Genomic DNA, 56000 nt, shown 5'->3' on the forward strand with positions numbered 1-56000 from the left:
CGTCGGCCGCCTCGCCGACGATTTCGAAGTCCGCCTCCATCGCGAGCAGCCCGACCAGGCCCGCGCGCACCACCGGGTGGTCGTCGGCGAGCACGATCCGGATGCTCAACAGCTCACCTCGATCTTGATCGTCGTGCCCGAACCGGGCGTGCTGGACACCGTCATCATGCCGGAGACCTGTTCGACCCGCGCACGCATCCCGGCCAGGCCGAAGCCCGAGGCGCCGTCGGTCACGAAGCCGCGGCCGTCGTCGGCGACCTCGAGCTCCACCGACCGGGCGTGGTAGCGCACCCGCACGCGCACGCGGGTGGCGTGCGCGTGCTTGCGCACGTTGGCCAGCGCCTCCTGCACCGCGCGCAGCAGCACCACCTGGACGTCGGTCGACGGCGCCCGCGGCTCGCCGAGCACTTCCGCGGTCGCCTCGATCCCCAGCTCCTGCCCCAGCCGGGCGACGACCTTCCCGATCGCCACGTCGAGCGGCGACCCGCTCAGCCCGGCGGGCCCGGACGCGCTGATCACGGCACGCACTTCGGCCAGGTTGTCCGTCGCCGTCTTCTGCGCCAGCGCGAGCCGTTCGTGCGCCCGCTCCGGGTCGGCGGGGATGGCCGCGTCGGCCGCGCGGATCAGCATCAGCAGGCTGGTCAGGCCCTGCCCGACCGTGTCGTGGATCTCCTGGGCGAGCCGGTAGCGTTCGGACTGGACGCCGGCCTCGTGGTAGGACTCGGTCAGTTCGCTGCGGACGTTCTCCAGTTCGGCGATCAGCTCCCCCCGCCGCCGGTTTTCGGTGAGCAGCTGGGTCACGAAGAAGCCCACGAGCAGCGCGAACAGCCACACGGTGGCGGTCTGCACGGCGACGTCGGAGACCGCGGCGGGCGTCCAGCCGCGGCGGCTGAGGATCAGGACGTCACTCGCCAGGGTGACGGCGAGGCAGGCCCACACCGCGATCCGGATGGGCTGCAGCAGGGCGAACGCCGCGGGCAGGAGCACGTACAGGGCGATCGACATCAGCCCGTCGACGGCCACCATCCCCAGCGTCCCGGCGAAGGCCAGCGCGAGGAAGAACCAGCCGTGGCCGGCCGGCGCTGTGCCGCCCAGCGCGGGCGCGCCCACCACGGCGTAGGCGACGCCGATGAGCGCGACCACGGCGTAGACGAACCAGGGGTCGCGCTCGAACGCGGCGAGCACGACGAGCACGACCCCCATCAGCGCGAAGGACGCGTGCCAGCCCAGCAGGATCCGCAGCAGCCAGCCCTGCCCGCTGGCGTCCTTCTCCGCGGACGTCACCGGAGCCTTCACCCGTCGTCGCGACCCTTCCAGCGGAACGTCGTCAGGCACAGGACCAACCCAAGCACGCCGTACCCGGCCAGCACCAGCGCGACCCGCCCGTGCGCCCAGGACAGCCCGGGTTCGTACTGCTGGAAGGCGTCCGGCAGGAACACCGAACGCATGCCCTGGCAGAGCCACTTGAGCGGGAAGACCGAGGCGATCTTCTGCAGCACGTCGGGCAGCTGGTTGAACGGGATGAACACCCCGGAGATGAACTGCAGGGTGATCACCGGCAGGAACACCATCGCGCCCGCGCTCGCGGCCGGCACCACGCTCGAGTAGGCGAGGCCGAGCAGCGTGCACGCGACGATGCCGAGCACGTAGACCCACACGAACGTCAGCCAGTGCGCCGCGTCGGAGGGCAGGTGCAGGCCGAAGAAGAGGGTGCCGACCCCGAGCAGGACGACCACCTGGCCGAGGCTGGACACCAGCACGACGGCGATCTTGCCCACGAAGTAGGCGCTGCGCGGCATCGGCGTCCCGCGCAGCCGCTTCAGCGTGCCGTTGGCGCGCTCGCCCGCCACCTGGAGCACCATGCTCTGGAACGAGGTCGACAGGATGCCGACCCCCAGCATGCCGGTGACGTAGATCTGCTGGGCGTCCACACCGGTGTCGCCGATCCGGCCCCGGAAGATGCTCGCCAGCAGCACCAGCATGATCACCGGCAGGGCGAAGGTGAAGATCACCTGGCCCTTCTCGCGGAAGAACTGCTTGATCTCCAGCGAGCCGCGCGCCAGCCCGATCCGCCACGCGGGCACGGGGAGCCGGATCGCCCGGTCCGCGGTCTTCGTCTCAGTCACCGGTCGCTCCGATCATGCTCAGGTAGACGTCTTCGAGGGTCGGCCGCCGGACGGCGAGGCCGGGGATGTCGTCGCCGAACCGCGCGGCCAGCTCCAGCACGGTCCGCGTCGGGTTCGCGCTCCGCACCTCGTGCGGACCGTCGGCGTCGGTCCAGGACACGACCGCCTCGAGCAGGTGCCGCCCGCCGAGGCGCGCCGGCGTGTCGACGTCCACGAGCGCGCCCTTGCTCAGCACCCCGACCCGGTCGGCCAGGTGCTCGGCCTCGTCGAGGTAGTGCGTGGTCAGCAGGATCGTGGTGCCCTCTTCACGCAGGCCGGCCACCAGGTCCCAGAACTGCCGCCGCACCTCGGGGTCGAAGCCGGTGGTCGGTTCGTCGAGGAAGAGCAGCTCCGGACGCCCGACGAGGCCGAGCGCCACGTCGAGCCGCCGCCGCTGGCCGCCGGACAGCTGCGCGGCCCGCTTCTGCTCGTGACCGCTCAGCCCGACCGCCTCGACCAGCTCCGCCGGGCGCCGGGCGTCCGGGTAGAAGGAGGCGAAGTGCGTGAGCACCTCGAGCACGGTCAGCTGCGCGTAGTCCTGCGAGTTCTGCAGGACGACGCCCACCCGCGTGCGCCAGGCGAGGCTCGCCTTGCCGGGATCCTCGCCGAGCACGTCGATCTCGCCGGCGTCCCGGTCGCGGAAGCCCTCGAGGATCTCGGTCAGCGTCGTCTTGCCGGCGCCGTTCGGCCCGAGCAAGGCGAAGATCTCGCCCTGCTCCACATCGAGATCCACGACGTCGAGCGCCACGGTGTCCCGGTACTTCTTCCGCAGGCCGCGCGTCCTGATCACGGAATCCTTCAGCATGGCGCCAGGCTAGCGACCCCGGTTCGCCCGCGGCGAGGTGCGAACGATCGATCCGGGGTGTCCTCCGTTCGAAGGACAACCCGCGTGAGCCACATTGGACGGCCCTTCGAGTCCGGCGCCCGACGATCCGGGCTGGGCCGACCCGGACCGAGAGGAGCACCGGTGGAGATCATCGGACGCGGTTTCATGGCCAAGAACCTGCACGAACACGGCATCGACCATCCGCGCACGGTCATCCTCGCCACCGGTGTCGCGACCACGACCGTGACCTCGCCGGAGGACTACGGCAAGGACGCGGCGGTGTTGTACGACGCCCTCCGGCGCTGCCGGCGGACCGGCGAGCGGCTGGTGTACCTGTCGACGGCGTCGGGCGCGATGTACGGCGCGGCCGACTGCCCGACCCGCGAGGACGACGTCGTCTTCCCGCCACTCGCCTACGGCAGGCACAAGCTGGCCATGGAGGCCGTGGTCGCCCACTCCGGAGTGGAGCACCTCATCCTGCGGATGACCAACCTGGTCGGCCACAACCAGCGCGCCCACCAGCTGCTGCCGGCGCTGGTCGCCCAGGTGCGGTCGGGGCGGGTGCGCGTCTACGAGCACGCGCACCGGGACCTGCTCGACGTCGAGCACGCGATCTCGATGATCGACATCCTGCTGGCGCGCGGGGTCACCGGGGTGGTCAACCTCGGGTCCGGGGTGGCGGTGCCGATCGACGACATCATCCGGCACATCGAGGACCGGCTCGGCCGGTGCGTCGAACGCGAGTACTGCCCGCAGCCGCCGCGGACGACGTCGGCGGTGCCGGTTTCGCTGGCGAAGCTGACGCGGCTGATCCCCGACGTGGTGACCCGGTTCGGCCTCGGCCCGACCTATTACCAGCGCGTCCTCGACCGCTACCTGGCGGCGCCGGTCCTCACCTGACGCCGGTGTTCCCCTCGCCGCGGGGCGAGGGGAACACCGGGGGTTCACCAGTGCGGCGCGCGGGGCATCCAGCGCGGGATGCCGCCTTCGGCGTTGCGGCCCTTCTCCAGGAACGCGATGTTGTGGTAGACGTGCATGCCGACCAGCCCGGCCTCGGTCGCCGACGGCTCGCCACCGGTGTCACGTTCCTGGTGGTGCAGGTCGTCCAGCAGCGTCTTCAGCAACCCGAGCATCGTCGTGGGCACGCCGAAATCGCGGTCGTCGCCGCCGTAGCCGGGCAGGTAGGACGTCCACAGGTCCTCGATCACGTAGAAGCCCCCGGTGCGCACGTACGGGAACAGCGCCCGGAACGACGTGAGCACGTGTTCGTTGATGTGGCTGCCGTCGTCGATCACGATGTCGAACGGGCCGTGCTCCTTGGCCAGCGCGTCGAGCTGGGCCGGGTCGTTCTGGTCTCCGCGCACCACGGTCAGCCGCGGTCCGGAGAACCGGGACTTGTCGAAGTAGTCGAGCCCGAACACCGAGGCCCGCGGGAAGTAGCGGCGCCACATCTTCAGCGAACCGCCACCAGACTCCTCGTCCTCGTAGCCGCCGACGCCGATTTCCAGCAGCCGCACCGGTTCCTCGCGCAGCGGCGCGAAGTGCCGCTCGTAGTGCTGGGTGAACCAGTGCGTCTGGCCCCACTTGTCCGAGCCGTACCGGACGGCCAGCGCACCCAGGTCCGGCGCCCGCGCCGACAGCGCCGCGGTGAGGGTGGCCGACGCCGCGGCGATGGAGGGCTGGCGTTCGCGGGGCGGGAACGAGGTGTCCGCCGCGGTCGCCAGTTCGTAGGCGCGGGCGGCCGACGAGCGCCCGCGCGAGGGACCCCACAGTTCGGCGATCAGGTCCCCGGCGTCGTAACGCAGCCGGACGTCGCAGCCGGGGTGCAGGCCCGGCAGCACGCGCACCGGCTCGCCGGCCCGCAGCACCCACGTGTGGTCCGCGGACTCCCGGCCGTCCGAAACGGACAGTCCGATGTGGATCTCCAGCGGGTTCACGGGCGGGTCGAGCCGCAGCGTCCACTCGGCCACCGCGAGTTCGGCGACCCGGGCGAGGCCGAGCGCGTCCAGCCGGGCTCGCACCTCGTCCGGGCGGCCGCTCGCGGCCCGGATCAGGGACTCGATGTCGGGCGTAACAGCATTCTCGGAAGTCACAGCTTTCCCTCCAGGGCACGGACGACCTGCGTCACGTGGTCGATGAGCCGGGCGGCGAGGCCGCGGGCCTGCTCCTCGCCGATCGCGTCGGTCCGGTAGCGCAGCACCCCGCCGACGGCCGGGTGCGGCCACAGCTCCAGGGTGATCTCCGGCAGGGCGTTGCGCGGCGGCACGCGGACCAGCTCGGCCCGCGCGTCGCCGAACCGCACCGCCCCCGGCGGCATCTCCTCCTGCAGCAGGTAGGCCTGCAGCAGCGGGTGCCGCTGGTGGCCGTCGGGGATCGACGGCATCACCGCGGTGAGCGGCACCAGCGGGGGCCGCATCACCTCGCGCAGCTGCCGTGCGGCGGCCGCGGCGAGCTCGGCCGGGTCGTCGATCTCCGCGGGCGGGCGCATCGGGACCATGCTCGCGAGGCACCCGATGACGTCGCCGGCTTCTTCGGTGAACCGCCCGGTGGTCGGCAGCGCGACCGCCGGTGACTGTTCGCCGGTCAGTTCCCGCAGGAGCAGCACGTAGGCCGCGTAGAAGACGGCCATCACGGTGCCGCCGACCGCGGCGGCGGCCCGGCCGACCGCCGGCAGCAGCACCTCGTCGATGTCGAGGCCGACCTCGGCCGCCGGTCCGCCCCACGGCCGGGGGCCGGGCAGCGGGAAGTGCAGCTCCGGCGCGTCGGCCATGGTCGTCTGCTTGGTGTAGACCGCGACCGGGTACCGGTCGCGGTACTGCTCCCACTGCTCGGCCGAAACGCGGTAGTAGCTGGCCGGCCACTCGGCCAGGCCGGGCCGCCCGGCGAGGAAGGCGTCGTAGGCGCGGACCAGGTCCGCGGCGAAGACCTGGCCGGACCACCCGTCGAACGAGATGTGGTGGATGCCCACGGCGAGCACCGATTCGGTGGCCGACACCGGGTAGTACGCGGCCCGGATCGGGAAGTCCGCGCCGAGGTCGAACGGGCGCATCACCCAGACGCACGCGTCCCGGACCGCGTCCGCCGTCGTGGCCGCCGGGCGGTCGGTCAGCAGCCCGGCCAGTTCGGCGGCCGGGTGGATCCGCACCTTCGGCGTCCGGCCGCCCTCGGCGAACCGGGCCCGCAGCACCTCGTGCCGGGCGACGACGTGGTCGAGCGCCCGGCCGAGCGCGGCCCGGTCGACGCCGCCGCTGATCCGGTAGATCACCGGCACGACGGCTTCCTCGAGGTGGCCGGCCTGCTTCTGGGCGTGCCAGAACTCGGCGACGGTGAACGGGACGTACTCCGGCTCGTAGGTGGTCTCCGGTCCGGGGTCGCGGTGGCCGCCGGCACCGGGCTCGAGGGCCGGTGCCGCGCCCACAGCCGCGGCGATGGCCCGCGGGGTGCGCGCGGCGAGGATGTCGGGCACCGCGACCAGCCGGCCGAACAGCGCGCCGACCCGGGTGCAGATGCGGATCGCGGTGAGCGAGGTGGCGCCCCGGTCGAAGATGTCGTCGTCGACGCCCACCCGGTAGCCGAGCACCTCGGAGGCGATCTCCCGCAGGGCGGCTTCGAGGCCCACGCCGTCGTCGGCGGACGGCACGGAGCCCGCACCCGCCGCCGCTTCGGCGAGCGCTCGCTGGTCGAGCTTCCCGTTGGGCAGCTGCGGGAACTCCGCCACGGCGAGGACGACGTCGGGGACGAAGCCGGCGGGCAGGACCGCGGCGACGGCCTTGCGCACCAGCTCGGGCGGCACGCCCTCGCCGACGTAGAACGCGGCCAGGCTGGTCTTCACCGCTGCGTCGAACGGCAGCGGCACCACCACGCCGGCGGTGACGCCGGGCACCGCCTCGACGATCCGCTCGACCTCCTCGGCCTCGATCCGGACCCCGCGGACCTTGAGCTGCCGGTCGCGACGGCCGACGAACACCAGCCGGCCCGCTTCGTCGAGCCGCGCCAGGTCGCCGGTGAAGTACGCGCGGCGGGGCACCCCGTCGAAGGCCAGCGTGGCGAACCGTTTCGCCGTCTCGGCTTCGTCGCCGACGTACCCGAAGCACACGCCGTCGCCGACGGTCACGATCTCGCCGGTCTGCCCGGCCGGGACGATCCGGCGGTCCTCGTCGAGCAGGTACACCGAGGTGTTCACCGACGGCGTGCCGATCGGGACCTCGTCGCCGAAGTCCGGGTCCGTGGTGGACCACGCGGTGGTGCTCACCGTGTTCTCCACGGGTCCGTAGGCGTTGACCAGCCGCAGGCCGGGGTGCGCGCGCAGGCACCGCTTCACGTGCGCGGCCGAAGCCCGCTCGCCGCCTACGAACAGCACGCGCGCGCCGGCGAAGCACTCGACGTCGTCGTCCACCAGCGCGTTGAACAGCGTCGACGCCATCGCGATGAGCGTCACGCCCTCGCCGATCCGCGCGCGCACCTGCGGGCCGCTGAGGTGCCCGCCGTCGTGGAGCACGGCGGTGCCGCCCTTGATCAACGGCACCCAGAGCTCGAACGCGAACACGTCCCACGCCGGGTTCGCCTGCTGGAGCGAGACGATCCGGCCGTCGTGCCCGTGCCGCCGGTCGAGGGCGGTGCGGGCGACGCCGGTGTGCGGCGCGAGCGCGGCCTTCGGCACGCCGGTGCTGCCGGAGGTCAGGAACACGCAAAAGGGTGCCGTGCCGTCGAGTCCGTGCGCGGGCACCGGTGCCCCGCCCGGCAGGGCGTCGATGTCCAGTGTGGACACCCCGGCGAACGGCTCGTGGCTCAGCAGCAGTTTCGCCCCGGTCCGCTCGATCAGCTGCCGCACCCGGTCCAGCGGCCAGTCCGGGGGCGCGCAGGCGTAGGCGGCGCCGGTGCGCAGCACGCCGAGCAGCACCGCGACCAGGCGCGGGGTGCGCGGCGCACGGACCGCCACGATGTCACCCGGGCCGACCCCGGCCGCCGCCAGCGCCGAGGCCGCCTCCGCGGCGTCCGCCACGAGCTCGGCGTAGGTCACTTCGGTGTCCCGCCACCGCAGCGCCACCGCGTCACCGCAGCGCTCGGCGGTGCGCGCGACCAGCTCTTCGATGCGCGCGCCTTCGGAATACGCTTCCCGGGGGCCGTGCAGCACGGACAGCGTCTCTGTGGTCATGTGTTCCTCCTTGGCGGCCATCCTCGGCACGCGGCCTCAAGCGGCGGTCGACGCCGCTTCGCGCAGCGGCAACCGGGCGGCGATCTGGTTCGGGGTGGGCAGCTCGTGCAGCTCGGCGGAAAGCTTCCGGGCGCCCTCGTCGAGGGAACCGGCCAGGACGGCGGCCACCTTTTCGGTCAGCAGCTCCTCGAAACCGTCGCCGGGGAAGACGAAATCGGCCGCACCGGCCGCGACGAGCTGACGGGCGTTGAGGATCAGGTCCGCGCGCTGGGGCACGACGACCTGGGGCACCCCGGCGTCGACCGCCGTCAGGAGCGTGCCGAGGCCGCCTTGGGAGACCACCGCGTCGCAGGTCGGCAGCAGCGCGTGGAACGGCAGTCCCCGCACCACCCGCACGTTCGGCGCGACCGCCTCGATCGCCTCCCCCTCCGCCGCCGGCACCGCGGCCACCACCTCGGCGCCGAGCCCGGCGAGGGCTTCGACGACCCGGCCGGTGACGACGAGCTCCTTGTCGAACCGCCCGTTCGACATGCCCCAGGTGACGCAGATCCGCCGGCCGCGTCGCGGTTCGGTCAGCCAGCCGGGCAGCACCCCGGGTCCGTTGAAGGGCACGTACCGCATGGGCAGCCGGGTCACTTCGGGCACGCCGGGGACCGGCCCGCCCGGCGTCACCTGCACGCTCGGCGGGCACGGGTCGACGGTGACCTCCCCCAGCGGTTCCACGCCCGGCAGGCCCCACCGGGCGCACAGGTCCGCCAGTGCTTCGTCCTCGAACTCCCGGGTGAGGCAGGCGTAGTCGATCCCCCAGGTGTGCCGGACGGCGGGCACGCCGAGCAGCTGCGCCACGATCGGCCCGGCGTACGTCGTCGCCTCGAACACCACCAGGTCCGGCCGCCACGCGCGGGCGAAGTCGTGCAGCCCGCCGGTCATCGCCTCGGCCGCCGCCACCCCGAGCCAGCAGTTGCGCGGCCCGAACCGGCGCATCTGCGCCCATTCCACGAGCTGGGCGTCGTGCCGCCGCGCGCGCTGCACGTACTGCCCCATCATCGCGGCGGTGTCGACGTCGGCGCCGACCGCCACCGCGGGCAGGCCGGTGGCCCGCACCGCGGGCACCAGTCCCGCCTGGGTCGCCACGACCACCTCGTGCCCCGCCGCGCGCAACGACCACGCCAGCGGCACCATCGGGTAGAGGTGGGTCGTCCAGTTCCACAAGGTGAACATCACCCGCACGGGCCGCTCCCTTTCACCCCGGCCAGTTCCGGCAACCCGGCGGCCACTTCGGACAGTGCCGGCTGCGCGGCGGCCTCCTCGGCCAGCGCCGCCGCGGCCTTCTCGTGCGACGCGGAACCGAGCACCCGCAGCACGGCGGCCCCCACGGACTCCACGGTCGCGGCGTCGAGCGGGACCAGCTCGCCCGCGCCGGCGTCCGCGATCGCCCGGCTGTTGACCACGTGCTCGCCGAAGTGCGGCACGCACACCTGCGGCACGCCCGCGGTGACGGCCGACGCGACCGCACCGGCGCCCCCTTGGGAGACGATCAGGTCGCAGCTGGGCAGCAGCAGGTGCAGCGGCAGGTTCTCGGCCACCCGGACGTTCGCCGGCAGCGCGCCGAGCCGCGCGCGGTCCCGCGGCGACACCGCGCAGACGACCTCGGCGTCGACCTCGGCGAAGGCGCCCAGCACCTTGTCCACGCCGAACGCGCGCTCGCCGAGCACGTGCGCGATGGTGCCCCAGGTGACGCAGATCCGCTTGCGGCGCGGCGGTTCGAGCAGCCAGCGCGGGACGGTGCCGGAGCCGTTGAACGGCAGGTGCCGGGCGAAGAGGCGGCGCACGTCGTCGCGGCGCTGGAGGCTCGGCGGGCACGGGTCGAGCGTGGCCGTCCCGAGCACGTCGAGGTCGTCGAGGCCGAGCGCGGCCCGGTGGGCGGCGAGCGCCCGCGGCGCGAACCCGGTGAGGTACGAGCTGTAGTCCACGCCCCAGATCTGGCGCACCGCCGGCACGCCGCACGCGGCCGCGGCGAGCGGTCCGGCGTAGGTGACCGCGTCGAACACCATGAGGTCGGGCTGCCACCGGCGGACGAGCGCGACCAGGTCGTCCTGCATGACCTTCGCGATGAGCGCGTAGACGGACAGGGGCTGTTCACCCGCCGCGCGGGCGGCGTCCCAGTCGGTCAGCTCGCCCGCCGCGGCCTCCTCGGCCAGTGGCGAGGCCCAGTAGTACTTCTCGATGATCGGCAGCACGTCGAAGTCGGCGCCGACGGCGGCGGCCGGCAGCCCGCCGCGCGTCACCCCGGTCACCGCGCCCGGCGGCACCGCGACGAGCACCTCGTGCCCGGCGGCCCGCAGGGACCACGCGATCGGCGTGAGCCAGAAGTAGTGCGTGGGCCAGGCCCACGAGGTCAGCAGGACGCGCACGTCAGCCTCCCACCGCGGCGAGCAGCCCGGCGCCCGCCGCGGCCGGGTCCGGCAACGCGCGGGACTCCTCGCGCAGCGCGGCCGCCGCCTCGGTGAACGAGGGGTCGGCCAGGAGCTCGGCGAGGACGTCCCGGATCGCTTCGACGGTCGCGCCGTCGGCGCCGACCCGCACCCCGGCCCCGGCGCCGGCCAGCTGGGCCGCGTTCGTCTCCTGGTCCGGGATGAGCGGCAGGCACACCTGCGGCAACCCGGCGAGCACGGTGGTGAGGGCGCTGCCCGAGCCCCCGGGGTGGACCACCAGGTCGCAGCCCGGCAGCACCAGGTTGAGCGGTTGCATCACGACGGTCTGCCAGGTCTTCGGGTACTCCGGGCCGAACGCCTCGGCGCCCGAGGTCGCGAACACGACGTCGAGGCCCAGGTCGGCGGCGGCGGCGAAGACGAGCGCCGGGAGCGAGCCGGCCGCGCCGAACTTCCCGCTGGTCGTCCCCCAGGTGACGCACAGCCGGGGCACCATTCCGCGGCCGCGGAGCCGGCGCTCGTAGACCGCGGTGCCGTTGTAGGGCCGGTAGGCCATCCGCACCGGGGTGTACTCCACCGGCAGCTGCAGGCCCGGCGGGCACGGGTCGAGCGTCGGCGTGTCCCCGCTGACCACGCACGCGCCGGCACCGAGCCGTTCGTAGAGATCCGCGAAGGCGGTCCCCTCGAACATCCGCAGCGGGTAGGTGAAGTCCACGCCCCACAGGTGCCGCACGGACGGCACGCCGAGCGCGGCGGCGACGGCCGGGGCGGCGTAGGTCGTCGGGTCGTGCACGATGACGTCCGCGCGCCAGTCGCGGGCGAACCGGAGCAGGTCACCGGCCATGGCGTCGGCGACCGGGACGAACATGTCGAGCGGGGTCCGCCGCTCCCGCCGAGGTTTCGCACCGTCCATGAAGGACTTCATCCGCGGCGCGAGGTCGACGTCGGTGCCGATGCGGGCGACCGGCAGCCCGGTCCGGGCCGCCACCGGCACCAGCGACGGCGGGCAGGCGAGCACGACCTCGTGCCCGGCCAGCCGCAGGCCCCACGCCGTCGGGACCATCGGGAACAGGTGCGAGGGCCAGGCCCACGACACGAACAGCAAGCGCATACGGCCTCCTCGGCCGGCGACGGCCGTCGGGCGGATCACGGGGTCACCGGCGGCCGGCCAGCGTCAGCAGTTCGCCGACCGTCTCGTCGAGCGTGGCCTGCGCGGCCACCTCGGACCGCAGCCGCCGGGCGGCAGCGGCGGCCGCCTCGTCGGCGAGGACCGCGTCCAGCGCGGCCCGCACCGACTCCGGGTCGTCGTCTTCGACCAGCGCACCGGCTCCGGTGGCGGCCAGCCGCTGGGACGGCACGAGGTCCGGGAAGTACTCGGGCACCACGACCTGCCGCACGCCGGCCGCGATCCCGGTCATCATGGATCCGGCGCCGCCGCGCGAGATCAGCACCGCGCTGCTCGGCAGCACGAGGTGCAGCGGCAGGTTCTCGACCACCCGGACGCCGTCGGGCAGGTCCCCGCCGAGGGCGTCCGTGCTCGACACCGCGACCACCAGGTCACGGTCCGGCCGCGCGAGCGCCGCGACGAGCGCCCGCATCCGCCGCGCCGCGGCGTCCCATTCACCCGGTCCCTTGAACTGCGGCGAGACCCCCCAGGTGAGCACCACCCGGGGATGGCGCGGCTCGGTCCACAGCCAGCCCGGCACGGCGCCGGTCCCGTTGTAGGGAACGTACCTGGTGCGCAGGACGCGGCCGGGCACGTCGACCTGCAACGACGGCGGGCACGGGTCCACGGTGGCGGTGCCGGCCGAGTCGAAGCGGTCGATCCCGAGTTTTTCGCACAGTTCGGCGAAGGCGAGGTTTTCGAAGGCGCGGGCCGGGGAGTGGAAGTCGACGCCCCACAGCACGCGCACGTGCGGTAAGCCGAGTCTCGCGGCCACGAGCGGCGCGGCGTAGGTGGTCGGCTCGTAGAGCACGAGGTCCGGCGCCCAGTGGCGGCAGAACGCCTCGAGGTCATCGACCATGTCTTCGGCGAGCGCGACCGACAGCCCGAGCCGCTTGCCGGTGCTCGGGGCCGCACCGGTCTCGGGGCCCGGCCGGATCGGGCGCAGGGCGCGGGCCAGCAACGCGGTGTGGTCGCCACCGCCGCCCACGGACACCGCGGGCAGCCCCGCGCCGGTCACCGCGCCGGCCAGCCGGGGCTGCGTGGCGAACCGGACGTCGTGCCCCGCCGCGCGAAAGCCCCACCCGATCGGCACCAGGGGCCGCACATGGGACGGCCAGGCCCACGAGACCAGCAGCACGCGCACGCCGGTTCACCTCCACCCAGTAGTGCGGCCACGGTCGCCAGACCGGCTGGAGTCCGGGTCCAGGATGGGTGGTCCGGTGGCGGGTCGGCGGACGGCCGGAGCGCCGGCGGGTGGCGGGCCGTGGGCGGCGGGCCGGGTGGACGGCGGGCCGGCGGCCCGGGTGGACGGTCGGCAGTGGGCCGGAGCGCCGGTGGGCGGCGGCCCGGGTGGGCGGTCGTCGGCGGACCGGAGCGCCGGTGAGCGGCGGGCCGGTGGACGGCGGGCCGGGTGGACGGTCCGCAGTGGACCGGAGCGCCGGTGGGCAGCAGGCCGGTGGACGGCGGGCCGGCGGGCCGGCGGGCCAGGAGAACGGTCGGCAGTGGACCGGAGCGCCAGTGGGCGGCGGGCCGGTAGGCGGGCGGCGGGCCGGTGGGCCGCTGGGCGGTCGGCGGCGGGCCGGTGGCGGCTGCGGCGGCGGCTGCGGCGGCGGCGGCGGCGGCTGCGGCGGCGGCTGCGGCGGCTGCGGCGGCGGCTGCGGCGGCGGCGGCGGGCGGCGGTGGACCGGTGGCGGTGGCGGTGGCGGTGGCGAAGCAGGTTCGAGCCGTTCCCGAGGCGGGCAAGAGACCGTGCGGGCATGCGAATTCTGTTCTGCACGTGGGCGTGGCCGACGCACTACCAGCCCATGGTGACCCTGGGCTGGGCCTTCCGCGCGGCGGGCCACGACGTCCGGGTCGCGAGCCAGCCGTCCCTCGTTCCGGTGGTGCGGGCGTCCGGGCTGCCCGCGGTGGCCGTCGGGCGGGACGAGGAGATCGAGCCGGCGGTGGCCGGGCTGCTGGCGGCGGACCCCCGCGTGCGCGGTTCGGGCACGGAGTCCCGCACGGTGTCCGCCTACGCCGGGATAGCGGAGAAGATGGCGGGCCCGCTGCTGGCGCTGATGCGGTCCTGGCGCCCGGACCTGGTGGTGTTCGAGGAGAGCACCTACGCGGCGGCGCTGGTCGCGAAGGCATTGGACATCCCCGCCGTGCGCCACCTGTGGGGCGTCGACATCCTTTCCTACGTCCGGTCCTTCGAACCGGCGGCGCTCGCGGCGACCGCGTCCTCGCTCGGTTTGTCCACAGTGGACGTCGCGGGCGCGGTGACCGTGGACCACTGCCCGCCCACCCTGCAGGTACCGGGCGAATTCACCCGGCGGCACATGCGCTACGTCCCGTTCAACGGCGCGACGGTGCTGCCGCCATGGGCGGCCGAACCGCGGACCCGCCCGCGGATCTGCGTGACCTACGGAACGACCAGCTCCCAGCTGGCGTTTTACGAGTGCGTGATCGACCGGCTCGTCCACGCGGCGGCAAGCCTGCCGGTCGAGGTGGTGGCCACGGTGGCCGGCGACGACCTGGAGGCGGTCGGCCCGGTGCCGGACAACGTCCGGATAGTCGAGCGAATCCCGTTGCACGCGCTGTTGCCCAGCTGCGACCTGCTGATTTCACAGGCGGGCCCGAGTACGGCACTGACGGCGGTGTCCTGCGGAACCCCCCAGCTGATGATCCCCCAGCTGCCGGACCAGCGGCTCATCTCGAGCCTGGTGTCGGCAGCGGGTGCGGGCATCAAGCTGGACCTCCCGGAGGCGGACCCGGAGACGATCCAAAGGGCGGCGGCCGAGATCCTCGACAACGCGGCCTACGGCAAAGCGGCGGCCGGGCTGGCCCAGGAGAGCCGGGAGCAGCCGAGCCCCGCCGAGGTGGTCGAGGGCCTCGTGGCCCTGGCCAGCTGAGCCCGCCCGCAGCTCAGCCAGCGGGCGAGCCGCGAACCGCCAGCCGGTCCGCGGCTCGCCGCAAAACCGCCAGCCGAACCACGGAGCGCTGCAATCCCGCCAGCCGAACCACGGGTCGCTGCAAACCGCCACCCGAACCACGGAGCGCTGCGATCCCGCCGGCCAAACCACGACTCACCGCAAAACCGCCGGCTGAAAATCCCCCCGGAGGGGCGGGGGAGGTCGGACCCGCCAAGCTACGGCAGAGGGCGGCTGCGGCAGTCAACCCACAGCGACAGACAACCCGCCGCGACAGAAACCCGCCCGCCCGCAGCAGCCAACCCACCACAGCAGACACCCCGCCACGGCAGACAACCCATCCGCCTAAACCTCCCACAGCAGGGAAAGGCCCTGGCAGAGAAAGGCACCAACCACCTTCACCCCAACACGGCCCGCTGAAAAGCCCGCAGCCCCAACCACCCCACCCCACCAGTCCCACCCAAAAGCACGACCAACACCACCCAAGCCGACAGATGCGGCACACCCGGCGTCAACGCAGCCCGCAGCGCCTCACTCAGATAAACCACCGGATTCGCCAGCACAGCAACCTGCAACCACCGCACCGAACCCAACGCCGCCCACGGGTAGTAAACACAACCGAGCATCATCAACGGAATCATGATGATGCTGAACAGCACGTTCACCTGCGCAGGTTCCACCACCGACCCGAGCAGCAGACCCAGAGCAGCGGAGAACACCGAGCCGAGCAGCAGCATCAGCACCAGCAGCGGCCAGTCCGAATAGGACAGCGCCGGAGCCTGCCCCGGCGCGTGCAGGAACGTCACGATCGGCAGCACCAGCACCGCCGCGAACAGCGACTGCACCGCGCCGCTGACCACCCGCTCCACCCCCACCGCCCACACCGGAACCGGGGTCAGCAACCGGTCCTGGATGGACTTCGGGTAGGACAGTTCCGTGATCAGCGGCACGGTCACGCCGAGCAGGCCGGCGAACAGCATCGAGTTGGCGAGGATGCCCGGCGCCAGCACCGTGCCCGACGTCCCGCCGATCCCGCCCGAAATCGAGGGCAGCACGTAGGAGAACACGAACACCGTCAGCAACGGCTGGACCAGGACCCGGCCGAGCAGGCCGCCGAGCTGCTTGCGGAACACGACGTGGACGTCCCGGGCCAGGAAGGCGAAGAACACCCGGGCCGGGGACACCGCCGGCGTGCTGATCGTGGTCATGCCCGGTACGCCCTTCCGGTCAGGCTGAGAAACGCGCTTTCGAGACTGGGGCGGGCCGTGGTCACGTCCAGCAACCGGCGGCCCGCCGCGGCACCCAGAGCGACCAGCTCCGCGATCAGCCCGTCGGTCTCCGACGTGGACACCCGGACCGAAGCGCCGTCCCGCACCACCGGCAGCGCGCCGAAGTCCAGTTCGGACACCGGGCCGTCGTAGGTCGCGGTCACCAGGGACATCCCGCCCGCGGAGGCGATCAACGACGACACTTCGTCGCACACCAGCACGCGGCCGCCGTCGATGATCGCCGCGCGGCGGCAGAACCGCTCGGCCTCCTCGATGTTGTGCGTGGTGAGCACGATCGTCTGGCCCGAGGCGTGCAGCTCGCCGAGCACGTCCCAGACGTTGACCCGGCTGTGCGGGTCGATGCCCGCGGTCGGTTCGTCGAGGAAGAGGATCTCCGGCCGCTGCACCAGCGCCCGCGCGATCATCATCCGGCGCAGCTGGCCGCCGGAGAGCTGGTAGAACATCGCGCCGCGGCGGTCGCCGAGGCCGAACTGCTCGAGCAGCTCGTCCGCGCGCCGCCGCGCCGCCGCGCGGGTGCCGCCCCAGTACCGGGCCCGGTAGCGCAGGTTCTCCTCGACGGTCAGCTCCCGGTCGACGGAGTTGGTCTGGCTCACCAGGCTGATCCGCCGTCGCACCTGGACCGGCTCGCGCTCGGCGTCGAAGCCGGCGATGCGCACGCTGCCGGCGGTGGGCCGCACCAGGGTCGTCAGCATGCCGATCGTGGTCGACTTCCCGGCGCCGTTCGGGCCGAGCAGGCCGAAGAACTCCCCCGCGCGGACGTCGAGGTCGATCCCGGCGACGGCCTCGACCGGGCCCCGTTTCGCCGGGTAGACCTTCCGCAGCCCGGTCGCCGTCACGACCGACGCCGTCCGCCCGGCCACGACGGGCCGGGCGGGGGTTCGCAGTCCCGCCATCACACGGGCTTGCGCAGCACGAGCGACTGGCTCATCACCGGGTACATCGCGGAGACGAGCACTTCCGGCAGCGACTTCACCACGTGCTCGAAGTCGAACTCCGGCGTGCCGAGCAGCTCCCGCGGGTCGCCGGTCTCCAGCTCCAGCCCGCTCGCCTCGATCAGCGCGCCGACGTCCTGGTTGATGCCCCACATGTTCTGCTCCAGCACGCCGAACGGCCGGAGGTCCAGGAAGGCGTCCACCGTCAGGACCAGCTTGCCGCCCGGCTTCAGCAGCCGGGTGCTCGCCCGCACGATGTCCGCGCCTTCGGCGAGGTCCACGTGCTCCAGGACGGACAGGCACAGCACCCGGTCGAACGACTCCGGCTCGAGGTCCGCGTCCTGCAGGCGGGCGGCGACCAGCTCGACGTCGGTGCCGAAGGTGGTGTTGAGCAGCTGGTGCTCGCGCGGCGACAGCGGCAGGTAGCCCGGGTCGGTCCAGACGTTGTAGTCCTCACGGGCCGACGGGTCGACGTTGACCACCGAGCAGCCTTCGAGCGCGGCGACGAACTGCAGGCCGCTCAGCCCGCTGCCGACGTCGAGCACCCGCATGCCCGGGGTGAACTCCGCGACGGCGAACGCCCACGGGTACTCGTGCACCCGCGTGCCGCTCGCGTACTGGAAGGCGAACGGGCCGTAGTCCGGGTTCGCCGGATCGGCCAGCGCTTCCAGCGGCCGCTGCATCGGCCGCTTGCCCTCGGCGAGCAGCCGCGCGGACCGGTGTCCGTAGGGCGCGCCCCACTTCTCGTTCCAGGCCGCGAACTCGGGGGGAAGATCCTTGCGTGCCAGCATGGTTCACCTCTCAGACGGTGGCGTGCTCGCGTGCGGCCAGACGTTCCAGCACCGGCACGATCTCGGTGGGCGCGGGCTGGGCGTTGGCCTCGTCGGCCAGCCGCCGGGCGTCGGCCCGCCAGCGGGGGTTCTCGAGCAGGTCGGTGACCAGCCCGCGGACGGTGTCGGGCCCGGCGTCCTCGGGCAGCAGCACCGCGGCCGCCCCGGTCGGCGCCAGCTGGTTCGCGACGAACGCCTGGTCGGGGAACTGCGGCACGATGAGCTGCGGGACGCCGTTGACGACCCCGGTCATCGTGGTGCCGTTGCCGCCCTGGTGGATCATCAGGTCGCAGGTCGGCAGCAGCAGGTGCAGCGGCAGCGCGTCGACCACCCGGATGCCGTCGGGGATCGGGCCCAGGTGCTCGCGGTGCGAAGGCGCGACGGTGACGACGACCTCGGCGTCGATCCCGGCGACCGCCTCCAGCATCTGCCCGGCCAGCACCAGGTTCGGGTTCACCTTCGCCAGGGTGGTGCCCCAGGTGATGCACACCCGGCGCTTCGACGGCGGCTCCAGCAGCCACTCCGGCACCTCGGCCGGCCCGTTGTAGGCGATGTAGCGCATGAGCTGCTTGGGGTAGTCCGTCGGGAGCTGGATGCTCGGCGGGCACGGGTCCACCGTGAGCGTCCCCTGTGGACTGAACTCGGTGACGCCGAAGCGCTCGGCGAGCGGGCGCAGCAGGACCGGCTCGATGTCCCGGCCGCGGTAGGCGATGTCCGGCGCCATCAGCACCCGCACGTTCGGCACCCCGACCGCCGCGGCGGCGATCGGGCCGGCGTAGGTGGTCGGGCCGTGCACGACCAGGTCCGGCTGCCAGGCGCGGGCGAACTCGACCAGGCCGTCGACCATCGTCTCGGCGATGTCGACGAACATCCGCAGCGCGCGTTCGCCCTTGGGCTTGCGCAGCTGCTTCCACAGCTCCACCGTCGCCGGCGCGTCCCGGTCGATGTGCATCGTGTCGCGCGTCAGCTGGCTGAAGTCGCAGTCTTCGCCGACTTCGACGGCGGGCTGGCCGGACATGGTGATCGCCTCGGCGAGCGCGGGCGGACCGGCGACCCGGATCTCGTGCCCCGCGTTGCGCAGCGCCCAGGCCAGCGGAACCATCGGGTAGTAGTGCGGGGGCCACGCCCACGCGGAGAACAGCACGCGCATTCGCGTACTTCCTTTCTGAGACGCCGAATGTCCTGAACCTCGCAGCCGCGCTTGGGGCACGGCTGGAGGATCGCTCACCTCCCGGCGAGCGACCGCAGGTCCGCGACGAGGTCGGCGGGGGCGGGCCGGTCCTCGTTCTCCAGCCGCGCCCGGCGCGCCGCCGCCGCGAACCCGCTGCGCTGCAGCACGTCGAACACCGCGCCGGCCACCGCCGCCGCGCTGAACTCCGCGGCCGCCAGCGCGCGGCCCGCGCCCGCGGCCTCGAGCCGCCGCGCGATCGCCAGGTGGTCCGGCAGCTGCCCGACGGCGACCTGGGGCAGCCCGGCGGCGAGCCCGGTCAGGACGCTGCCCGCGCCGCCCTGGGACACCAGCACGTCGCAGTGGGCGAGGAGCCGGTCCAGCGGCGGGTCGACGAACACCGACACGGTGGGCGGCAGGTCGCCGAGCAGCGCGCGCTGCCGCGCCGAAACCGCCAGCACGACGTTCACGTCCAGTTCGGCCACCGCGCGGGCGGTCTCCCCCGCGAGGAAGTACTCCGGCCCGAGCAGCTCCATCGTGTGCCCCCAGGTGACGCACACCCGGGGCCGCGCCACCGGGCCGAGCACCACCTCGGCCCGCTCCGGACCCGAGCACGGCAGGTAGCGGACCAGCCGCCGCGGCAGGTCGCCCGGGGCGTGCAGGCACGACGGGGTCGGGTCGATCGTGGTGCCGGCGAGCGGGTCGACCGGCCCGACCCCGAGCCGTCCCCCGATCGGTTCCAGCAGGCCGGGCAGGAACCGGGCGGCCCGCGCCACCAGGTCGGGCCCGTAGAGGTGGCGGACCGACGGGATCCCGAGCGCGGCCGCCACCAGCGGCCCGGCGAACGCCGTCGGTTCGGCGACCACGAGGTCGGGCCGCCAGGCCTGGGCGAACCGCACGGCGTCGCCCGCCATCTCCCCGGCCAGCCGCGCGAACAGCTTCAACGCCCGTGGCACCCCGTCGGCCGGCGGCGCCGGCGCGGGCCCGGCTTCGGCGGGCAGGACGAACTGCCGGAAATCCGGCAGCACGTCGACGTCGGGGCCGGCGGCGACCGCGGTCAGCCCGAGCTCGGTGATCGCCGGGCCGAGCGCGGGCTGACCGAGCACTCTGACCTCGTGCCCGGCTCCGCGCAGCGCCCACGCCAGCGGGGCGACCGGATGCAGGTGGGTGCGCCAGCCCCACATGACGAACAGCACGCGCATCGCCCTCGGCCGCCGGCCGCCAGTGCTCACACTTCCTCCAGCACGTCACGTCCGCGGCACCCTTGCGCGCGGGCGAGCCCATTGATCACGGCCACACCGGACCAAGGCGCCATCGGGCCGCACTGGATTCGCCGTCCAGCCGCCCGCTCGCGAGCCGGGGTCGAGCGGGTCTATAGCCGCCATCGCGACACTTCGGCAGCTTTCCGTCACCCGAGAGCAGGGGATACGACATGGCCGATTCAGCGAGATCGCTCCTGCTGGAGCAGGTCCGCGGCTACCACCAAGCACAGGCCCCCGGGCCGGAGAAGTTCGTCCCCGGCGAGACGCCGATCCTGTCCTCGGGCGCGGTGCTCGACGCGGACGACCGCGTGGCGCTGGTCGCGGCCGCGCTCGACCTCCGGATCGCCTCCGGCGGGATCGCGGCCAAGTTCGAGTCGTCGTTCGCCAGGACCCTCAAGCGGCGCAAGGCGCTGCTCACCAACTCGGGCTCCTCGGCGAACCTGCTGGCGATCAGCGCGCTGTGCTCGCCCCAGCTCGGCGACGCCCGGCTGCGGCCCGGCGACGAGGTGATCACCGTCGCGGCCGGGTTCCCGACCACGGTGAACCCGATCCTGCAGCACGGCCTCGTCCCGGTGTTCGTCGACATCGAACTCGGCACCTACAACACGACGGCCGAACGGGTCGAAGCCGCGTTCTCGCCGCGCACCCGCGCGATCATGATCGCGCACACCCTCGGCAACCCCTTCCCGGTCGCGGAGATCGCCGAGCTGGCCGAGCGGCACGGGTGCTACCTGATCGAGGACAACTGCGACGCCATCGGGTCGACCTACCAGGGCCGGCTGACCGGGACGTTCGGCAAGTTCGCCACCGTGTCCTTCTACCCGGCCCACCACCTGACCATGGGCGAGGGCGGCTGCCTGCTGACTTCGGACCTGAAGCTGGAGCGGCTGGCGAGGTCCCTGCGCGACTGGGGCCGCGACTGCTGGTGCGAGCCCGGCGAGGACGACCGCTGCCTGCGGCGGTTCGACTTCTCCCTGGGCACGCTGCCACCCGGCTACGACCACAAGTACGTGTTCTCGCAGCTCGGGTACAACCTCAAGAGCACGGACCTGCAGGCCGCGCTGGGGCTCAGCCAGCTGGCGAAACTGCCCGACTTCGTCGAGGCGAGGAAGCAGAACTGGCAGCAGCTGCGCGAAGGCCTCGACGGCTTGCCGGGCCTGCTGCTGCCCGAGCCGACCCCGGGCAGCGACCCGAGCTGGTTCGGGTTCGTGATCACGGTGCGCCCGGACGCGGGCTTCACCGCCGGCGAGGTGATCGCCCACCTGGAGGCCAACGCGATCCGGACCCGGCGGCTGTTCGCCGGCAACCTCACCCGGCACCCGGCCTACCTCGACCGGCCGCACCGCATCTCCGGCTCGCTGGCCAACAGCGACATCGTCACCGAGCGGACGTTCTGGATCGGCGTGTACCCGGGCATCACCCCGGAAATGATCGAGTTCGTCATCGGCACGCTCAAGGAGTTCGTCGCCACCCACTGAAGCGAGCCTCCCCTCAGCGCCTCTCGGAACTCCCCCCGGTTCCGAGAGGCGCTTCTCTTTTCATATTGTGACGACTTAAGATAGAATTGATATTCACGGCAATTGTTACCACCGCGAACACCGCGTGTGCATTTATATTCACCGCTCGTGACGCACCCGACCATCGGGATAAACCGGATCTAACGGGAAACACGGGCGAATACGCGCGAATCGCCCGGGTCATCGGGTCTTCGCTGCTCACCGCGACTTCACCGGCCGCGAGCCGGTCGCCCTGGAGCTCTCCCCACCAACGTTTGGCCCTCTCGGGGAAATCTTGACACCGCCACCACCGGCGAATACTGTCAGCCGCACGGTGCGAAAGCGCTAAATCTGGGGTGAGGGCAGCCCTTTTGCACCGAACTGGGGATAGCGGTCGGCTATTTCGGCGTGCCGTCGGATAGTCGAATCACTATCCTCCGGTTACATGTTCTTATGCCTACCGCTGGGGGAAGTCATGAGATTCAATACCCTGGGCACCTTCGAGGTGACCCACGAAGACAGGCTGCTCACACCGACCGCACCGAAGCAGCGCAGCGTCCTGGCGCTGCTGGTCCTCTGCCACGGCGGCCTGGTGCCGGTGACCTCGCTCATCGAGGAGATCTGGCCGGAGAACCCGCCGGCGAGCGCACTGACCACCTTGCAGACCTACATCTACCAGCTGCGCAAGCTGTTCTGCGCCGCCGGCAACAGCCACGACGGCGTGCTGGTGACGAAACCGCTGGGTTACCTGGCCCGGATCGCGCCGGGCAGCGTCGACGCCGACGAGTTCGAGCAGCTGGCCGGCACCGCCAAGGACGCGCTGGAGGCGGGTGACCCGCTGCGGGCCTCGCAGCTGCTCCACCGGGCGACCGCGCTGTGGCGGGGCGACGCGTTGTGCGACGTCCAGCGTGGACCGTTGCTCGACGCGCACGCCGCGAAGCTCAACGAGGCCTGGTTGCAGGCGCTGGGCATGCGGGTCGAGGCCGACCTGCAGATCGGCAGGCACCACGAGCTGGTCGGCGAGCTGCGCGGGCTGATCGCGAAGTACCCGCTGCACGAGGACCTGTACGCAAAGCTGATGCTCGCGCTGTACCGGTGCGACCGGCGCTCGCAGGCGTTGCAGGTCTACCACGAGGTCCGGCGCTGCCTCGACGACGAACTGGGCATCGACCCCTCGCCGACCCTGCAGCGGCTGCACCAGAACGTCCTCTCGGACTCCCCCTCGCTGCGCCAGACGACGCCGGTGGTGCGGGCGGGGACGGTGCCTTCGCCGCGGAACATCGTCCAGGCGCAGCTGCCCGCGGACCTGTCGGACTTCACCGGCCGGACCGCCGAGCTGGCCGAGCTGGACCGGCTCCTCACCCCCGAGGGGTCGGCCGGCCGGACGTTCGCGGTGACCGGGATGACCGGGGTGGGCAAGACGGTGCTCGCGGTGCGGGCCGCGCACGCGGCCCGGTCGCGCTTCCCGGACGGCCAGCTGTTCGCCGAGTTCGGCCCGGACACCGAGCCGGCCGACGTCCTCGGGAGCTTCCTGACCGATCTCGGGGTCCCCGCGGCGGAGGTGCCCGTGGGCGAGGCCGAGCGCGCCAAGCTGTTCCGCACCAGGACCGCCGGCGGCTGCGGGCTGATCCTGCTGGACAACGTCTCGTCGGCCGCGCAGATCCGGCCGCTCCTGCCCGGCGGCCGCTGGGTGGTGCTGGCCACCGGACGGCGGCTCACCGGCTCCCTGCCGGGGCTGGTGCCGATGCTGCTGGAGCCGATGTCGACCGACGACGGTGTCGCGCTGATGTCCAAGGTGGTCACTTCGCGGAACATCCTGCACGAGCGGGGCACGCTGGCCGCGGTGGTCCACCGCTGCGGCGGTCTCCCGGTGGCGCTGCGCGCGCTGGGCGAGCGGCTGTCGGTCAACCGGCACTGGCCGGTGACCAAGCTGGCGGCCCGCGTCATCGGCGACGACGGCCTGCGCCCGGAGCTGCAGGCCGCGGGTGTCGACCTGCACGGGCCGTTCCGGGAGGACCTCGCCGCGCTCGAGCCACGGGACCGGCAGGTGCTGACCCGGCTGTGCGAGTCCGGACTGGACTGTTTCACGGCGAAGAACGCGGTCGCGGTGGTGGACGCGAGCGAACGCGAGGCGGAGGACGCCCTCGACCGGCTGGTGGCGGCGAACATGCTGCGCGTGCGGGTCCAGGCCGACGGCCCGGAGTTCCACTACTCCCTGCCGCCGCTGTTCAAGGACTTCTGCACCGGGGCGGAACGGCCGTCGCACCTGCTCCAGGTGGTCGCCATCCCGCGCGAGGCGGAGACGGGGATCGCCGTCCCCGGCTGAGCGGCGACCGGGACCGGCGGAGTGGTTTCGTGGAGGACCGCCCCGCCGGAACCGGCGAACGGCGGGCTTGCCGCCAGGAGAAGTGCATACGGTGAACGGAACGGCCGACACGGGGTACTCCCCGGCGTGTCGGCCGTTCCCGTCTGTGTGCGGCCGGTCCGGCCACCCCGGCCGGCACCAGGTGTCGCGCATCCGAGGTTCGTTGACGGCGACCCGGCTCAAGCGCCCCAAGGCGGCCTTGGTTGCGTTGAACCAGGACTGCGGCGCGGAGCGCCTCCGTTGAGGGCGGTGGTGGGGGCATGGATGGAGCACCGAAGGCCGCCTTGGGTGCGTCTCACGCACCGAAGGCCACCTTGGGGCGCTCGGGACCCGCGACGGCGGGCAACCACTCCCCCGCCGGCACCGCCCGCCTCACCGGAGGAGGAACTCCAGCTGCGCCACCACCGCCGCTGGGGCCGGACGCGACTGGTTCTCCGCCGCGATCTCCGCCGCCCGCCGGGCGTAACCCGCGTCCGCGAGCACCCCGGCCGCAGCCGAAGCGACCGCCTCCGGGGTGAGCTCCGCCGCCGGGAGCAGGACGCCCGCGCCCGCGGCCGCCACCCGGCCGGCGTGCGTGACCTGGTCGCCCTTGAACGGGACCACCAGCTGCGGCACCGCGCAGGCCGCGGCCGTGAGCGCCGTGCCCGCGCCGCCCTGGTGCACGACCAGGGCGCAGCCGGGCAGGATCGTGTGCAGCGGCACCGATTCCAGCACCCGGACGCCGTCGGGCAGCTCGCCCAGCAGGGGCCGCTGGCCGCGGGCCACCGCGACGAGCACCTCGGCCCCGCAGCGCAGCAGCCCGGCCAGCGCCACCCGGACCGGGTCCAGGTTGCCCGTGGTGCCCCCGAACGACGCGCCCCAGGTCAGGCAGACGCGGGGACGGCCCGCCGGGGCGGCCACTCGGGGGACCACGGCCGAGCCGTTGTAGGGGATGGTGCGCAACGGCCACGTCGAACCCGGGGTTTCCACCTGCAGGGCCGCCGGGCACGGATCGATCGTCACCGTGCCGGACGGATCCGGCTCGCCGAGGCCCCAGTCGGCCCACAGCGGCGCCAGCAGGGGCCACTCCCCCGCGCGCTGGGCGTAGGTGTGGTCGACCCCGTAGAGCACCCGCGCCGACGGGATGCCCGCCACCGCGGCCGCGACCGGGCCGGCGTACTCGCGCGGGTCGAACAGGACGGCGTCCGCCCAGTCGCGGGCGACCGCCACGAGCGCGCCGGCCCAGCCCTCGGCGGTCAGGCGGAACATCCGCATCGTCCGCTCGGTGCGGTCGCCCGCGCGGGGGTCGAACCCCTGCCAGGCCACCGTTCCGTCCACGTCCTCGCCCAGCGGCAGCACCGGGAGCCCGGTGCGGCGCGCCGCGTCGGCGAACGACGGCGCCGCCGCCACCCGCACCTCGTGCCCGGCGGCCCGCAGCCCCCAGGCGAGCGGCACCACCGGGTAGAGGTGGGAGACGGCGGGGTAGCTGGTCACCAGGATTCGCATGGGACACTCCGGGGAAGAAGGACGTGGCCGGTCAGGACGCGCCGAGGACCTCGACCGCGCCGGTCGTCCCGTCCACGGTGACCAGCTGGCCGTCGCGCAGGACCTCGGTCGCGTTGCCGGTCGCCACCACGGCCGGGATGCCGTGCTCGCGCGCGAGGATCGACGGGTGCGAGAGCAGCCCGCCGGTGTCGGTGATGAGGGCGCCGATGCCGCCGAACAGCACCGACCACTGCGGCGTCGTCTCCGGGCAGACCAGCACGTCGCCGGGGCGCAGCTTCGCGAACTCGCGCTCGCTGATCACCACCCGCACGACGCCGGTGTACCGGCCCGCCGACGCCGCCGTCCCGCGCAGCAGCCGGTCGCCCGCCGCCGCCCGGTGCCCGGCGCCCAGCTCGGACACCGAGTCGATCCACAACATCGGCTCCAGCACCGCGCGGTCGGCCGGGGCCAGTTCGGCCAGCACGGCCTCCCGGTCGGGCCCGCTCTGGTACTCGCCGTAGGTCTGCGGGCCGAGGTGGGCCTGCGACCACGCCTGCTGCCCGGCGCGCAGCGACACCAGATCCTGCTGCGGCGCACCGGAAGCGAAGGCGGCGCGTGCTTCGTCCAAAGTGAGCAGGAAGATGTCGTCGACGTCGGCCAGCTGTCCGCCCGCGACCAGCCGGGCCGCCACTTCCCGCAGCGCGTACCGGACCTGCGCCCAGGCGACGTGCGCCTCGAACCCGGTGTCGTCGCGCAGCGGGAACGCGCGTTGCGCGCGGGCCAGCGCGCGTCCGAACCGCGCGAGCTCCGCTCCGGACAGCCGGGCGCGGGCCGCCACGACGGTCACCTCGCGCTCGGCGACGGCCGCCGCCGCGGCGGCCTCCGGATCGGTGCCCGCGTCCAGCCGGTCCCGGATCAGGCTCAGCACCAGCCGCGGCTGTTCCGCCAGCGACGGCTCGGCGAGGTCCGCGCCGAGACAGCGCTGGCCGTACTCGACGAGGTAGGCGTCGAACGCTTCGGCGAATTCGCCGGACGGCTCCTCGAGCACGCCGGGGTCGCCTTCGGCGAGGCGCGCCAGGCGGGTCAGCTCCCGCGCGGGCTCGGCCGCCCGGCCGGGGAGCCCGGTCAGCATCGGCAGGATCTCCGCGGCGCCCCAGCCGAGCAGGTCACGGCAGACGACGCCGAGCTCGCCCCAGACCATGCTGGACACGCCGCCGACGAGGAAGTGCAGCCGCTGGGCCTCGTAGGCCAGCTCGACCCGCCGGTCCAGTTCCGCGATCAGCTCCGGCCCCGGCAGCTCGCCGAGGACCACCGACCGGACTCCGGTCAGGGCGGCGCGCAGTCCCGGGAGCCACTCGGCGTACCACCGGTCGACGATCTCGCCGTGCTTGTCGGCCCGGCCGGCCGCGACCACCTCCGCCGCCCGCTCGCGCACCGCGTCCACCGAGGCCAGCGGCACGATCCGCACGTAGGACCAGCCGCCGAGGTTGCGCACCTCGACCCGCTCGCCGAACGCGTAGGTGAACAGGTTCGAGCTGGTCCGGTTGACCGCCCGGATCAAGGTCGAGGTGTTCATGGGTGACAGCGGCTTGAGCGTGTACCCGCCGCGGAGCCAGAACCCCGGCGGCACCTCGAACTCGATCGCGACCGGCGCCGGCCCCGCGGCGGGCAGCGCCGTGATCGGGCGCGCCTGCAGCAGGACGACGTCGTCGCCGGCCCACGCCCATTCGATGTCCTGCGGCGAGCCGGCGTCGGCCTCGACGCGGCGCGCCAGGTCCGCGACGCGGCCGGCCTGCTCCGCGGTCAGCACCCCGTGCGGCCCGCGGACCAGCGCGGGCGTGTCCGTGACGGCCCATTCGTCCGGCACGGCCCGGCCGGAGACCAGCTGGTCGCCGAGCCCCGGCACGGCGTCGACGCGGACCGTGCCGCGCGCGCCGGTGACCGGGTCGGCGGTGAACGCCACCCCGGCGGCGACGGCCGCGACCAGCGGCTGGACCAGCACGGCCAGCCCCGGCCGGTCCGCGCGGCCGCGGTATTCGCGCAGCCGGGCGGTGTCGGCCGACTCCCAGCAGGTGCGCACGGCCGCGACGAGCTCGTCGAACCCGGACACACCGAGTACGGTCTCGTACTGCCCGGCGTGGGACTGCTCGTCCCCGTCCTCGGCAACGCCCGAGGACCGCACGGCCAGCGGCACGTCGCCGAAGTGCCCGGCCACCGACTGCAGCGCGGCGAGCACCTCGGCCGAGAACTCGCCCGCCTCGAACGCGGCGACGGTGAGCACCAGCCCCGGCGGCACCGGGAAACCGGCCTGCCGCAGCTGCGCCAGCCGGGCGGCCTTCCGCCCGGCTTCGGCCACTTCGAGGGCGGGCTCGTCCAGTGAGCGGAGGAGGGCGGGCTGGGTGAGCGCGGGCTGGGTGAGCGTCACGCGGGACCTCCCGGGGTGTCGATGAGGATCGCGGCGACCGGCTCGCCGTCGCGCCGACCGGCGGGATCCGGGTCGGCGGCGAGGTCTGCGGTGTCGGTGCGGGCCTCGGCCGCCCGGCCGGTCACCGCGCCCGCGGCATTCACCACGTCGGCAGCGGAGTCCGCGTCGGCGCGAACCGCCGAACCCCGGCCGACGCCGGTCACCTCGTCCGCGAGATCGATGAGGATCGCGGCGTCCGCGTCGCCCGCTCCGGCCGCGACCACCGCCTCGTACGCCAGTGCGGCCGCGGTCAGCACCGGTGTCCCGACACCCGCTTCGGCCGCCGCGGTGGTGCCCAGCTTCAGGTCCTTGGCCATCAGGGCGGAGCGGAACGCAGCCGGCTCGTAGCGGCGCGAGCGCATCAGCTCCGCCCGGAACGACAGGACCTTCGAGCTGAAGCCGCTCGCGCCGATCGCCGCCAGCAGGCGGTCGCGGTCGAGGCCGGCCGCCACGCCGTAGTTGACCGCCTCGGCCAGCGCCGCGACCTGGCCGCCCAGCAGGAGGTTGAACACCAGTTTCGTGGTGGCCGCGTTGCCCGCCGGGCCGAGGTAGGACACCTCGCGGCCGATCGCCGACAGCACGTCGTCCGCCGACTCGACGCCCGGGCGGGCGCCGGCGGCGAGGACCCGGAGCTCCCCGGCCGCGGCCTGCGCCGGGTTGCCCAGCACGCACGCCTCGATCCGGGTCACGCCGGCGGCCGCGAGCCGGGCGGTCAGCGCCCGGGAGTACCCGGCCGACACCGTCGAGGTGTCCACGATGAGCAGCCCGGGCCGGATCGCGGGCCCGGCCGCGGCCAGCACCGCGTCCACCGCCGGCTCGTCGGCGAGGCTGAGCAGCACGCGGTCGGCGCCCGCCACCGCGGCCTCGGCCGAAGCGGCGAGCTCGGCGCCGCGGTCGAGCAGCGGGGCCGCCTTGGCGGCCGTGCGGTTGTGCACCAGCACCAGGTAACCGTGGCCGAGCAGGCTCGCCGCCATGCCCGAGCCCATCACGCCGAGGCCGAGCACGGCGATCGTCTTGGTGTCCATGGCCTCAGCTCGCGGCGAACGCGGCCGGCGGTACCGAGATCTGCGAGATGCACCGCATCACGCTCTTGGCGAAGTGCTGCCGGAAGCCTTCGGGCGTCTCGGTGTTGCGCTCCGAAGCGAGGTACGGCTTCAGCTGCTCCTCGACCAGGTGCACTCCCTCCTGGCGGGCCATGTGCCTGCCGATCTGGGAGAAGTCGCCTTCGTAGTGGATGAACCGGACCAGCTGCGCGTCGCGGATGAACACCGCGGTGCCGAGGAGCCTGCCGACCTCGGCGCCGCTCTCGTCGCGCATGATCGGCGAATCGGCCCGCTTGAAGTTCGCGAAGATCTCCGCGATCTCGTCTTCGAAGCCGGGCTTGATGTCGTAGGTGATGGCCGCGTAGGGCATGGCAAAGCCTCCTGGTTCACATTCCGCCGTCGACGGCCAGCAGCGCGCCGGTGACGTAGGCCGACAGGTCACTGGCGAGGAACAGCACCGCGCCGGCGACCTCTTCCGGGGTGCCGAGCCGGCCCAGCGCGGTCATCCGCTTGACCCGCTCGGCGACCGGCGGCGGGAGCTCGTCGCCGGTGTCGATCACGCCCGGCGCGATCGTGTTGACCCTGATCCCGCCGAACTCCTTGCACAGCGACCGGGTCAGGCCGACCACGCCCGCTTTCGCCGCGGTGTAGTGCGCCGTGCCCGCCATCCCGCGGAACGCCGCCGAGGCACCCACGTTGATCACGCTGGCGCCTTCGGCCAGCAGGGGCACGCACGCCTGGGTGACCAGGAACATCGACGTCAGGTCGGTGTCGATCAGCCGGGTCCACTCGGCGAGGTCCAGCCCGGCCAGCGGGGTGTGCCCGTGCACGCCCGCGTTGTTCACCAGCACGTCCAGCCCGCCCAGCTGCTCCCGGCAGGTTTCCGCGACGCGCGCGACCTCCGCCGCGACGGTCACGTCGGCGCGCACGACGCTGCCGCCGAGCTCGGCGAGCTCCCGCCGCAGCGACTCCGCGGCGGCGGTGTCTTCCCGGTGCACGGCGACCACGGTCGCGCCGGCCGACGCCAGCCCGAGCGTCACGGCCCGGCCGATCCCGCGGGTGCCGCCCGTGACGAGCGCCCGCTTGCCCTTCAACCCCAGTTCCACGCATTGCCTCCTATCCGGCCGCGACCACGGCGATCGCGTTGACCAGCAGCGCGGCGATCGCGAGACCGGTCCGCAGCAGGTTCCAGTTGCGCCACCGCGGGCGCGGGTCGTCCCAAGTGGACGGGACGGTTTCGAGCGTCTTGACCGACCGGTTGATCGGCACGTTGGCCAGGTGCGACACCGCGGACACGCCGAGCAGCAGCACCACGGCCAGTCCGAAAAGGACTGAGGCGCTGGTGATCGCCAGCACGGCGTCGGCCACCGCGGTCCCCAGCACGGTCAGCGGCATCACCGGGTCGTAGTTCTTCCCGATGAGCCGGTGGGCGGCCACGTACTGCTCGGGCTCCATGCCCCGGAACGCGGGCACCACGCTGAGCGCCACGCAGAACAGCACGCCGGCCGCGATCCCGCTGCCCGCCAGCACGAGCACCTCGAGCACGGCATCCACAATGGCCTCCACAACGGACTCCTAATAGCTGGCCACAACCTGGTAGAGACCGAACGCGCTGCCCCGTGAGGCGTCCTGGTAGGGCCGCAGCGGCGAAGTCGTGCCGCGGTGGCTCGGTCCGGTCTCCCACTCCCGGAAGGCGTCCAGGTCGGCCCACTCGCTCATCACGACGAACGAGCGGGCCTCGCCCAGCGACTGCATCAGCTCGTTGCCGAGCAGGCCCGGCGTGCCGGACAGCTCCGTGCTGATGCGGTGGTAGGCCTCGGTGACGCCGCCGGCGTCACCCTCCGGCGCCGACGCGTAGATCAGCACCCGGACCCGGCTCACGCCCGGGCCCCGGCGCCGGCCCCGGTCAGGTTGTGCACCACCCGCATCGTCTGCATGGAGCCCTTGCTGCGGTACGGGTGCAGCTTGCCGCGGTGCACCAGGTGCTCCTCGCTGCGCTCGTACTCGCGGAACAGCTCCTCGTTGACCCAGTCGCTGACGATGTAGTAGACGCCCTCCTCCTCGTCGCCGCGGGAGAGCCACTGGCCGAGGTTGGCGCGCTGGCCGGTGATCGTGCCGGCGCTTTCGTACCAGACCTTCTCGAACTCCTCGCCCTTGCCGGGCAGGACCTCCATCCGCAGCATGACGCGGAAGACCTCGGTGTCGGCCATCGTGTTCCCTTTCAGATTCCGCCGTCGACGTGGACGGTCTCGCCGGTGATGTAGGACGACAGGTCGCTGGCCAGGAACAGCACCGCGTTGGCGATCTCCGCCGGGCTGCCCAGCCTGCCGATCGCCGTGAGCTGGTGGTAACGCTGCCTGACTTCGTCCGGCAGCGGGCGTTCCGGCGTCTCGATCACGCCGGGCGCCACCACGTTGACCCGGATCCGGCGGCCGCCCAGCTCCTTGGCCAGCGACCGCGCGAGCCCGATCAGCGCCGACTTCGACGCCGTGTAGTGCGCCCGCAGCGGGATCCCGACGGTCGCCACGCGGGAGCCGATCAGCACGATCGACGCGCCGTCGGAAAGCAGCGGCAGCGCCTTCGAGATCAGCAGGTAGGCCGCGGTCAGGTTCGTGTCGAGGACGCGCTTCCACTCCTCGAGCGGCAGCTCGCCGAACGGGATGTGGCTGATCGCGCCGGCGTTGCTGACCAGGACGTCCAGCCCGCCCAGCCGCGTCCGGCACTCTTCGAGGAGCGTGTCGACCTGGTCGGGCCGGGTGACGTCGGCGAGCACGACGTGGTGTTCCCCGCCGATCTCCTTGAGCTCGCGGGACATCTTGGCGGCGGCTTCGGCGTCCGACCGCCCGCAGGTGACGAGGCCGGCGCCCGCCCCGGCGAACGCGTGGGACAGGCCGCGGCCGATCCCGCCGGTCCCGCCGGTGACCAGCACCCGTTTGCCGTCGAGCCTGATGCTCATGTCTCTCCTTCGCAGTGTCAGTACAGGACGGCGATGCCGTCGGCGAGCAGCGCGGCCGCCATCAGGACCGTGCGGGCGGTGTTCCACGCCTTCCAGCGCGCCCGCGGGTCCCGGCTGGGCCAGTCCGGCGGTTCGTCCGCCGGGTCGAGCTTCAGCACGAACCGGTTGATCGGCACGGCCTTGGCGACCGACACCGCGATCACCGACGCGACGAGCACCGCGGCGACCACGAACCAGGCGCCCGAGGGCGCGGTGATCGCGGCGACCACGTTGGCCAGCAGCGCGACCGCGTTGATGATCGGCATCGCCGGGTCGTACCGCGGCTGCAGGTACTGCACCATCTCGACGTACCGCCGGTAGGACAGCACCTGCATCATCGGCGCGAGCCCGACGGTCGTGCAGAACATGTCGCCCGCGGCGATCCCGCCGCAGACCAGCGCGAGCAGCGCGGCGATCTGGTAGCCCATGCGCTCAGACCGGCACTTCGGCTTCGCGCGCGGCCTGTTCGAGGAGCCGCTTGATCCGCGCCTGCTGCCGGACGCTGTTGCCGTTGATCCGGGCGGCCATCGCGTGGTCGTCGAGCGGCGCACCGGGCTTCATCTCGAAGTCCTGCACCCAGCGCAGCCGCACCCCGCCGGCGACCTCGGTGTACTCCCAGAACAGCGTCATGTACTTGAACGGGCCGGTCTCGACGCGGTGCGACAGCGTGGTGCGGGCCGCCTCGTCGAGGCGCCGTTCGGACACCCACGCCCACACCTTGCCGTTCTCGTCCGGGTGCAGCGCGAGCCGGAAGGTGATCCGGTCGTCGCCGCGGTCGAGCACCGTGGCCTCGCCGTACTCGTCGAACAGCTCGGTCCACGACTCGACGTCGTTGGTCCGCTGCCAGACCAGCTCCATCGGCGCCTCGATGAACACGCTGTTGTCCGTGTGCGCGGCCATCTCAGGCGATCCCAACGGGGTTGTTGATGTAGCCCAGCAGCTGCCGCAGGGTCATCGACTCGGCGGTGACCTCCTCCGGGATTTCGCGCCCGGAACGCTGCTGCAGCCGCGCCGCGATTTCGAGCACCGCGAGCGAGTCGTAGCCGAGGTCGGCCAGCTCGACGTCCAGGATGTCGCCGTCCAGGTCGACGGACTCGTCGGTCCCGCACGTGCGCAGGACCTGTTTCAGATCTTCGAACGTGAGCACGTTCTCCTCCTTCGTGGTCGGGGTTTCAGCGGGTGAGCACGAGCGCCGAGTTGAACCCGCCGAAGCCGCGGGCCAGCACCAGCGCGGTCCGCACCCGCGCGGGCCGGGGCTCGGTGACCAGGTCGAGCTCGTAGGCGGGTTCGGTGACGCCGATGGTCGGCGGCAGGACGCCGTCGCGCATGGCCAGCAGCGCGCAGGCGACGTCGAGGGGCGCGCCGCCGGCGGCCAGCCGCCCGGTCATCGTCTTCGGCACCGTGACCGGCACCCCGCGGGCGCCGAACACCCCGGCCAGTGCCGCGGCTTCCTCGGCGTCGCGTGCTCGCGTCCCCGCGCCGTCGGCGAACACGACGTCCACATCGGACGGCCGCAGGCCCGCGTCCGCCAGCGCGCCGGTGATCGCCCGCAGCAGCCCGCCGGGGCGGCCGGAGCCCGGCCGGGGGTCGAACGTCGCCGCGTACCCCGCGACCCGTCCGTACCCTTCGGACACCCCGCGGGCGCGGGCGGAGCTTTCGTCCTCCAGCACCAGGATCGCGCCGCCCTCGCCCGGCACGTGGCCGGAGGCCCGCACGTCGAACGGCAGGTACTCGCCGCTCGTGAGCTGCCCGGCGGCGCCCTGGCACACCAGCGCGTACGGCGACAGCGCCGCCTCGGTGCCGCCGGTGACCACGGCCTTGGTGCCGGTGCGCAGTACCCGCCGGCTCTGCGCGAGCGCGTCCAGGCCGCCCGCCTGCTCGGCGACGACGACGCCGTTGGGGCCGCGCATCCCGTGCCGGATGGACAGCTGGCCGGTGGTCGCCGCGTAGAACCACGCGATCGACTGGTACACCGACACGTATTCCGGTCCGCTGCTCCACAGCCGCTCGATCTCGCGCTGGCCGAACTCGTTGCCGCCGGACGAACTGGCGGTGATCACGGCGAGGTCGTAGTCGTCGAAGTCCCGTTCGCCCGCGGCGCCGATGCCCGCGTTGCGCAGGGCCTCCTCGGTCGCGATCATGGCGAGCCGGGTCCAGCGGTCGGTCTGCACGGTGACCCGGTTCGGCAGGGCGTCCGCCTCGTCGGGTACCGCGCCGACGTGGGAGACCGGGTAGCCCGTGGCGTCGAACCGGGTCACCGGCGCGAGCCCGCTGCGCCCGGCCAGCACGTTCGCCCAGAAGTCCTCGACGCCGACGCCGTTGGGTGCGACCACCCCGATGCCGGTGATCACGGCGGTGGCCGTCGTCACAGTCGCCGTCGTCACACCGGCTCCCGGGTCAGGACGACGGCCGTCTGGAACCCGCCGAAGCCACTGCCGACGGAGAGCACGGTGTCCAGCCCGGTCTCCCGGGCGACGTTCGGCACGTAGTCGAGGTCGCACTCGGGGTCGCGTTCGTGCAGGTTCGCCGTCGGCGGTACGACCTGGTGCTCCAGCGCCAGCGCGCAGGCCGCGACCTCCAGCGAGCCGATCGCGCCGAGCGAGTGCCCGATCATCGACTTGATCGAGCTGACCGGCACGCGGTAGGCGTGCGCGCCGAGGCTGCGTTTGACCGCGGCGGTCTCGTGGCGGTCGTTCTGCTTGGTGCCCGAACCGTGGGCGTTGACGTACCCGACGCGGTCGCCGGGCAGCCCGGCCCGGCGAAGCGCGACCTCGATGGCCTCGGCCAGCTCGCGGCCGTCGGGTTTCAGCCCCGTCATGTGGTAGGCGTTCGCCCTGGTCGCGAAGCCGGAGACCGCGCAGTAGACGTGCGCGCCGCGCCGCCGGGCGCTTTCGGCTTCCTCGACGACGAAGACGGCGGCCCCTTCGCCGAGCACGAACCCGTTGCGCGTGCGGTCGAACGGCCGGGACGCGCGCGCGGCGTCGTCGTTGTCGGGGGACGTGGCCTTGATCGCGTCGAAGCAGGCGACGGTGATCGGCGAGATCGGCGCGTCGGTGGCCCCGGCGAGCATGACGTCCGCCTCGCCGGACTCGATGAGCCCGGCGGCGTGGCCGATCGCGTCGAGCCCGGAGGTGCAGCCGGTGGAGATCGTGGCGACCGGGCCCTGTGCGCCGCAGCGCCAGGCGACTTCGGCCGCGAAACTGCTCGGGACGAGGTACTCGTAGAGCTGCGGGGCGGCCTTGGCCGGGTCGACGACCCAGTCGCGGGCCGCCGCCGAGACGGTGAGGTACTCGTTCTCCAGCCCGATGGTGGCGCCGACGGCGCTGCCGATCGTGACGCCGAGCCGGTACGGGTCGAGCGCACCCGGGTCCAGGCCGCTGTCGAGCACGGCTTCGTCCGCGCAGACCAGCGCGAACTGCGCCGCGCGGTCGAGGCGCCCGGACTCCTCGGTGGTCAGGCCGTAGAGCTCGCCCTCGAAGTCGCACTCGGCCGCGATGCGCGAGCGGAACCCCGTCGCGTCGAAGGCCGAGATCGGCCGGGTCGCGGTGCGGCCTTCGGTGAGCAACGCCCAGAAGGCCTTGGTGCCGATGCCGCCCGGGGCGACGACGCCGATGCCGGTGATGACCGCGGTCCTCGTCACGGTGCCCCCACGGCCGGCTGGGCCTCGGCCGGCGCCGGCAGCTCCTCGGTGTCGACGTGGCCGAGCTCCGGGCGCGGGGCCAGCGGGCACAGGTGGAACACCGCCTCGGCGGGCTCGCCGGTGTGGTTCTCCACCCGGTGGCGGGCGTTCTTCGGCACGACCAGGCCTTCGCCCTGACGCAGGACGTAAGCCGCGCCGTCGACGCGGGCGGTCAGCTCGCCGCGCGTGACGTAGAGGAACTCCTCGGAGTAGGGGTGGTAGTGCTCCGAGACGAACTCGCCCGGACGCAGGGTCAGCACCCCGAGGAAGCCGGTCGTGGCGCCGGCGGTCTTGGGGCCGAGGACGACCCGCAGCTCGCCGCCGCGGCGGCGGTTGGGCTCGGCGTCGGCGTAGGACGCCACCTTGAGCTGTCCCATCAGGCGGCCCGCCAGCTGTAGAAGCGGTGCGCCATCGCGTCGGCCGGACCGCGCCAGGTCTGCGGGTCGTACGGGGTGATGAACGCGTCGAGCTTGGTGTTGATGTCGGTCCACAAGGGACTCTTGCGGGCCGCGGCGAGCCCTTCGGCCAGCGGCCGTTCGGCCTCGATGAGGTGGAAGTACAAGCCCTGGTAGGAGAACAGCGACCGCGCCGTCACGCCCACCGTCGCCGGGAGCTCCCCGGCGTCGGACTCGCCGAATATCCCGGCCACCGATTCCGCCGAACCCGGATCCATGCGTGCCACGATGAGTGTGCGTTCCACCCGTGCCGCCCTTCCCTGAAGCGATGTCCCGATGTTTTTCGCGGGCAGGACGATGTTCGTCGGCCGCATTCGAGAACGGTTCGAACTCTGGTCGCAATTTTGATACGGCCGCGTTTTCCCGCGGGCAGCGCGCGGAATTCTCCCGCTCAGCCGGCCCGGGCCGGATCGCCGCTCATCGTGGCGAGCACCCGGCGCAGCCAGTCCAGCTCGGCGTGCCCGACGGCGCACAGGTAGTCCAGCTCCATCACGCGCTTGAACTCCAGGTGCGGGCCCGCGGCCGCCAGCTGGGCGGCGTACTCGGCGAGCAGGCCTTCGAGCCGGATCCGGCGCTGCCGCAGCGCCGACACCTGCAGGTCGGCGTCCAGGTTCCCGAGCAGCGACAACGCCGCGCCGAAGGCCGGGATCTCCTCCGGTGTGGTGACCAGGCGGGACAGCTGCGTCGCCATCTCCTCGCCGCCGTCGGGGGTGATGCGGTACACCGTCCGCTCCGGGCGGCGCCCCTCCCGGGTGGTCTCGACCGGCTCGATCAGCCCGTCGGCCTGCAGCCGCTCGATGGCCCGGTAGATGCTGCGCGGCAGCCCGGGGACGATGTTGTCCTTGTGCCGCTGGCGGATCAGCCGCAGCATCTCGTACGGGTGCCGGTCGCCCTCGTTGAGAAAGCACAGCACGGTCAATGCGGCGAAATCCCGGGTCCGGTTCACGGCACTTCCTTTCCGAAGTATTTCGTTCCGCACTATTTCCCCGGCCGGTTTTTCGAGCACGGGAAGGCGGACAACGGGAGGAGCGCCGATTCCGCGGGGAATCGGCGCTCCTCGGGCGGGAACTCAGCGGGCCGCGACGGCCACCGCGGGCGCGGCGGGTGCTCCGGTGGCGGGTACGGCGAGCCGGGCGGTCAGCGAGCGCCGGGCGAGCACCAGCGCGAGCCCGGAGCCGAGGCCGGCGCCCGCCAGCACGAGGTAGTAGACGGGGCGCGGGAGCACCGCGGACAGGTGCACGAGCTGGCTGCCGATGCCGGCGCCGAAGGCCGAGCACATCCAGTACAGCCCCATCGTGCGCCCGGCGAAGGTCGACGGCGCGACGTCCACCGAAGCGCTGAGGCCGACCGGCGCGAGCACCACCTCGCCGAGGGCGAGCAGCAGGTAGACCGCGATCAGCCACCAGGGTGAGACCAGGCCGCCGGCGGCGAGCCCCGACGCGGCGCTCATCAGCAGCATCGACCCCGCGGCGGCGGCCAGCCCGATGGCGATCTTCACGGGCAGCGAGATGCGCTCGCCCGCGCGGGTCCACAGCACCGCGAGCGCCGGCGCGAGCACCAGCATGAACAACGGGGTCGCGGAGGCGAACCAGCCGGCCGGGATGGTGAACCCGCCGAGCCGCCGGTCGGTCGCGTGCTCGGCGAACAGGCTGAGCAGGGAGTTGCCCTGGATGACGAACATCCAGAACAACGCGGTCGCGGCGAGCACCCAGCCGAACGCCGTCACCCGGCTGCGCTGCGGCACGCTCAGCGCGGGGCTGCGGCGCAGGACGAGAAAGTAGGCCACCGGCGCGACCAGCGAAAGCAAGCCCATCGCGATCACGACGTGCATCAGGGTGAACGTGCCCGCCAGCACGTCGGCGGCCGCGAGCACGGCGACGACGCCGGCGGAGATCCCCGCGATCAGCCCGGCCTTGCGGCGCTCGGCCGGCGAGGCCGGGTGCCCCGGTTCGCGGCCCAGGTCGCCGAAGGACCGGCTGCCCAGCACGAACTGCGCGATCCCGAAGGTCATGCCGACCCCCGCGGCGGCGAACCCGAGGTGCCAGTCGACGGTCTCCCCCAGGAACCCGGTCACCAGCGGCGCGACCAGCGCGGAGAGCTGGATGCTGACGTAGAACAGCGAGAGCGTCGACTCGCGCTGCGCGCTCTGGCCGGGTCCGTGGAACCGGCCGAGCAGCGCGAGCATGTTCGGCTTGAGCAGCCCGGTGCCCGCGGCGATCAGCCCGAGCCCGACCCACGTCGCGGCGGCGGCCGGGACGAGCATGGTGAAGTGCCCGAGCGCGATGCCCGAGCCGCCGAGCACTACGGCCCGGCGCTCGCCGAGCACCCGGTCGCCGAGCCAGCCGCCGGGCATGGCGGCCATGAAGACGAGACCGACGTACGCGCCGAAGAGCGCGGCTGCGGTTCCCATCGGCAGGCCGAGCCCGCCGCGGGCGGGTGGGGCCGCGGCGTAGAGCGCGAGGATCGCGATCATGCCGAAGAAGCTGAAGCGTTCCCACATATCCGTGAGGAACAACGTGACGAACCAGCGTGGGCGACCTAGGACCATGGCGCGGAGCATGCGGGCGTCGCTTCGAGCACGGCTGGAGAAGGACTCGCGGCCTCGCGCGCGCGGCCGGCCACGCGCGCGAGGGCCGCCGGGAGAACCGGACCCGAGTCTTTTTCGAGCGCCCGGTGGTGTTGTTCGGGCCGACGCCCCGAAAGGAGACCGATGTGAGCGGTCCGTCCACTTTGAACGACATCAACCGGCTGGGTATCGCGTTCGCCGAAGCGAAGGTCGTGCTGGCCGCCGTCGAGCTCGGCCTCTTCACCCGGCTGGCGGCCGGGCCCGCGACCCAGGAGGAGCTGTGCGCGGCGCTCGGGCTGCACCCCCGCGCGGCCCGTGACTTCCTGACCGCGTTGGCCTGCACCGGACTCGTGCACCACGAGGACGGCAAGTACACGGCGAGCCCGGCCGCCGAGACCTACCTCGACAAGACCAAGCCGACCTACGGCGGCGCGTTCCTCGAACGCGCGAACCGGATGATGTACCCGGCGTGGGAGAACCTCTCGGGGCTGCTGCGCACCGGCGAACCGCAGCTGGCCGGCCGCGAAGACCAGGCCGCCGCCTTCGAGAAGATGATGGGCAACCCCGACCACCTGCGGAACTTCCTGCGGATGATGGACGCCGTTTCCGGGCCGCTGGCGCCGGAACTGGCGTCGAAGTTCGACTGGAGCGCCCACCGCACGGTGCTCGACGTCGGCGGCGCGCGCGGCAACCTGCTCGCGCAGGTGCTCAAGGACCACCCGCACCTGACCGGAACGGTGTTCGACCTGCCCCCGATCGAGCCCATGTTCGACGAGCACATCGCCGGCTTCGGGCTGACCGACCGGGCGCGGTTCGCCGGCGGCGACGCGTTCACCACCGAGCTGCCCGCGGCCGACGTCGTCGTCACCGGCCACGTCCTGCACGACTGGGGCCCCGCCGAGCGGACCGAACTGGTGGCGCGGATGGCGCGGGCGGTGAACCCGGGCGGTGCGCTGCTGATCTACGACATGCTGCTGGAACCGGCCCCGGCCGACCCGTGGAACACGCTGATCAGCCTCAACATGCAGCTGCTCTCGCCCGGCGGGTCCGAGTACACCCTCGCCGAGTGCCAGGAGTACCTCGCCGCGGCCGGGCTGTCCGATGTGGACACCGTCCGCCTCGGCGACCACGACACCCTCGTCATCGCCCGGAAGCCCGCATGAGCTCCGCACGGGTACCCGTCCTCGTCGTCGGCGGCGGCCCGGTCGGCCTGTCCACCGCGCTGTTCCTGACCCGGCACGGCATCGCGCCGACACTGGTGGAGCGCCGCGACTCGACGTCGTGGCTGCCGCGCGCACCGGGCATCCAGGCCCGGACGCTGGAGATCTTCGCCGCGGCGGGCATCGAAAAGGAGATCCGCGCGCTCGAGATGGGTGACTCCCACCCGTACTTCGAGGGCGGCATCCTGCGCACCCCGACGCTGGCCGAGATCGGCACCGCCGAGGTCGTCGAGTCGCCGTCACTGGACGGCGCGGAGATCAGCCCGCAGCGGGTGATGGGCTGCGGCCAGGACCGTTACGAGCGCGTGCTGGCCGACCAGGCCCGTGCGGGCGGTGCCACGCTGGAGTTCGGCACCAAGCTCGTCTCCTTCACCGTCGGCGAAGACGGGGTGACCGCCGAGCTGGAGTCCGTCGCCGACGGCACGCGGCGCACGATCGAGGCCGACTACCTCGTCGCCGCCGACGGCGCGAGCAGCTTCGTCCGGCGCACGCTCGGGATCACCCAGGAGGGCCGGGGCACGGTCTTCCACGCCCTGAGCATCTACTTCCGGGCCCCGCGCCTGGAAAGCGTCATGCACGACCGCAAGTTCATCCTGGCCTACGCCACCAAGGGCCCGACGGTGATGACGCTGTCCCGGCTGCACGGGTGCGACCCGTGGGCCGGCGCCGCGCTGTACGACCCGGCCGAGGAGTCACCGGCCGACTTCACCGAAGAGCGGTGCATCCAGGTCGTGCGGGACGCGGCCGGGGTGCCCGACCTCGAGGTCGAGATCGTCGGCACCGTGCCGTGGGAGGGCGCCCAGCGGGTGGCCACCACGTTCCGGTCCGGGCGGGTGCTGCTCGCCGGGGACGCCGCGCACGTGCACCCGCCGGCGGGCGGGTTCGGCGCCAACACGGGCATCCACGACGCGCACAACCTGGCGTGGAAGCTCGCGGCGGTCCTGCGCGGCTGGGCCGGCGAACGCCTGCTCGACAGCTACGACGCCGAGCGGCGTCCACTCGGGACGGCCATGGCCGACCAGGCGCTGCTGCGCAACCGGATCCGCCACGGCCACGCCTCGGAAGCGGACCGGGCCCGGATGGTCGACGACATCATCGTCACCCTCGGCTACCGGTACGCGTCCTCGGCGATCGCGGTCGAGGACGAGAACGCCCCGGTGCTCACGCCGCGCCTGGAACTGACCGGCCAGCCCGGCACCCGGGCCCCGCACGTGTGGCTCCGCCGCGACGGCAAGCGCGTGTCGGCGGTCGAGCTGTTCTTCGGCTCGTACGTGCTGTTGGCCGGCCCCGACGGCGAGAGGTGGCACGACGCGGCCACGGTGGTCGCTACCGAGACCGCGGTGCCGTTGCGCTCGTTCCGCATCGGCCGTGAGCTGGTGGAGGACGAGGGCGCCGACTGGGCGAAGGCCTACGGGGTCGAGCCGGACGGTGCGGTGCTGGTGCGCCCGGACGGCTTCGTCGCGTGGCGCACGACGGAGGCCGGGCAGGACCCGAAGGCCACCCTGCACGCGCTGCTGGAATCCCTGGTCTGACCGTTCTCCCGAAACGCCGTCGCGCCCGCACGCCGGGTGCGGCGGCGCGGCGGGGGCACCGGGCGGCGGCGCGGCGACGCGGCGCGGCGGAGGAACCGGAGGTGGCGAGCGCCGTGCCGGAGCGACCGCGCCGAGTTGCCCACAAGCAGCCCGGTCTGTGGACAACCCGCCCTCGGCGGCCACTTCCCGGCGATTTCCGTCGGCCGCCGCCGATAAGCTGAAGCGGGGCGGCTCCCCCAGGGAGGGCGGGCCCTGCGGCCGGCGGCCTTGCGGCCGGCGGCCTTGCAGATGCCCCACCAGCTCGAACGGAAAGCCGACAGCGAGACCCGCACCCCACCCAGACCCCTCCCCCCACCCCGATCCGAAGCCCCAACACGGCCGGTGGTGCCGGGTCAAGGCACGCTTTCCCGCCTTGACGCGGCACCACCGGCCGTAGTCACAATCGGGCATCGGGGTGGTGGGCACCGACCAAGGCAATCCGACACCACCCACACCTCCAGACGAAAGCCGACCACCACGCAACCGAAACGACTGAAGCGCCTTCGCCGGGAAGACCCCGGCGAAGGCGCTTCAGCGGTGCTTCAGACCGTCACCGGTTCCCGGCAGTGCAGTGCCGCCAAGACATCACCCAAGTCCTCGGGCGTGAAGCCCGATTCCTTGCGCCAAGCCACGAACCCGTCCGGACGCACCAGCAGCGCACCAGTGGCCATGATGCCATGCCGAGCCTGCGCGATACCGTCGAGCACGAAGGACCGGAGTCCGGTGTCCACTTCGGTACCGGTGAGCAGCACGTACTCGCGGCCGTAGCGGTCGAGCGTGGACCCGCTGCCGACCGGCAAGTGCGGCGCCCGCGTGCCCGGCTGCCCGGTCAGCTCCGCGGGCTCCAGCGCCACCGGTCCGTCGCCGGGAGCGAACGGCCCCGGGTAGCGGTACCCGAACACCGCGGCGTCGTACGGCACCAGTTCGTGCCCGGCGGGCGCAGCCACCTTCGCTCCGCCCCGCGCGTTCATCAGCAGCAGCGCCTGCCCCAGGGTGAACTCCGCGACCGGACGGCGCTCGGCGTCGTAGGTGTCCAGCAGCGCCTCCCCCGCCCGGCCGCTCAGCACGTGCGCGAGCTTCCAGGCCAGGTTGTGCGCATCCTGGATGCCGGTGCCGGCGCCGAACGCGCCGGTCGGCGGCATCACGTGCGCGGCGTCGCCGACGAGGAACACCCGCCCGGCGCGGTAGGTGTCCGCGACCAGGGCGCCGACTTCGTAGCCGAGCACCCGCACGCCGTTCTCCAACTGCGGGACGAGGGACAACGGCAGGTCCGGCACGCCGGTCGCGGTCCGGATGGCGGCCACGCAGCGCTCGTCGTCGAAGACCTCGATCCGCTCGCCGCGCTCGGGGAAGTACGGGGTGTTGAACACCCAGCGCCGGTCGCCGCCGTGCGGGAACAGCACCGTGCCTTCGGCCGGCGTGGTGAGGTGGCACGACGCGACGAACCGGCCGTTCGCCGGGTCGTGGCGGCCGCGCATCGGCCCGGACAGGTCGGCGTCGAAGACCATGCTCGCGACGTGGCTCAGCCGGCCGGGACCGTGCCGTCCGATGCCGAGCAGCGACCGCACCGTGCTGCCGTTGCCGTCGGCGCCGATCACGTAGGCCGCCCGGATCGTCCGCTCGCCGTCCACTGTGGACACGGTGGCGGTGACCCCGGCGTCGTCGGGGTCGAGACCGACGAGCCGGTGCCCGAACCGCACGTCCGCGCCGAGCTCCTCGGCCCGCTCCCGCAGCACGCGCTCGAGCCGGTCCTGGTCGATCATCCCCCAGCCGGACGGGCTGACCTCGGCACCGCCACCCGCGTCGGCGGGCGGTCGCTGTTCGGTGCGGCTGAGCTCCTCGCCGGCCAGGGTGACCGCGCGCAGGAGGTACACCGAGGGCAGTTCGCTCACGTAGCCGCCGCTGTCGGTGACCGCGGACGCGAGCCCGACCTGGCGGAGCAGCTCCGCCGTCCGGGGGTTGATGCTGCGGGCCCGCGGGTGGATCAGCGTCCCGGAATGCCGCTCCACCACGGCGGTGCGCACGCCGAGCCAGGAGAGGAAGGTGGCGGCGGCGAGCCCGGTCAGCCCGCCGCCGGCCACCAGGACGTCCACAGTGGTCGGCTTCACCGCGGGGTCTCCAGCAACGCGTGCCGCAGCTGCCGGGTCAGCTGGTCGGTGACCCCGAGCGCGGCGAGGTAGTTCGGGAACGACCCGTAGTCGAGGTTGACCTGGTCGTAGGCCGCGTCGAGGTAGGCGCCCGTGGTGCCGGAGGACAGCAGGTAGTCCTGGCGGATCACGTCGTCGGGCACTCCCAGCACCTTGAGCAGGAGCACCGTCATCCAGCCGGTGCGGTGGTTGCCGCCGGTGCAGTGGTAGAGCACCGGCCGCTGGCGGGCGTCGGCGATGTGGGTCAGCGCGTCGACGAACTGGTGGCCCAGGTTCGGGTTCGACACCAGCAGCCGGTAGTTGTCCATGATCAGGTCCCCGGTGGACGGCGGGGTCTTCGGGTCCGGCGGCACCGCCTGGTCGGGGTCGCCGACCGGTTCCGCGATGTGCGTGACGCCGGCCGGCACCGGGTCCGGGCCCTCGGCGGTCGCTTCCGCGGTCGAGCGGAAGTCCACGTCCTCCCGGATTCCCAGGCCGGCGAGCTCGTCGCGGCCGGTCGCGGTGGCGGGCGTCAGCCGGGCGCTGCGGAAGATCGTGCCCCACCGGATGCGCTGCCCGTCCGCGGCGGGGTAGCCACCCAGATCACGGGCGTTCTTGACGCCGTCGAGGTCGACCAGCTTCGCGGCCACCCCCTCGCCGAGCCTCGCCCCGCCGGGCACGATGACGAAGTACCAGCGGGTCGTCGGGGCCAGGCCGGTCACGGTCGCCGCCCCGGTGGCGTCCTTCGCGACCAGCACGCCGTCCTGGGCCTTTTCGATCGGGTGGGTGGCGGCGTACACCGACGCCGAGCGGACGTCGGTCGCGGGCGACCAGCTCAGCTGGTAGCTGCCGTCGGCGGCCCGCACCGCCGTGGCACCGGCGATCGGCAGCGGCCGCGGATCGCAGGCGAACGCGGCGGTACCGCCGGTCAGGACGGCGGTGGCGGTGAAGACGGCCGTCACCACCCCACCTCGCCGCAGGGACATGCGCACCATAACGGTCTTCTTCCTCTGGATCGGATACACGTGCGGGACACGCGCGCGGCCCCAGGTTCGTCACCGCCGGTCGAACCTCGTTGGGACCCGGCTCGACGGCGCGGCCGGGAGTCCCAGCCGGGTCCCAACGAGGTTCGAGTCCGCCCGCCGAGCATGCGGGGCGAAGCTGCCACCGGAAAGACTGGAGACCGGCATGCGGATCGGGGTCGGCCTGCCCGCGATGGTTCCGGGCACCCGCGGCGCGGACCTGCTCGGCTGGGCCGTGACGGCCGAGGCGAGGGGCTTCTCGACGCTCGGGGTGCTCGACCGGATCGTCTACCCGAACCACGAGCCGCTCACCGCGCTGGCGGTCGCGGCCGGAGCGACGCGCCGGATCCGCCTGTCCACGACGGTGCTGCTCGGCGCGACCCGCACCCCGGCCGTGCTGGCCAAGCAGGCGGCGACCCTGCACGAGCTGTCCGGCGGACGGCTGGAGCTCGGGCTCGCCGCGGGCGGGCGGCGCGACGACTTCGACGTCACCGGCACGTCGTTCACCCGGCGCGGCCGGCACCTCGACGAGCTGATCACCACCTTGCGCCGGACCTGGCGCGACGGCGAGATCGGCCCCACCCCCGCGACGCCCCCGCCGGTGCTGGTCGGCGGCCACTCCGAGGCGGCGATGCGGCGGGCCGCGGCGAGCGCGGACGGGTGGATCTCCGGGAGCGGCTCGGCCGAGCCGTACGCCGACCGGCTCACCCGGCTGCGCAAGGCCTGGGCCGACGCCGGCCGCACCGACGAACCCCGGCTGGTCGCGCTGGCCTACTTCGCGCTCGGACCGGACGGGGGCACGCTGGCCCGCACCTACCTCGGCGGCTGCTACCGCGGAATGGGCCGCTACACCGAGCGGGTCATCGGCGAAACGCTCCTCACGCGGGAAGCGCTCGCCCGCACCGCCGCCGAATACGCCGACGCCGGCTGCCAAGAGCTCGTGCTCTTCCCGTGTTCGGCCGAACTCCGCCAGCTCGACCTGCTCACCGAAGCCCTGTCCGGGACAGGCCTGCTCGGCGAGGGGCTGTCTTGAGGGCGCTGGTCACCGGGGCCGGGCGCGGCATCGGGCTCGCCGTCTGCCGTCACCTCGCCGACGCCGGCTTCGAGGTCGTCGCGTCGGCGCGGCACCTCGCCGACGCCGAGGCCGCGGGAACCGGCCGGGCGGTGCGGCTCGACGTCACCGACACCGGCTCGGTGGCCGCCGCGCTCGAACAGGCCGGCCCGGTCGACGTCCTGGTGAACAACGCCGGGGTGCTCCTCGACGCCGGTGCGCCGCCCGAGTCCGTCCCGCCCGAGCTCGTCGCCGAAACCCTGGCGGTCAACGCGCTCGGCGCGCTGCGCGTGTCCCAGGCCGTGCTGCCGGGCATGTTCGACCGCGGCTGGGGCCGGATCGTCATGGTCTCGAGCGGCACCGGGGCGTTCAGCCACGGCCTGTTCACCGGCGCGCCGGCCTACGCCCTGTCCAAGACCGCGCTGAACGCCGTGACCGTGCTGCTCGCGAACTCCGCGCGCGGCCGCGGGGTGCTGGTCAACGCGGTCAACCCCGGCCGGGTCCGCACCCGCATGATGCCCGCGGCCGACGGGGACCCCGCGACCGCGGCCGCCGACATCGCCTGGGCCGCCACGTTGCCCGACGACGGGCCGACCGGCACCTTCTTCCGTTCCCGCGAACCGATCGATTGGTGAGGATCCCGATGACCGAAGCCGTGACGGCACTGCCCGCGTTCCCCTTCCGCGTGCGCACCCCCGGGGAAGCGCTCGACGAGTACGCGAAACTGCGCGCGGAAGCGGCGGTGACCCGGGTGCAGCTTCCCGGCGGCCACGAGGGCTGGCTCGTCCTGCGCCACGCCGAGGTCCGGACCGTCCTCACCGACCTGCGGTTCAGCAAGGAAGCGATGACCCGGCCGGACGCGCCGAGGCTGATCCCGGTGCACCGCGGCTCGCGGTCGCTGGTGAACCTGGACCCGCCGGACCACACCCGGTTGCGCAAGCTGGCCTCGCGCGAGTTCACCCAGCGGCGGGTCGACACGCTGCGGCCGCGGATCGAGGAGATCACGGCCGGTCTGGTCGACGCGATGCTGGCCGCCGGGACCACCGCCGACGCGGTGACCGCGCTGGCCCTGCCGCTGCCGATCACGGTGATCTGCGAACTGCTCGGCGTCGAACCCGCCGAGCAGGCGCAGTTCCGGCAGTGGGGCGACAAGGTGCTCACCGTCGGCGGACCGGGCGCGGACGCCGACGCGGCGCGCGAGGCCGCGGGCGCGCTGATGGGCTACCTCACCGGGCTGATCGAGCGCAAGCGCGCCCGGCCGGGCGAGGACCTGCTGACCCGGCTGCTGCAGGCCCAGGAGGACGGCGACTCGCTCGACGACGAGGAGCTGCGCACGCTCGCGATGACGATCCTGATCGCCGGCTACCACACGACGGTCAGCGCAGTGTCCCACCTTCTCGTGCACCTGCTGGAAGATCCGGTGCGGTACCAGTCCATCGTGGACGATCCCGCGCTGATCGGGACCGCCGTCGAAGAGGCGCTGCGCTACAGCCAGGTCGCCGGCGGGTTCGGCTCGCTGCGGATCGCGCTCGAAGACGTCGAGCTCGGCGGGGTGACGATCCGGGCGGGTGAGCCGGTGATCCCGCTGATCAACTCCGCCAACCGCGACGAATCCGCGTTCGCGGCGCCGGACGAGCTCCGGCTGGACCGCACGGACAACCCGCACCTGGCCTTCGGCGCGGGCATCCACTTCTGCCTCGGTGCCGCCCTCGCCCGGCTGGAACTGCGGGTGCTGCTGGAAACCCTGGTGGCCCGGCGGATCCCGCTCGCGCTGGGCACCCCGGTGGACGAGCTGCGGTGGCACCTCGCGACCGCGTTCCCCCGCCCGGCCGAGCTGCCGATCCGGTGGTGACCGCGCCGAGGTTCGGCGTACTGGGCTGCGCCGACATCGCCGCGCGCAAGACGGTTCCGGCGATGGCCGCCGCGGGCCTGCCGGTCACCGCGGTGGCGAGCCGGTCGGCGGCGAAGGCGGCGGCCTTCACCGCCCGGTTCGGCGGCGAGGCGGTGACCGGCTACGCGGCGCTGCTGGCGCGCCCGGACGTCGACGCGGTGTACATCCCGCTGCCGATCGCGCTGCACCAGGAATGGGCGGAGGCCGCTCTCGAAGCGGGCAAGCACGTGCTGGTGGAGAAGACGGCGACGCTCGGGACGGCCGCGGCCGCGCGGCTGGTCGAGCTCGCCACCGCGCGGGGGCTGGTGGTGATGGAGAACTTCGCGTTCCCGCACCACTCCCAGCACGCCGAGGTCGCGGAGCTGGTGACCAAGGGCGTGGTCGGCGAGCCCCGCCTGATCACCGCGGACTTCGGCATCCCGCCGACGGCGCCGTCCGGGATCAGGTACTCCGCCGCCCTCGGCGGCGGCTCGCTGCGCGAGACCGGGTGCTACCCGATCCGCGCCGCCTGGCCCTACCTGCACACCCCCGAGGTGGCCGGCGCGGTGCTCGTGCGCTCCGGCGAGGTCGACGTGTCCGGCAGCGCGCTGCTGAGCGACGGCCAGGTGGCGGCCCAGTGCTCGTTCGGGTTCGTGCACAGCTACCGGAGCACGATGTCGGTGTGGGGCAGCGAGGGCCGGCTGACGCTGGACCGGGCGTTCACCCCGCCGGCCACGGCGCGCCCGGTGCTGCGCCTGGAGTCCCAGGACGTGGTGGAAGAGCGGAGCCTCCCGGCGGACGACCAGTTCCGCAACGTCCTGCGGCACTTCGCGAGCCTGGTCGACGACCGGGCCGGACGCGCCCTCGAGTGCGAAACGCTGCTCACCCAGGCCCGGCTGCTCGACGAGGTCGTCGCGCGGGCTTCGTGAAAACCTGTCGTGGGTGGCGGACGCCCGCCACCCACGACACGGGTCAGGCAGTGGCCACGAACGACATGAAGTGCGGGTGCACGTCCAGCTCCAGCACCTCGGTGAACACCTCGTTCAGGATGGCGGTGCCTTCCGCGCTGGTCAGCAGCTGCGTCCGGTACGCGCCGGTCTTCATCCGGCCGCCCGAGGCGCGGATGACCACCGCCGTGCTGAAGAACGCCGCCGTGCGGCGGAGGTGGTTGAGCGTGCCGTAGCGCTTGCGCTCGAAGTCGTGGAAGTTGTCGCCCGTCCAGAGGTTCCCGACGAAGATCCCGCCCGGCTCCATGAACGTCTTGAGCCGCTCCAGCACTTCGCGCACGTCGCCGAGGTGGTGGATCGCGTCGACGCACATCACCAGGTCCGCGGAGCCGAGGTCGTGCTCGGCCCAGAAGTCGCCCAGCACGAGCTTGAGGTCCTCGTGCTGCACGCGGCCGCGCACGATGTCGAGGCCCTGCTGGGAGATGTCGAGCGCGGTGATGCTCTTCGCCGCGGTGCGGGTCGCCGCGAGACCGGTGAACTCGCCGGTGCCGCAGGCGAATTCGAGCACCCGCCCGGTCTCGGCGCCGTACTTCTCGAGGTACTTCCCGATGGTTTCCTTCTGGCTGAGGAAGTGCTCGCGCAGCAGCGGGTGCTGCTCCGCCGCCGCCCGGTCCCAGAACCGCGCCGCCCAGTACTTCCGGCCGTCCGGCGGCACGTTCTCGAGCAGCACCTTGCCGGAACGGGCGAGCATTTCAGCTAACATTCGGTCCCTCGCTCTGCAGTCGGGTTACTCCGGAACAGCCTGGTCAGATGGTCTCGAAAATCGTTTGGAGCTCGTTGACCCCGGCGGTGACGGCCGCGCCGGCGAGCCACGACCGCCAGGTCGCCGCCACGCCTTCCGCCAGCGACGTCCCGGGCCGCCAGCCCAGCACCCGCTCGGCCTCCCCGACGTCGAGCCAGACGTCCTGCCGGTCGAACAGCCGGCTCGGCTGGAACTCCACCCGCAGGTCGAGCGCCACGACCGAGCGCACCACGTCCAGCAGGTCCGACAGCGAGGTGCGCACGCCGGAGCCGACGTTGAGGATCAGGGGTTCCGCGGGCCCGGCGCCCCGCAGCCGCCGCATCACGTCGACGACGTCGTCGACGTAGACGTAGTCGCGGGTCGCGGTCACGTCGCCGATCAGCCGCAGCGGCCGGGAATCCAGCGCGGCGGACAGCCAGTGGGCGAGCACGCCCTGGCCGCGCCCGGTCGGCTGGCCCGGCCCGTACACATTGGACATCCGGAGGATCACCGCCGGCAGCTCACCCGCGTGGCTCAGCAGTTCCTCTTCGAGGGCGACCTTCGCCCGGCCGTAGGCGCCCGACGGCTTCAGCGGCGAGGTTTCCGCGTACGGCGGGGCGAACGCGGGGTCGTACACGGTGCCACCGGAGCTCGTCAGCACCACCGTGGGCGGGTTGTCCCGGCGGCGCAGCCGGTCGAGCAGGGTGCGGAACAGCACGTGGTCGGCCTCGGCCAGCTCCGGGTGGGTTTCCCCGAGCGCCGGGTTGATGCTGGACGCGAGGTAGAACACGGTCCCGGCCTCGGAGATCGGGGCGGCCAGCTCGCCGTCGAGCAGGAACCTCGACTGCCGGGTGAAGCACGCCGTCCGCACCCGCGCGAGGTCGAGCGTCGCCGAAAGCCGGCGTCCGATGAACCCCGCGCTCCCGATCACCACCGCCGTATCGGTAGCGCCGTCCGCGGCCACCCGACCAGACATGAGCACCACAGCCTCTCCCCACATCCGCGCCTCCGCGATCCGGACGGCCGGACGGTATGGCGCGCGGGTCCAGCCGCATTCGAGTCCGGGCCGAGCACCGCCGAAGACCGTGGGAAGCCACGAGAGGCAGGAGGCGGAATGCGAGTTCTGGTCACGGGCGGCGCCGGGTTCATCGGCCGCAACGTCGTCGAAGCGCTGGTGGCCGGCGGGCACGAGGTCCGGGTCCTGGACGCGCTGCTCCCCCACGTGCACCCGGCCGGGTCGCCACCGGAGTTCCCCGACGGCGTCGAGTTCCGGCACGGCGACCTGCGCGACGAGTCCACAGTGGTCTCGGCGCTGCGCGGCGTCGACGCGGTCTGCCACCAAGCCGCGATGGTCGGCCGGGGCAAGGAGATCCGCGACGCGGCGCGGTACGTGACGTGCAACGACCTCGCCACCGCGCGGCTCGTCACCGCGATGACCGAGCTCGGCCTCGGCAAGCTCGTGCTCGGGAGCTCGGTGGTGATCTACGGCGACAGCCGGTACGACTGCCCGGTGCACGGCCGGGTCCGGCCCGGCCGCCGTCCGAAGGAAGCCCTCGACGCGGGCCGGTTCGAGGTGACCTGCCCGGAGTGCGGCCTGACCGTCGTGGACAGTCCGGTCGAAGAGGACGACCCGCTCGATCCGCCCCGCAACGTCTACGCGGTCACCAAGCTGGCCCAGGAACACCTGGCCGGCGCGTGGGCCCGCGAGACCGGCGGCCAGGCGGTCGCCCTGCGCTACCACAACGTCTACGGGCCCGAGATGCCCCCGGGAAGCCCGTATTCCGGCGTGACGGCGGTCTTCCGCACGGCCGTGGAGCGCGCCGCGGCGGCCCGCGTCTTCGAGGACGGCAAGCCGTGCCGCGACTTCATCCACGTCCGCGACATCGCGTCGGCCAACGTGGCGGCCCTGACGGCGGCGCACCCGGGGTTCCGCGCGTTCAACGTGGCCACCGGAGACCCCCGCAGCATCGCGGAGGTGGCGGCCACCCTGGCCGCGGCGGCCGGCACACCTCCGCCGGTGATCACCGGCGAGTACCGCATCGGCGACGTGCGCCACATCGTGGCCTCGCCGAAGCGGATCAAGGCGGAGCTGGGCTGGCTGCCCTCGATCGGGTTCGCCGAAGGCATGGCGGACTTCGCCAGGGCCCCGATGCGCGCCCCCGTTGCGGTCTAGCCGCCGGGTTCGGTGACCGGCTCGGCAGGATCGGCAGGATCGGCAGGATCGGCAGGATCGGCAGGATCGGCGGCGGCGTCGGCGTCGGCGGCGGAATCGGCGGGGTCGGCGGCGGCTGTTCCGGCCCGGCTGCCCGGCCCGGCGGGTGCCCGGAAGCAAACCCGGGTCGACGAGCAGTCCGGCCAAGTCCCGGAGCGAACCGACGGCCGACCTGCGCTCGAGCCGAACCGCACGGCCCGGCGGGTGCCCGGGAGCAAACCCGGGTCGACGAGCGGTCCGCCCAAGTCGTCCCGGAGCGAACCGACGGCCGACCTGCGGCCGAGGCGGACCGCCCGACTCGAGTCGGATGTCCCCGCTGATCAAGCCGCCTACAGTGGGAGCGTGGAGCTGGAACTGCGCCACCTGCGCGCGCTCGTGGCCGTGGCCGATGCGCGGAGTCTCAGCCGGGCCGCCCGGCTCCTCCACGTCTCGCAGCCCGCCCTCTCGGGGCTGCTGCGGCGGGTCGAACAGGCCGTCGGCGGGGCACTCTTCGTCCGGTCGCCCAGCGGGTGCGTGCCCACCCGGCTCGGGGCCGACGTCGTGGCCGATGCGCGGGGCGTGCTGGCCGGCGTGTCCGCGTTGACCGAGCGGATCGGGGAACGGCGGGCGCCCGCCGGGCCGGTGCGCGTCGGCGGGTACTGCGGGTTCCTGCACCTCGCCGTGTCGCGCTGGCTGCGGGACCGGCCGTGGAGCCGCGGGGTCAGCGTGCACGAGGACCCGGACGAGTCCGCCACCCTCGCCCAGCTCGCCGCCGGCGGGCTCGACCTCGCGCTGGTCTACCTGCCGCCGCTGCCCGGCTTCGCGCTCCCCGACGGCGTCGAAACGCTGGTCGTGCACCCCCGGGAACCGGTCTTCGTCATCCTCTCCCCCGACCACCCGCTGGCCGGGACGCGCGCGGTCCCGTTCGCCGCCCTCGGCGAGCACCCGTGGGCCGACGACCCGCCGGGCACGACCCGGTGGTCGGCGTACCTGCAGCGGGAGTGCCGCCGCCGCGGCGTGGCCCTCGACCAGCCGCACCGGCCGCAGTGCCTGGCGACGCTGCTGGACCTCGTCGGCGCGGGCATGGCCGTCGCGCCCGCGCTGGCGACGCGCCGGGACCGGCCCGGGACCATCGCCGTGCGGGCCATCGAGGGCGCGCCCCTGTGGCAGGAGCTGCGCCTGTGCTACCGCCCGGGCACGCCGGTGGCGGCGCACATCGAGGAGGTCCACGCGGCCGTCGTCGCGAGCTACGCCGGCCGGCAGGGCTGCAGCGCCGCGTTCGACACCTGGTGGCACGCGGGCGGCCGCGAGCTGCTGCCGGCCGGCTGAGCTCAGACCGTGGAGGTTCGGGAGGCGCCGAGCCCGCTTCCCCGGCGCGCAGGCACCGACCACGGCCGCGCGAGTCGCGCCCTCGACCCGCCAATCCGAGCGAACACCTCACCATCGCCTACCGCCGGGCCCACGACACCTGCCACCGAGCCCCCACGCGGGCGGCCGCGAGCTGCTGCGGGCCGGCTGAACTCAGACGGTGACGCGCCAGGTGCTGTTCGGCGACGGCACCTCGAACCGCAGCGTCGAGCAGTCGTAGTCGGCCGGACGCGGGTTCGCGGTCGGCTGCAGCGGCGAGTTCGACGGCGACGCGGCGACCCACCGGCCACCGATCCGCAGCTGCAGCGAGCTCGACTCGAACACCGCGCCGCGCGCGTCCGAGCAGTAGTAGGCGTTGCCGGTGGCGGGATTGCGGGTCGCGTAGAGCTCGAAGATGTCCCAGCCTTCGTTCAGCGAGCTCTGGTCGCTGCCGCTCTGGCTGAACAGGGTGTCCCACGCGCCGGTCTTCACGTTGCGCAGCGACGCCGTCCAGCCGTTGCCCGCCGAGCTGGTCCGGACCTCCTGCACGGTGTAGGCCGGGTGCCCGTCCACCGTGCTGGTGTAGGTGGCCAGGAAGGCGCTGTCGATCGGGACGACCTTCGCCGGCGCCACCGAACGGCACCAGTCCCAGGCCCAGACCTGGGCGGCTTCGCCGAGCCCGTACGCGGTCACGACTTCGATGCACGAGTGCCCGGTGGGCTTCATCGTCGGGGCGTAGACGACGTCGTTCGTGTTGGAGAGCCGCAGGCCCGGCGTGATGCTCTGGGTCACGACCACGCCGTCGGCGCCCGAGGACAGCTGGGGTTCCGGGCCCCAGAACGTGTGCCGCTGCGCCAGGGACTCCGGGTGGCGCAGCCGGCGGAACTTTTCGGCCATCGGGCCGGCCGCCGCCTTGGCGGCGGCGCCGGTCAGGCCGGGTACGGTGCCGCCCGGTGCCGCGGACACCGGGGCGGCCACCGCGATCGTGGTCACGAAGGCACAGCAGAGAACGGCGAGCAGCTTCCGCATCGGCGCGTCTCCCTCGTCACGGGGCGGCCGGGTGCCCACCCACGGGGATCCGGATGCTAGGACGCGCTTTCCGTTGTGCGGCACCGACTTTCGGCGGGTCGGCGGCATCGCGGCCGGTCGGCGGGGGCATGACTTCCGCCGCCGCGAGGTGTTATGACGCCGTTCGGGGCACGCTCAGCCCCGGAGGAAGCCGAACACCGCCGTGCGCAGCTCTTCGGTCGCCAAGGCGCCTTGGTGGTCGCCGGGCACGTGCTGCAGCCGGGCCTCCGGGAGGCGGCCGGCCACCTCCTCGATGCCCGCCGCCACGGGATCGGCCGCACCCGCGAGGAACAGCGTCGGAACCTTCGGGACCGCGCCCGCCGGGTCGAACGGCTCCCGGCCCAGGCCTTCCACCAGCCGCAGCAGGGAGTCCGCGTCCCCGCCGCGGATCACGCCCGCGATCCCGGCCGTCAGCGGGTCCTCCGCCGCCCCGGTGCGGACCGCGACCCGCAGCGCCGCCGGGTCGACCGCGGCGAAGGGATCCATCCCGCTCAGGCCGCCGAGCACCAGCCGGCGGACCGGCAGCACCTCCTCGGCCGCCAGGCTCCACGCCAGCCGGGCGCCGAGGGAGTAACCGACGACGTCGACCTCGCCGTCGGGCACGGCGTCGGCCAGCCGGCGCAGCAAGACCCCCGTCGTGACGTCCTCGACGGCCGCGACGGCGGGCCCGTCCGGGTGGCCCGGCAGGTGCACGACGAAGGTCTCGCGGCCGGCTTCGGCGAGGGGGCCGGCCCATCGCCGCGCGGGCCAGTCGGCGGCCCCGCTGGAGGCGAAGCCGTGCAGCAGCACGACGGGCGGTCCGGCCGCGCCGGCCGGCGAAGTACGGGTGACGGGGAGAGCGTTCATTCTACGAGTGTAGACGAAAACCGCTCAATCGGTGATCCGGGCGAGCAGGCTGTCGACGTAGGAGCGATACCGGGTCACCAGCTCGCCGACCGGGTACATCAGGCTCGACACCGTGGCCCCGATGGTCACCGAAATGATCTCGTCGGCCAGCACGCCGACCGCGCGCGCGTTCGGCCGCTCGCCCTTGCCCCGCGCGGCCGCCAGACGGCGGCACAGCTCGGCCCGCCAGCCCGTCAGCAGGTCGCGGTACTGCGCCGCGAGGCCGGGGTTGGCCACGGAGTGGTCCCACAGCGCCAGCAGCACGCGCCCGGCCGCGATCCGGTCCGGGGTCAGCGGCAGGGCGCCTTCGACGAACCCCCGCAGCGCTTCGGCCGGCCCGAGCCCGGGGTCCAGGCCGGCCAGCAGCGCCTCGGTTTCCCGCAGCACGCTCTCGAAGGTCGCCGCGATGATGTCGTCCTTGCTGGCGAAGTAGTGCTTGAGCGCGCCGTTGGCGAACCCGGCGGCGGTCACGATGCTGCGCATGGTCGCCGCCTCGAAGCCGCCTTCGATGATCAGCTTCTTGGCGACGGCCACGATTTCGCGGCGTCGTTCGTCGTGGTCGATGACCTTCGGCATGGCTACCGACTCTAGGTCATGCCGGCTCGCGCAGGCTGAGCCACGTGGCGCGGCGTTCGGCCTGGCGAGCCGGGTCGGCGACGGGGGACGCGAGGCGCAGGCGCTGGGTGTACGGGTGCTCCGGCACCTCGGTCACCGCGCGGGTCGGCCCCGCTTCGACGATCTTTCCCTGGTACAGCACGCAAACGCGGTGGCAGACCCGCCGCACGACGCCGAGGTCGTGCGAGACGAACAGGTAGGACACCCCGGTTTCGCGCTGCAGGTCGACGAACAGGTCGAGGATGGCCGCCTGGGTGGTCAGGTCCAGCGCGCTGACCGGCTCGTCGCAGACCACCAGCCGGGGACGGCGCACCAGGGCCCGCGCGATCGCGACGCGCTGGCGCTGGCCACCGGAGAACTCGCTCGGGTACCGGTGCACCGCGGCGGCCGGCAGCCGCACGCGCTCGAGCATCGCGGCCACGGCCCGGCGCGCGTCGGCGCGGGACGTCCCGGCCACCACGAGCGGCTCGGCCAGCACCTCGCCGACGGTCATCGTCGGGTCCAGCGAGCCGTACGGGTCCTGGAACACGACCTGGACGTCGCCCGCCAGCCGGCGGCGGGCGGCGCCGCGCAGGTGCGTGGTGTCCCGGCCGGCGAAGGTGATCCGCCCGGAGGTGACCGCGGCGAGGCCGAGCACGGCCTTCCC

Annotated in this window: 53 protein-coding genes (2 of these 53 only partly in view); 12 read left to right on the forward strand and 41 right to left on the reverse strand. The window is 73.4% G+C overall.

Going from position 1 to position 56000, the window contains the following annotated elements; translation table 11 throughout:
- The 4 genes in view from ACLJPY_RS00755 to ACLJPY_RS00770 are tightly spaced (at most 8 nt apart) and all read right to left on the reverse strand, a layout consistent with a single transcriptional unit that may run on beyond the window.
- Nucleotides 1–109 carry the 5' portion of a response regulator gene (locus ACLJPY_RS00755; RefSeq protein ID WP_410567092.1) on the reverse strand. 533 nt of this gene lie to the left of the window's left edge, so the window shows 109 of its 642 coding nt (coding positions 1–109); its start codon is at nucleotides 107–109; the stop codon falls past the left edge of the window.
- Nucleotides 106–1284: a histidine kinase gene (locus tag ACLJPY_RS00760; RefSeq protein ID WP_410585997.1), complete on the reverse strand. Its 1179-nt coding sequence runs from the start codon at nucleotides 1282–1284 to the stop codon at nucleotides 106–108. The genes ACLJPY_RS00755 and ACLJPY_RS00760 overlap by 4 nt, the downstream gene beginning before the upstream one ends.
- Before the next feature lie 8 nt (nucleotides 1285–1292).
- Nucleotides 1293–2126 carry an ABC transporter permease gene (locus ACLJPY_RS00765; RefSeq protein WP_410585998.1) on the reverse strand — a complete coding sequence of 278 codons (834 nt, stop codon included), beginning with the start codon at nucleotides 2124–2126 and terminating at the stop codon, nucleotides 1293–1295.
- Complete coding sequence (locus ACLJPY_RS00770) at nucleotides 2119–2970, reverse strand: ABC transporter ATP-binding protein (protein ID WP_410585999.1); 852 nt, start codon at nucleotides 2968–2970, stop codon at nucleotides 2119–2121. The genes ACLJPY_RS00765 and ACLJPY_RS00770 overlap by 8 nt, the downstream gene beginning before the upstream one ends.
- Nucleotides 2971–3132: 162 nt before the next feature.
- Between ACLJPY_RS00770 and ACLJPY_RS00775 the strand changes: the two genes are divergently transcribed.
- The gene (locus tag ACLJPY_RS00775; protein WP_410586000.1) at nucleotides 3133–3891 is read left to right on the forward strand and encodes an NAD-dependent epimerase/dehydratase family protein; all 759 of its coding nucleotides are present in this window, start codon (nucleotides 3133–3135) and stop codon (nucleotides 3889–3891) included.
- 44 nt (nucleotides 3892–3935) lie between these two features.
- On the opposite strand, the gene ACLJPY_RS00780 is transcribed toward ACLJPY_RS00775, so the two are convergent.
- The 6 genes from ACLJPY_RS00780 to ACLJPY_RS00805 are packed head-to-tail and all read right to left on the reverse strand — an operon-like array spanning nucleotide 3936 to nucleotide 12887.
- Nucleotides 3936–5084: a class I SAM-dependent methyltransferase gene (locus ACLJPY_RS00780; protein WP_410586001.1), complete on the reverse strand. Its 1149-nt coding sequence runs from the start codon at nucleotides 5082–5084 to the stop codon at nucleotides 3936–3938.
- Nucleotides 5081–8146: an AMP-binding protein gene (locus tag ACLJPY_RS00785; RefSeq protein ID WP_410586002.1), complete on the reverse strand. Its 3066-nt coding sequence runs from the start codon at nucleotides 8144–8146 to the stop codon at nucleotides 5081–5083. The genes ACLJPY_RS00780 and ACLJPY_RS00785 overlap by 4 nt, the downstream gene beginning before the upstream one ends.
- A gap of 36 nt (nucleotides 8147–8182) precedes the next feature.
- Nucleotides 8183–9367: a nucleotide disphospho-sugar-binding domain-containing protein gene (locus tag ACLJPY_RS00790; protein ID WP_410586433.1), complete on the reverse strand. Its 1185-nt coding sequence runs from the start codon at nucleotides 9365–9367 to the stop codon at nucleotides 8183–8185.
- Nucleotides 9367–10560, reverse strand: coding sequence for a nucleotide disphospho-sugar-binding domain-containing protein (locus ACLJPY_RS00795; protein WP_410586003.1), 1194 nt, complete (start codon nucleotides 10558–10560; stop codon nucleotides 9367–9369). Before ACLJPY_RS00795 ends, ACLJPY_RS00790 begins: the two co-directional genes overlap by 1 nt.
- A gap of 1 nt (nucleotide 10561) precedes the next feature.
- Nucleotides 10562–11689: a glycosyltransferase gene (locus ACLJPY_RS00800; protein WP_410586004.1), complete on the reverse strand. Its 1128-nt coding sequence runs from the start codon at nucleotides 11687–11689 to the stop codon at nucleotides 10562–10564.
- Nucleotides 11690–11732: 43 nt separating this feature from the next.
- A complete protein-coding gene (locus ACLJPY_RS00805) occupies nucleotides 11733–12887 on the reverse strand; it encodes a nucleotide disphospho-sugar-binding domain-containing protein (RefSeq protein WP_410586005.1) in 1155 nt (384 codons plus the stop codon).
- A 613-nt stretch (nucleotides 12888–13500) separates the two neighbouring features.
- Between ACLJPY_RS00805 and ACLJPY_RS00810 the strand changes: the two genes are divergently transcribed.
- Nucleotides 13501–14634 carry a nucleotide disphospho-sugar-binding domain-containing protein gene (locus tag ACLJPY_RS00810; RefSeq protein WP_410586006.1) on the forward strand — a complete coding sequence of 378 codons (1134 nt, stop codon included), beginning with the start codon at nucleotides 13501–13503 and terminating at the stop codon, nucleotides 14632–14634.
- Between the two features lie 416 nt (nucleotides 14635–15050).
- On the opposite strand, the gene ACLJPY_RS00815 is transcribed toward ACLJPY_RS00810, so the two are convergent.
- The 5 genes from ACLJPY_RS00815 to ACLJPY_RS00835 all read right to left on the reverse strand — a co-directional run bounded on the left by ACLJPY_RS00815 (nucleotide 15051) and on the right by ACLJPY_RS00835 (nucleotide 20103).
- Nucleotides 15051–15821: an ABC transporter permease gene (locus ACLJPY_RS00815; protein WP_410586007.1), complete on the reverse strand. Its 771-nt coding sequence runs from the start codon at nucleotides 15819–15821 to the stop codon at nucleotides 15051–15053.
- 35 nt (nucleotides 15822–15856) lie between these two features.
- Nucleotides 15857–16834 carry an ABC transporter ATP-binding protein gene (locus ACLJPY_RS00820; RefSeq protein WP_410586008.1) on the reverse strand — a complete coding sequence of 326 codons (978 nt, stop codon included), beginning with the start codon at nucleotides 16832–16834 and terminating at the stop codon, nucleotides 15857–15859.
- Nucleotides 16834–17664: a class I SAM-dependent methyltransferase gene (locus ACLJPY_RS00825; RefSeq protein WP_410586009.1), complete on the reverse strand. Its 831-nt coding sequence runs from the start codon at nucleotides 17662–17664 to the stop codon at nucleotides 16834–16836. The genes ACLJPY_RS00820 and ACLJPY_RS00825 overlap by 1 nt, the downstream gene beginning before the upstream one ends.
- Nucleotides 17665–17674: 10 nt before the next feature.
- Complete coding sequence (locus ACLJPY_RS00830) at nucleotides 17675–18853, reverse strand: nucleotide disphospho-sugar-binding domain-containing protein (protein ID WP_410586010.1); 1179 nt, start codon at nucleotides 18851–18853, stop codon at nucleotides 17675–17677.
- A gap of 74 nt (nucleotides 18854–18927) precedes the next feature.
- On the reverse strand, nucleotides 18928–20103 hold the full coding sequence (locus ACLJPY_RS00835) for a nucleotide disphospho-sugar-binding domain-containing protein (RefSeq protein ID WP_410586011.1): 1176 nt from the start codon (nucleotides 20101–20103) through the stop codon (nucleotides 18928–18930).
- A 200-nt stretch (nucleotides 20104–20303) separates the two neighbouring features.
- Between ACLJPY_RS00835 and rfbH the strand changes: the two genes are divergently transcribed.
- Nucleotides 20304–21611 (forward strand): lipopolysaccharide biosynthesis protein RfbH, encoded by a 1308-nt coding sequence (gene rfbH / locus ACLJPY_RS00840; RefSeq protein ID WP_410586012.1) that lies wholly within the window; start codon nucleotides 20304–20306, stop codon nucleotides 21609–21611.
- A 493-nt stretch (nucleotides 21612–22104) separates the two neighbouring features.
- On the forward strand, nucleotides 22105–23955 hold the full coding sequence (locus ACLJPY_RS00845) for a BTAD domain-containing putative transcriptional regulator (protein ID WP_410586013.1): 1851 nt from the start codon (nucleotides 22105–22107) through the stop codon (nucleotides 23953–23955).
- Between the two features lie 411 nt (nucleotides 23956–24366).
- On the opposite strand, the gene ACLJPY_RS00850 is transcribed toward ACLJPY_RS00845, so the two are convergent.
- The 18 genes from ACLJPY_RS00850 to ACLJPY_RS00935 all read right to left on the reverse strand — a co-directional run bounded on the left by ACLJPY_RS00850 (nucleotide 24367) and on the right by ACLJPY_RS00935 (nucleotide 38642).
- On the reverse strand, nucleotides 24367–25479 hold the full coding sequence (locus ACLJPY_RS00850) for a nucleotide disphospho-sugar-binding domain-containing protein (protein ID WP_410586014.1): 1113 nt from the start codon (nucleotides 25477–25479) through the stop codon (nucleotides 24367–24369).
- Between the two features lie 31 nt (nucleotides 25480–25510).
- A complete protein-coding gene (locus tag ACLJPY_RS00855; RefSeq protein ID WP_410586015.1) occupies nucleotides 25511–27883 on the reverse strand; it encodes a PEP/pyruvate-binding domain-containing protein in 2373 nt (790 codons plus the stop codon).
- Nucleotides 27880–28947, reverse strand: a complete 1068-nt coding sequence (locus tag ACLJPY_RS00860) for an NAD(P)-dependent oxidoreductase (protein ID WP_410586016.1) — start codon at nucleotides 28945–28947, stop codon at nucleotides 27880–27882. Before ACLJPY_RS00860 ends, ACLJPY_RS00855 begins: the two co-directional genes overlap by 4 nt.
- Nucleotides 28948–28951: 4 nt before the next feature.
- A complete protein-coding gene (locus ACLJPY_RS00865; RefSeq protein WP_410586017.1) occupies nucleotides 28952–29335 on the reverse strand; it encodes a SchA/CurD-like domain-containing protein in 384 nt (127 codons plus the stop codon).
- Between the two features lie 16 nt (nucleotides 29336–29351).
- The gene (locus ACLJPY_RS00870; RefSeq protein ID WP_410586018.1) at nucleotides 29352–30071 is read right to left on the reverse strand and encodes an SDR family NAD(P)-dependent oxidoreductase; all 720 of its coding nucleotides are present in this window, start codon (nucleotides 30069–30071) and stop codon (nucleotides 29352–29354) included.
- Nucleotides 30072–30081: 10 nt separating this feature from the next.
- Entirely contained in the window at nucleotides 30082–30531 is a 450-nt protein-coding gene (locus ACLJPY_RS00875; RefSeq protein WP_410586019.1) for a DUF1772 domain-containing protein, read from the reverse strand.
- A gap of 9 nt (nucleotides 30532–30540) precedes the next feature.
- Nucleotides 30541–30846 carry an antibiotic biosynthesis monooxygenase family protein gene (locus tag ACLJPY_RS00880; RefSeq protein WP_410586020.1) on the reverse strand — a complete coding sequence of 102 codons (306 nt, stop codon included), beginning with the start codon at nucleotides 30844–30846 and terminating at the stop codon, nucleotides 30541–30543.
- Nucleotides 30843–31175, reverse strand: coding sequence for an antibiotic biosynthesis monooxygenase family protein (locus tag ACLJPY_RS00885; protein ID WP_410586021.1), 333 nt, complete (start codon nucleotides 31173–31175; stop codon nucleotides 30843–30845). The genes ACLJPY_RS00880 and ACLJPY_RS00885 overlap by 4 nt, the downstream gene beginning before the upstream one ends.
- 11 nt (nucleotides 31176–31186) lie before the next feature.
- Nucleotides 31187–31921 carry an SDR family NAD(P)-dependent oxidoreductase gene (locus ACLJPY_RS00890; protein WP_410586022.1) on the reverse strand — a complete coding sequence of 245 codons (735 nt, stop codon included), beginning with the start codon at nucleotides 31919–31921 and terminating at the stop codon, nucleotides 31187–31189.
- A 17-nt stretch (nucleotides 31922–31938) separates the two neighbouring features.
- Nucleotides 31939–32388 (reverse strand): anthrone oxygenase family protein, encoded by a 450-nt coding sequence (locus ACLJPY_RS00895; RefSeq protein ID WP_410586023.1) that lies wholly within the window; start codon nucleotides 32386–32388, stop codon nucleotides 31939–31941.
- Nucleotides 32389–32392: 4 nt separating this feature from the next.
- Complete coding sequence (locus ACLJPY_RS00900; RefSeq protein WP_410586024.1) at nucleotides 32393–32860, reverse strand: SRPBCC family protein; 468 nt, start codon at nucleotides 32858–32860, stop codon at nucleotides 32393–32395.
- Between the two features lies 1 nt (nucleotide 32861).
- Nucleotides 32862–33107: an acyl carrier protein gene (locus ACLJPY_RS00905; RefSeq protein WP_410586025.1), complete on the reverse strand. Its 246-nt coding sequence runs from the start codon at nucleotides 33105–33107 to the stop codon at nucleotides 32862–32864.
- 25 nt (nucleotides 33108–33132) lie between these two features.
- Nucleotides 33133–34344 carry a ketosynthase chain-length factor gene (locus ACLJPY_RS00910; RefSeq protein ID WP_410586026.1) on the reverse strand — a complete coding sequence of 404 codons (1212 nt, stop codon included), beginning with the start codon at nucleotides 34342–34344 and terminating at the stop codon, nucleotides 33133–33135.
- Nucleotides 34341–35600 (reverse strand): beta-ketoacyl-[acyl-carrier-protein] synthase family protein, encoded by a 1260-nt coding sequence (locus tag ACLJPY_RS00915; protein ID WP_410586027.1) that lies wholly within the window; start codon nucleotides 35598–35600, stop codon nucleotides 34341–34343. Before ACLJPY_RS00915 ends, ACLJPY_RS00910 begins: the two co-directional genes overlap by 4 nt.
- Nucleotides 35597–36016: a cupin domain-containing protein gene (locus tag ACLJPY_RS00920; protein WP_410586028.1), complete on the reverse strand. Its 420-nt coding sequence runs from the start codon at nucleotides 36014–36016 to the stop codon at nucleotides 35597–35599. The genes ACLJPY_RS00915 and ACLJPY_RS00920 overlap by 4 nt, the downstream gene beginning before the upstream one ends.
- Nucleotides 36016–36312 carry a TcmI family type II polyketide cyclase gene (locus ACLJPY_RS00925; RefSeq protein ID WP_410586029.1) on the reverse strand — a complete coding sequence of 99 codons (297 nt, stop codon included), beginning with the start codon at nucleotides 36310–36312 and terminating at the stop codon, nucleotides 36016–36018. The genes ACLJPY_RS00920 and ACLJPY_RS00925 overlap by 1 nt, the downstream gene beginning before the upstream one ends.
- Nucleotides 36313–36485: 173 nt before the next feature.
- Nucleotides 36486–37040: a PadR family transcriptional regulator gene (locus ACLJPY_RS00930; RefSeq protein WP_410586030.1), complete on the reverse strand. Its 555-nt coding sequence runs from the start codon at nucleotides 37038–37040 to the stop codon at nucleotides 36486–36488.
- 123 nt (nucleotides 37041–37163) lie between these two features.
- Nucleotides 37164–38642 (reverse strand): peptide MFS transporter, encoded by a 1479-nt coding sequence (locus ACLJPY_RS00935; protein ID WP_410586031.1) that lies wholly within the window; start codon nucleotides 38640–38642, stop codon nucleotides 37164–37166.
- A 164-nt stretch (nucleotides 38643–38806) separates the two neighbouring features.
- On the opposite strand from ACLJPY_RS00935, the gene ACLJPY_RS00940 reads away from it, so the two are divergent.
- Entirely contained in the window at nucleotides 38807–39823 is a 1017-nt protein-coding gene (locus ACLJPY_RS00940; protein WP_410586032.1) for a methyltransferase, read from the forward strand.
- Nucleotides 39820–41412 (forward strand): FAD-dependent monooxygenase, encoded by a 1593-nt coding sequence (locus tag ACLJPY_RS00945; protein ID WP_410586033.1) that lies wholly within the window; start codon nucleotides 39820–39822, stop codon nucleotides 41410–41412. Before ACLJPY_RS00940 ends, ACLJPY_RS00945 begins: the two co-directional genes overlap by 4 nt.
- Nucleotides 41413–41993: 581 nt before the next feature.
- Here the strand turns inward: ACLJPY_RS00945 and ACLJPY_RS00950 are convergent.
- On the reverse strand, nucleotides 41994–43559 hold the full coding sequence (locus tag ACLJPY_RS00950; RefSeq protein ID WP_410586034.1) for an FAD-dependent oxidoreductase: 1566 nt from the start codon (nucleotides 43557–43559) through the stop codon (nucleotides 41994–41996).
- Entirely contained in the window at nucleotides 43556–44572 is a 1017-nt protein-coding gene (locus tag ACLJPY_RS00955) for a tyrosine-protein phosphatase (RefSeq protein WP_410586035.1), read from the reverse strand. Before ACLJPY_RS00955 ends, ACLJPY_RS00950 begins: the two co-directional genes overlap by 4 nt.
- A gap of 193 nt (nucleotides 44573–44765) precedes the next feature.
- On the opposite strand from ACLJPY_RS00955, the gene ACLJPY_RS00960 reads away from it, so the two are divergent.
- The 4 genes from ACLJPY_RS00960 to ACLJPY_RS00975 are packed head-to-tail and all read left to right on the forward strand — an operon-like array spanning nucleotide 44766 to nucleotide 48449.
- Nucleotides 44766–45632 (forward strand): LLM class flavin-dependent oxidoreductase, encoded by an 867-nt coding sequence (locus ACLJPY_RS00960; protein WP_410586036.1) that lies wholly within the window; start codon nucleotides 44766–44768, stop codon nucleotides 45630–45632.
- Nucleotides 45629–46285 (forward strand): SDR family NAD(P)-dependent oxidoreductase, encoded by a 657-nt coding sequence (locus tag ACLJPY_RS00965; protein ID WP_410586037.1) that lies wholly within the window; start codon nucleotides 45629–45631, stop codon nucleotides 46283–46285. Before ACLJPY_RS00960 ends, ACLJPY_RS00965 begins: the two co-directional genes overlap by 4 nt.
- 8 nt (nucleotides 46286–46293) lie before the next feature.
- Complete coding sequence (locus ACLJPY_RS00970) at nucleotides 46294–47502, forward strand: cytochrome P450 (RefSeq protein WP_410586038.1); 1209 nt, start codon at nucleotides 46294–46296, stop codon at nucleotides 47500–47502.
- Nucleotides 47499–48449, forward strand: coding sequence for a Gfo/Idh/MocA family protein (locus tag ACLJPY_RS00975; protein WP_410586039.1), 951 nt, complete (start codon nucleotides 47499–47501; stop codon nucleotides 48447–48449). Before ACLJPY_RS00970 ends, ACLJPY_RS00975 begins: the two co-directional genes overlap by 4 nt.
- Before the next feature lie 43 nt (nucleotides 48450–48492).
- On the opposite strand, the gene ACLJPY_RS00980 is transcribed toward ACLJPY_RS00975, so the two are convergent.
- Together ACLJPY_RS00980 and ACLJPY_RS00985 are read right to left on the reverse strand one after the other, a co-directional pair.
- Nucleotides 48493–49218, reverse strand: a complete 726-nt coding sequence (locus tag ACLJPY_RS00980; RefSeq protein WP_410586040.1) for a class I SAM-dependent methyltransferase — start codon at nucleotides 49216–49218, stop codon at nucleotides 48493–48495.
- Between the two features lie 55 nt (nucleotides 49219–49273).
- Nucleotides 49274–50182 carry an NAD-dependent epimerase/dehydratase family protein gene (locus ACLJPY_RS00985; protein ID WP_410586041.1) on the reverse strand — a complete coding sequence of 303 codons (909 nt, stop codon included), beginning with the start codon at nucleotides 50180–50182 and terminating at the stop codon, nucleotides 49274–49276.
- A gap of 180 nt (nucleotides 50183–50362) precedes the next feature.
- Between ACLJPY_RS00985 and ACLJPY_RS00990 the strand changes: the two genes are divergently transcribed.
- Nucleotides 50363–51421: an NAD-dependent epimerase/dehydratase family protein gene (locus ACLJPY_RS00990; protein ID WP_410586042.1), complete on the forward strand. Its 1059-nt coding sequence runs from the start codon at nucleotides 50363–50365 to the stop codon at nucleotides 51419–51421.
- A 381-nt stretch (nucleotides 51422–51802) separates the two neighbouring features.
- Nucleotides 51803–52768: a LysR family transcriptional regulator gene (locus tag ACLJPY_RS00995; protein ID WP_410586043.1), complete on the forward strand. Its 966-nt coding sequence runs from the start codon at nucleotides 51803–51805 to the stop codon at nucleotides 52766–52768.
- A gap of 192 nt (nucleotides 52769–52960) precedes the next feature.
- Here ACLJPY_RS00995 and ACLJPY_RS01000 read toward each other — a convergent pair whose 3' ends face one another.
- From ACLJPY_RS01000 to ACLJPY_RS01015, 4 genes are all read right to left on the reverse strand, one after another.
- Entirely contained in the window at nucleotides 52961–53815 is an 855-nt protein-coding gene (locus ACLJPY_RS01000; RefSeq protein ID WP_410586044.1) for a carbohydrate-binding protein, read from the reverse strand.
- A 174-nt stretch (nucleotides 53816–53989) separates the two neighbouring features.
- The gene (locus tag ACLJPY_RS01005) at nucleotides 53990–54700 is read right to left on the reverse strand and encodes an alpha/beta fold hydrolase (RefSeq protein ID WP_410586045.1); all 711 of its coding nucleotides are present in this window, start codon (nucleotides 54698–54700) and stop codon (nucleotides 53990–53992) included.
- 24 nt (nucleotides 54701–54724) lie between these two features.
- Nucleotides 54725–55315 carry a TetR/AcrR family transcriptional regulator gene (locus ACLJPY_RS01010; protein ID WP_410586046.1) on the reverse strand — a complete coding sequence of 197 codons (591 nt, stop codon included), beginning with the start codon at nucleotides 55313–55315 and terminating at the stop codon, nucleotides 54725–54727.
- 16 nt (nucleotides 55316–55331) lie between these two features.
- Nucleotides 55332–56000, reverse strand: partial view of an ATP-binding cassette domain-containing protein gene (locus tag ACLJPY_RS01015; RefSeq protein WP_410586047.1) — the 3' portion only. The gene runs 153 nt beyond the window's last position; only the last 669 of its 822 coding nucleotides appear in the window; the start codon falls outside the window, past its right edge; its stop codon occupies nucleotides 55332–55334.

The organism is Amycolatopsis sp. lyj-23, from assembly GCF_046549135.1.
Taxonomy (GTDB): Bacteria; Actinomycetota; Actinomycetes; order Mycobacteriales; family Pseudonocardiaceae; genus Amycolatopsis.

What these genes read in the sequence shown, in the direction of transcription:
- ACLJPY_RS00770 (WP_410585999.1), bottom strand. Translation starts at nt 2,970, where the DNA reads ATGCTGAAGGATTCCGTGATCAGGACGCGCGGCCTGCGGAAGAAGTAC.
- ACLJPY_RS00785 (WP_410586002.1), bottom strand. Translation starts at nt 8,146, where the DNA reads ATGACCACAGAGACGCTGTCCGTGCTGCACGGCCCCCGGGAAGCGTAT.
- ACLJPY_RS00790 (WP_410586433.1), bottom strand. Translation starts at nt 9,367, where the DNA reads ATGTTCACCTTGTGGAACTGGACGACCCACCTCTACCCGATGGTGCCG.
- ACLJPY_RS00800 (WP_410586004.1), bottom strand. Translation starts at nt 11,689, where the DNA reads ATGCGCTTGCTGTTCGTGTCGTGGGCCTGGCCCTCGCACCTGTTCCCG.
- ACLJPY_RS00810 (WP_410586006.1), top strand. Translation starts at nt 13,501, where the DNA reads ATGCGAATTCTGTTCTGCACGTGGGCGTGGCCGACGCACTACCAGCCC.
- ACLJPY_RS00820 (WP_410586008.1), bottom strand. Translation starts at nt 16,834, where the DNA reads ATGGCGGGACTGCGAACCCCCGCCCGGCCCGTCGTGGCCGGGCGGACG.
- ACLJPY_RS00825 (WP_410586009.1), bottom strand. Translation starts at nt 17,664, where the DNA reads ATGCTGGCACGCAAGGATCTTCCCCCCGAGTTCGCGGCCTGGAACGAG.
- ACLJPY_RS00830 (WP_410586010.1), bottom strand. Translation starts at nt 18,853, where the DNA reads ATGCGCGTGCTGTTCTCCGCGTGGGCGTGGCCCCCGCACTACTACCCG.
- rfbH (WP_410586012.1), top strand. Translation starts at nt 20,304, where the DNA reads ATGGCCGATTCAGCGAGATCGCTCCTGCTGGAGCAGGTCCGCGGCTAC.
- ACLJPY_RS00845 (WP_410586013.1), top strand. Translation starts at nt 22,105, where the DNA reads ATGAGATTCAATACCCTGGGCACCTTCGAGGTGACCCACGAAGACAGG.
- ACLJPY_RS00850 (WP_410586014.1), bottom strand. Translation starts at nt 25,479, where the DNA reads ATGCGAATCCTGGTGACCAGCTACCCCGCCGTCTCCCACCTCTACCCG.
- ACLJPY_RS00860 (WP_410586016.1), bottom strand. Translation starts at nt 28,947, where the DNA reads ATGGACACCAAGACGATCGCCGTGCTCGGCCTCGGCGTGATGGGCTCG.
- ACLJPY_RS00865 (WP_410586017.1), bottom strand. Translation starts at nt 29,335, where the DNA reads ATGCCCTACGCGGCCATCACCTACGACATCAAGCCCGGCTTCGAAGAC.
- ACLJPY_RS00885 (WP_410586021.1), bottom strand. Translation starts at nt 31,175, where the DNA reads ATGGCCGACACCGAGGTCTTCCGCGTCATGCTGCGGATGGAGGTCCTG.
- ACLJPY_RS00890 (WP_410586022.1), bottom strand. Translation starts at nt 31,921, where the DNA reads ATGAGCATCAGGCTCGACGGCAAACGGGTGCTGGTCACCGGCGGGACC.
- ACLJPY_RS00895 (WP_410586023.1), bottom strand. Translation starts at nt 32,388, where the DNA reads ATGGGCTACCAGATCGCCGCGCTGCTCGCGCTGGTCTGCGGCGGGATC.
- ACLJPY_RS00900 (WP_410586024.1), bottom strand. Translation starts at nt 32,860, where the DNA reads ATGGCCGCGCACACGGACAACAGCGTGTTCATCGAGGCGCCGATGGAG.
- ACLJPY_RS00920 (WP_410586028.1), bottom strand. Translation starts at nt 36,016, where the DNA reads ATGGGACAGCTCAAGGTGGCGTCCTACGCCGACGCCGAGCCCAACCGC.
- ACLJPY_RS00925 (WP_410586029.1), bottom strand. Translation starts at nt 36,312, where the DNA reads ATGGATCCGGGTTCGGCGGAATCGGTGGCCGGGATATTCGGCGAGTCC.
- ACLJPY_RS00935 (WP_410586031.1), bottom strand. Translation starts at nt 38,642, where the DNA reads ATGGTCCTAGGTCGCCCACGCTGGTTCGTCACGTTGTTCCTCACGGAT.
- ACLJPY_RS00945 (WP_410586033.1), top strand. Translation starts at nt 39,820, where the DNA reads ATGAGCTCCGCACGGGTACCCGTCCTCGTCGTCGGCGGCGGCCCGGTC.
- ACLJPY_RS00955 (WP_410586035.1), bottom strand. Translation starts at nt 44,572, where the DNA reads ATGGTGCGCATGTCCCTGCGGCGAGGTGGGGTGGTGACGGCCGTCTTC.
- ACLJPY_RS00960 (WP_410586036.1), top strand. Translation starts at nt 44,766, where the DNA reads ATGCGGATCGGGGTCGGCCTGCCCGCGATGGTTCCGGGCACCCGCGGC.
- ACLJPY_RS00970 (WP_410586038.1), top strand. Translation starts at nt 46,294, where the DNA reads ATGACCGAAGCCGTGACGGCACTGCCCGCGTTCCCCTTCCGCGTGCGC.
- ACLJPY_RS00980 (WP_410586040.1), bottom strand. Translation starts at nt 49,218, where the DNA reads ATGCTCGCCCGTTCCGGCAAGGTGCTGCTCGAGAACGTGCCGCCGGAC.
- ACLJPY_RS00990 (WP_410586042.1), top strand. Translation starts at nt 50,363, where the DNA reads ATGCGAGTTCTGGTCACGGGCGGCGCCGGGTTCATCGGCCGCAACGTC.
- ACLJPY_RS01000 (WP_410586044.1), bottom strand. Translation starts at nt 53,815, where the DNA reads ATGCGGAAGCTGCTCGCCGTTCTCTGCTGTGCCTTCGTGACCACGATC.
- ACLJPY_RS01005 (WP_410586045.1), bottom strand. Translation starts at nt 54,700, where the DNA reads ATGAACGCTCTCCCCGTCACCCGTACTTCGCCGGCCGGCGCGGCCGGA.
- ACLJPY_RS01010 (WP_410586046.1), bottom strand. Translation starts at nt 55,315, where the DNA reads ATGCCGAAGGTCATCGACCACGACGAACGACGCCGCGAAATCGTGGCC.